Raw genomic sequence first — 56,599 nt, forward strand, 5'->3', positions numbered from 1 at the left:
GTGACTGCTTCGCTATGGCAGCAGTGCCTTAACCGGCTGCAAGATGAGTTGCCCTCGGCAGAATTCAGCATGTGGATCCGGCCGCTTCAAGCGGAGTTGAGTGACAATACTCTGACCCTGTATGCACCGAATCGCTTCGTTCTGGACTGGGTACGCGACAAGTACCTGCTCCGGGTCAATGGCATCATCAACGAGCTGTGCGGAGCCGATGCTCCCACCCTGCGTTTTGACATCGGTAATCGTCCCCATCCCGTCGCGGTCGCCAGAGCGCCGGCGCGTGGTGTCGATCCTGTGAATAACTCTCACAAGAGCTGGGAAAGCAAGGCGGAAGCCAAGCCCGAGCCGAACCACAAGAGCAACACCAACGTGAACTACACCTTCGAGAATTTCGTCGAAGGTAAGTCCAACCAGTTGGCCCGTGCGGCGGCCCGTCAGGTGGCCGACAATCCGGGTGGCGCTTATAACCCGCTGTTCCTCTATGGCGGCACCGGCCTGGGCAAGACCCACCTGCTGCACGCCGTTGGCAATGCCATCAAGGAACGCAAGAAAGACGCCAAAGTCATCTACATGCACTCCGAACGGTTCGTGCAGGACATGGTGAAGGCGCTGCAGAATAACGCCATTGAAGAGTTCAAGCGTTATTACCGTAGCGTCGATGCCCTGCTCATCGATGACATCCAGTTCTTCGCCAACAAGGAGCGCTCCCAGGAGGAGTTCTTCCACACCTTCAACGCCCTGCTCGAAGGTAACCAGCAGATCATCCTGACCTCGGATCGTTATCCGAAGGAGATCAATGGTGTCGAGGATCGCCTCAAGTCCCGCTTCGGCTGGGGCCTGACTGTCGCGATCGAACCGCCTGAGTTGGAGACCCGGGTGGCTATCCTGATGCGCAAGGCGGACGAGAACCAGATCCATCTGCCGGACGAAGTGGCCTTCTTCATCGCCAAGCGTCTGCGCTCCAACGTCCGTGAACTGGAAGGCGCCCTCAACCGGGTGATCGCCAACGCCAACTTCACCGGCCGTGCCATCAACATCGACTTCGTGCGCGAGGCGCTGCGCGACCTGCTGGCCTTGCAGGAGAAGCTGGTCACCATAGACAACATCCAGAAGACGGTGGCGGAGTACTACAAGATCAAGCTGGCGGATCTGCTGTCCAAGCGTCGTTCCCGCTCCGTTGCCCGCCCGCGTCAGCTGGCGATGGCCCTGGCCAAGGAGCTGACCAACCACAGTTTGCCGGAGATAGGGGATGCCTTTGGTGGCCGTGACCACACCACCGTTCTTCATGCCTGCCGCAAGATCGAGCAGCTGAAGGAGGAGAGTCACGACATCAAGGAAGACTATTCCAACCTGATCCGTACCCTCTCGTCCTGATAACGGAACTGAGTGGACAGATGGGGCTCGAATATTCCAACCTGATCCGAAAATTTTCCTCCTAATCACAACGGAGAGCACAGATGCAGCTCGAAATTAGCCGTGAGGCCCTGTTACGTCCTCTGCAACTGGTGTCCGGTGCCCTGGGTGGCCGGCCGACTCTGCCCATTCTCGGCAACGTCCTGCTCGATGTCAGCAATGGCCTGCTATCGCTGACCGGGACAGATCTCGAGGTGGAGATGATAGGCCAGGTCTATCTCAGCAGCGACAGCCAGGATGGGCGTACCACAGTACCGGCCCGCAAGTTGCTGGATATCTGCCGCGGCCTGCCGGAAGGGGCGGATATCCGTCTCAACACCGAAGGGGATCGCCTCATCATCCGCTCCGGTCGTTCCCGCTTCAATCTCTCGACCCTGCCGGCCACCGAGTACCCGAACATCGAGGACTGGGAATCCGTGCTCGAGTTCGACATCAGCCAGCTGGAGCTGAAGAAGCTGATCGATGCGACCCAGTTCTCCATGGCCAGCCAGGATGTGCGTTACTACCTGAATGGCATGCTGTTCGAGAGCGAGGGCCATGGCCTGCGCACCGTCGCCACCGACGGTCACCGTCTGGCCACCTGCCGCCGCGAAGTGGTCGGGGAATCGCTGCCCGATCATCAGGTCATCCTGCCCCGCAAGGGTGTGCTGGAGCTGGTGCGCCTCCTGGAGGCGGAAGACAAGCCGGTGCGGTTGCAGGTCGGTCGCAGCAACCTGCGTGCCGCCCTGGATGGCTTCATCTTCACCTCCAAGCTGGTGGATGGCCGCTTCCCGGACTGGCGTCGCGTCATTCCCCGGGGGAGCGACAAGGCCCTGATCGCCGGTCGTGAGGATCTGCGCCAGGCCTTCGCCCGTGCCGCCATCCTCTCCAACGAGAAATTCCGTGGGGTGCGTCTCAATCTGCAGGAAAACCTGCTGCGCATCACCGCCAACAACCCGGAACAGGAAGAAGCCGAGGAGCTGCTTGACGTACAATATGCCGCTGGCGAGATGGAGATCGGCTTCAACGTCTCCTATGTGCTGGACGTGCTGAATACGTTAAAATGTGACCAAATCCGGATCAGCCTGAGCGATTCCATCAGCAGTGCCATTATTGAGGATTTTGACAGCCAAGATGCCCAGTATGTGGTGATGCCGATGCGGATCTAGTCGTGTCCCTGGTCAAACTCCAGCTCAGCGACTTTCGCAACATCCAGCACGCCAGTCTCGCGCTGTCCCCCGGCCTCAATATCCTGGTCGGGTGCAATGGCAGCGGCAAGACCAGCGTGCTGGAAGCCATCCATTACCTCGGTCTCGGTCGTTCTTTTCGTACTCACCTGACCGGGCGGGTCATCCGCCAGGGGGAGAGGGCCTTTACCCTGTTTGCCCAGTGCGAGCTGGAGGGGCGTCAGGTGCCCATCGGGCTTGCCAAGGACAAGGGGGGCGAGACCCAGCTCAAGATCGCCGGGGCCCAGGCCCAGCGATTGGCCGATCTGGCCGAGCTGTTGCCGGTGCAGTTGATCCACCCAGATGGTTTCAACCTGCTGACCGGTGGGCCCCAGGCTCGCCGGGCCTGGCTGGACTGGGGCGTCTTCCATCAGGAGCCGACCTTCTTCTCCCTGTGGGGACGGGTACGGCGTCTGCTGAAACAGCGCAATGCGCTGCTGCGCCAAAGCAGCCAGTATCGCCAGCTGGCGTTCTGGGATCAGGAGCTGGTGCGGCTCGGGGGTGAACTGGCAGAGTTTCGCGCCAGTTACTGTCAGGCCATTACACCCCTGATCAAGGAGATGACGGCGGATTTTCTGCCGGAATTCGACATCAGCCTCGGTTTCTATCGGGGCTGGGAGAGAGAGACTCCCCTCGGCGACTTGCTGGAGGCGGGGTTCGAGCGGGATCGTTCGCTGGGGTACACTGGGGTCGGTCCGCAGAAGGCGGATGTGCGGCTCAAGGCGAACGGGGTGCCCGCTCAGGATATTTTGTCCAGGGGTCAGTTGAAGTTGCTGGTCTGTGCCATGCGACTGGCTCAAGGGCTCTATTTGAATCAACATAGCAGCCGTGGCTGTATTTTTTTAATTGACGATTTTGCCTCTGAACTGGATGTCGACAAACGTCGCCTGCTGGCCGCAAGGCTGAAGCAGTGCGCGTCCCAGGTGTTTATCACCGCCATCGATACCGGTCAGCTCGCAGACATGATGGATGCGAGTGACTGCAAGCTGTTCCACGTGGAACAAGGCAAGATCTCCGAAACGTTAGAGAAGGCAGAGAGTAAGCTATGAGTGAAAATACTTACGACTCCTCGAATATCAAGGTGCTGAAGGGCCTGGATGCGGTCCGCAAGCGCCCGGGGATGTATATCGGCGATACGGATGATGGCTCGGGCCTGCACCACATGGTGTTCGAGGTCGTCGATAACTCCATTGACGAGGCTCTGGCTGGCTACTGCTCCGATATTCAGGTCAAGATCCATTCCGACGGTTCCGTCTCAGTGCGTGACAACGGCCGGGGTATTCCGGTCGACATGCACGAGGAGGAGGGCCGCTCCGCCGCCGAAGTCATCATGACGGTGCTGCATGCCGGCGGCAAATTCGATGACAACTCCTACAAGGTATCCGGCGGCCTGCACGGCGTGGGTGTCTCCGTAGTTAACGCCCTCTCTGACAAGCTGCTGCTGACCATACGTCGCAACGGGCACGTCTATGAGCAGACCTATCACCTGGGTGAGCCGCAGGCGCCGCTCAAGCAGATTGGCGACAGCACGGGCACAGGTACCGAAGTGCGCTTCTGGCCGAGCCCGACCATCTTTACCGATACCCTGTATCACTACGAGATCCTGGCCAAGCGTCTGCGTGAGCTCTCTTTCCTGAACTCAGGTGTCTCCATCCGTCTGCTGGACGAGCGGGATGGCCGCGAGGCTCACTTCTGCTACGAGGGCGGCATCAAGGCCTTCGTCGAATACCTGAACCAGAACAAGACTCCGATCCATCCCAAGGTGTTTCACTTCACCACAGAGCAGGACGGTATCGGCGTCGAAGTGGCGATGCAGTGGAACGACGCCTATCAGGAAGGGGTCTACTGCTTCACCAACAACATCCCGCAGCGGGATGGTGGCACCCACCTGGTAGGCTTCCGTACCGCGCTGACCCGTACCCTCAACTCCTACATGGACAAAGAGGACTACAGCAAGAAGGCCAAGTCTGCCGCCAGTGGCGACGACGTCCGTGAAGGCTTGATTGCGGTCATCTCCGTCAAGGTGCCTGACCCCAAGTTCTCCTCCCAGACCAAGGACAAGCTGGTATCTTCCGAAGTGAAGACAGCCGTTGAACAGGCGATGGGTGAGAAGCTGGCAGACTTCCTGCTGGAAAACCCGGGCGATGCCAAGATAGTGGTCAACAAGATCATTGATGCGGCCCGTGCCCGTGAAGCGGCCCGCAAGGCCCGCGAACTGACTCGCCGCAAGGGCGCGCTGGATATCGCCGGTCTGCCCGGCAAGCTGGCGGACTGCCAGGAAAAAGACCCGGCCCTCTCCGAACTCTACATAGTGGAAGGGGACTCTGCTGGCGGCTCCGCCAAGCAGGGTCGCAACCGCAAGAACCAGGCCATACTGCCGCTCAAGGGCAAGATCCTGAACGTGGAGAAGGCCCGTTTCGACAAGATGATCTCCTCGCAAGAGGTGGGCACCCTGATCACGGCACTGGGCTGTGGCATAGGTCGCGACGAGTACAACCCGGACAAGCTGCGTTACCACAACATCATCATCATGACGGATGCGGACGTCGATGGTGCGCACATCCGAACCCTGCTGCTGACCTTCTTCTACCGTCAGATGCCCGAGATCATCGAGCGTGGCTACGTCTTCATCGCCCAGCCGCCGCTCTACAAGGTCAAGAAGGGCAAGCAGGAGCAGTATCTGAAAGACGAAGACGCGCTGCTGCAGTACCAGACCTCCATGGCGCTGGACGGTGCTACCCTGCACGTCAACGAGTCTGCCCCTGCCATAGGTGGCGAGGCGCTGGAGCGTCTGGTCAACCAGCACCGTGCCGTCTCTCACCTGATCACCCGCATGTCCCGCCGTGCCCCGGATGCCGTGCTGACCCAGCTGATCTATCAGCCTGAGTTGAACGAAACCCTGCTGGCCAGCGAGAGCGATCTGCTGGCCTGGTGCCAGGGGATGGAAGCCGTGCTCAACGAGAGCAACCACGGCATCCAGTACCAGATCCAGGTACGTCGCGACGAAGAGCGCAGCCTGTACGTGCCCCACGCCGTGGTGCGTCAGCACGGTGTCGACCGGGAGTACCCGATCAGCTACGACTTCCTGCAATCCTCCGAGTACCGTCAGCTGGTCTCCCTGGGCAAGGAGATCGCCAACCTGATCGAGGACGGCGGTTTCATCAAGCGTGGCGAGAAGGTCAAACCTGTGGCCAACTTCGTGGAAGCCGTCGACTGGCTGATGGGCGAAGGCAAGCGTGGCATCTACATCCAGCGCTATAAAGGGCTGGGTGAGATGAACCCGGATCAGCTGTGGGAAACCACCATGGATCCGGAAGCCCGTCGCATGCTGCGCGTCACCATAGACGACGCCGTCGGCGCCGACCAGCTCTTCTCCACCCTGATGGGTGATGCGGTCGAGCCTCGTCGTGACTTCATCGAGACCAACGCCCTGCGGGTCGCCAACCTCGACGTCTAATCCGGACGCACCCTCGTGATTGAACAAAGCCGCTCCCTGTGAGCGGCTTTTTGATGGCTAGCGCAGGCCCCCGAAGGTGCGGCGCCATTCACTCGGCGACACCCCGAAACGGGTGCGAAAATGCTGGCGCAGGCTGGTGGCCGTCTTCAATCCCACCAGTTCGGCGATGCGATCCATGGAGTGGGTGCTCGTCTCCAGCAACTCTTGGCTGCGCCTGAGGCGCTCGGCCAGCAACCACTCCCCGACGGAGAGGCCGGTGGCTCGCTGGAAGCGACGGGTGAAGGTGCGGCGGCTCATCAGGCAGTGCTCTGCCAATGTGTCCAGGTTGTGAGGCTCGGCCAGGTGCATGCGCAGGTGGTCGAACAGCTGGTTGATCCTGGCATCCCGGGTGGAGGCGGGCACCGGCTGCTCGATGAACTGGGCCTGGCCCCCTTCCCGATGGGGCGGCACCACCAGGCGCCTGGCCAGCTTGTTGGCGATGCGGCTGCCATGGTGCTCGCGCACCAGGTAGAGGCAGCAGTCCAGCCCGGCGGCGGTGCCGGCCGAGGTGATGAGGCCCTCATCGTCCACGTAGAGGGCATTGGTATCGAGCCGCACGGCGGGAAAGCGGCCCATGAAGTCCTGCTCGAACTCCCAGTGGGTCGAGGCCCTGCGTCCCTCCAGCAGACCGGCATAGGCCAGCACATAGGTGCCTAGACAGAGCCCCACTATCTGAGCACCCCTGTGTCGGGCGGCAACCAGGGCATCGAGCAGGGGCTGGGCCGGTCGTTCGGCCGGATCGCGCCAGAAGGGGATGATGACGATGTCAGCCCCTACCAACCCCTCCAGCCCGTGGCTGGCATCGATGCGAAAGCCCTGGGAGGAACCGGGCTGGCGGGTGGCATCGCCGGCGCAGAGTCTGAGTTCGAACAAGGAGGCTCCTGGCATCATGGTGTCGCCGAAGATGAGGCAGGGCACAGCGCAGTGAAAGGGGCTGAAGTGATCGAAGGTGATGACGGCGACGACGATGGGGTTGGGCATGGTGGCAGACTCCTTTGCACTCGGATCCCCATGATAAGGGGCGGCAACAGAAAGCCGAAGGGCCATGTGGTGGCATGGCCCTCTCTCATCAGAGGACGATGGACTCGCCATCCTCGGGTACCAGCACCCGCGTTGCCATCCCCTGTTTGCCGATGTAGTCGCGCAGCTCGTGCCGTGTCAGCAGGGCATGATTGACCGCCTCCATGTGGCTGGCGATCAGGGTGGCCTGTGGCGCGGCCTGATACACAGCCCGCACATCCTCCTTGCCCATGATGATGGAACCCAGCCCCAGCACCTGGGCATCGCCGCAGTTGAGGATGACGACCTCGGGCTGGTGCCGTTGCAGCGCCTGTTCAACCTGGGCGTTCCAGACGGTGTCGCCCGCCAGATAGAGAGTCTTCTCTGCGGGATGGGAGAAGACCACCCCGGATACCTCACCCAGCCGCTCGGCCAACACCGCCATGACCTGATCGTTGCCGTGTTGCCCCTCGGTCTGGTGCAACCGGATCCCGGCAAACTCGGCCAGCTCGCTCAGCAGGCGCACATCCTTGAAGCCGCTGGCGCTTATGGTGTCGGCATCCTTCTGGTGTTGCACAAACAGCGGGAGATGCTTGGGCAGCAGTTGCTGCGCGGCAGGGTCCCAGTGGTCCAGGTGATCGTGGGTGACTATCACCGCATCCACATCGAGGATCTCAGTCATGGGCAGGGGCAGCTCGACCAGGGGATTGCGCAGCTGGCTGTTGGCCGTTCCCTCAAACCCCGGGAGGCTGCCCTTGGCAGACAACATGGGATCGATCAGGAAGCGGGTGCCGGCGTAGTGGATGAGCAGGGTGGCATTGCGAACCTGGGTAACTTGCATGGTGTGCTCCGGTCTCTGGTGGGGGGACGCAGCCAGTATGGCGCGGAGGGCATCAGGGGATGAGTGGCCCGCGGGCCTATTACCATATCAATCGGGCCAAAATGAGTTTTGACGGGTGGCCAAAAATTTCTTTTCATTTTTTCCCTTGAAAGGAAAAAGTGAGCCCCTATATAGGTAACAAGGCCGGAACGCTCGACAGAGGTTTCGACCAGGCGCCCGTCCATCAGGAGGGCAAACAATCCGTTATCGCTCACAAGAGGGTAATACTATGCGTTCTATCGACTTTTCTCCGCTCTATCGTTCTGCCATTGGTTTCGATCGTCTGGCCAATCTCATCGAATCTGCGGCCAGCAATGGCAATGCCGGTTATCCCCCCTACAACATCGAGCAACTGGGTGACAACGACTACCGCATCAGCATGGCGGTGGCGGGCTTTACCCAGGAAGAGCTGGAGCTTAGCTTCCAGGAAAATCTGCTGACGGTGAAGGGCAACAAGCAGGCTGACACCGAGCGCCACTATCTCTATCAGGGCATAGCCGAGCGCGGCTTCGAGCGTCGCTTCCAGCTGGCCGACTATGTGCGGGTGAAAGGGGCCGATCTCAAGAATGGCTTGCTGCACATCGATCTGGCCCGTGAAGTGCCCGAGGCGATGAAACCCCGCAAGATCGAGATCAACGGCTGATAGCCTGAACTCTCAGTGTTTTTACCTGCTTCCCGGGTGCCGATGACGGGCCTGTGGAGAGTCAAACCTGTTGCTTATTAGAAGGATAGGATTATGCGTAACCTCGATTTTTCTCACCTCTCTTCCAATGCCGTCGGCTTCGAGCGGATGGCCCGTGAGCTGGAAGGCCTGTTCGACCAGAAGGCGGCGGCTTATCCCCCTTACAACATCGAGAAGCGGGAGCATGACGGCTACCGCATCACGGTCGCCGTGGCTGGTTTCGAGCGCGAAGAGCTGGAGCTGGAGACCGAAAACGGCACCCTCAAGGTGAAGGGGCGCAAGGCCGCAGCGGCCGGTGAGCGTCAGTTCCTCCACCAGGGAATTGCCGAGCGTGACTTCGAGCTCGCCTTCAAGCTGAGCCAGCACGTGGAGGTACAGGGGGCCAGACTGGAGCATGGTCTGCTGACCATAGATCTCGCCCGCGAATTGCCGGAGGCTCTCAAGCCCCGCGCCATCCCCATCGGCAAACCCGATCAGCTGGCGCTGCCGAGCTAAGCCGGGAATGTCAGGCCAGGGTGCCTGACACCAGAGACGAGAAAGGCCTGCGATCGCAGGCCTTTCTTTTATCTGCAGGCAAGTCAGCTGCCGCGGTAAATGGCGTTGATCTCGTCCGCCAGTATGGCGATGCCGCGTCGCACCAGCTCCTCGCTCTGGGAGTAGTTGAGGCGGATGCACTCCTGGCTGTGGCGCCATTCTGGGTCGTCGATACCGGGGAAGAAGTAGTGACCCGGCACTATCAGCAGGTTCTTCGCCTTCAGCCGCTCGTAGAGCTCCTGGCAGTGGATCGGCAGGCCTTCGAACCAGAGCCAGAGGAAGAGGGCACCTTCCGGCTTGTGGATGTGGAAGCGCGGGTCGGGAATGGCTTCGCGCAGCAGTTGCACCGCGAAGTCGGCCTTCTGCTTGTAGAAGGGTTTCACCACCTGTTCGCTCAGGGCGATGATCTCGCCGCTCTCTATCATGGGGATGGTGATGGCGGGCCCCAGGCTGCCCGGCGCCAGGTTGATGATGCCGCTCAGGTTGGTGATGGCCTGGATGATCTTCTCGTCGGCGATGACGATGCCGCAGCGGGTGCCCGGCAGGCCCAGCTTGGAGAGGCTCATGCAGAGTATGGTGTTGGCATTCCAGAACGGCTTGGCCTCGCTGAAGATGATGCCAGGGAAGGGCACGCCATAGGCGTTGTCGAGCAGCAGCGGGATCCCCTTGTCGCGGGCGATCTGATCCAGGTGCTCTATCTCTTCATCGGTCAGCACGTTGCCTGTGGGGTTGGTCGGGCGAGAGACGCAGATCACCCCTATGTCGTCGCCCACCTCCAGACTCTCGAAATCCACATGGTATTTGAACTGGCCGTCGGCCAGCTTCTCTATGGTGGGCTTGTAGGCGACGAAGTGATCCTCCGCCAGGGCCGAGTCCGCATAGCCGATGTATTCGGGGGCCAGGGGGAAGAGCACCTTCTTCTTGCGGCCATCGGCGAACTCGCCGGCCAGCAGGTTGAACAGATAGAAGAAGGCATTCTGGCTGCCGTTGGTCAGGGCTATGTTGCGGGCCGAGATGTCCCAGCCCAGCTCTCTCTTGAGCAGGGCGGCCAGCGCCTTGGTGAACCTGTCCTTGCCTTGCGGGCCATCGTAGTTGGCCATGGCCTTGATCAGCTCGCCATTGTCGAGCAGCTGCTTGGCCTCGGTCTGAAAGCGTTCCAGCATGGCGGGGATGGGGGCCGGATTGCCGCCTCCCAGCATGATGGCTTCCGGATTGAGCAGCCCCTGATTGAGGTCATCCATGAGTTGGGTAATACCGGCGTGGCGAGTGAACTTCTCGCCGAACAAGGAGAATTCCATTCGGTGACAGATCCAGAGTCAGTTACGGGGGAGCTAGCACCATAGCTCAGTTTAAAAGCGGGTGTCGATCAAAATCATGGGACGTTCCACGTGGAACGGGCCCCGGAAATTGGATGTGGTAAAAATAACCACTTATGGGTTTCAAAATAACCAGCAAGATGGGCAATAAAGCCTCAAACGGCGTCTGCTTTCATTTTATTTAAACAAAATCAATTGTTTATATAGTTGGCACGACTATTGGAATAACTCTCTGGTCATCTCAACCATACCGGAGCAAGCCAGATGAAGACCCTGATCGCGACCCTGATACTGAGCAGCCTGAGCCTGAACGTCATGGCCAACGACAACCCCAGGCCCGAGCTGGATAGCACCAAGCTGGCGCAGGAAATGCGTGCCCAGCAGCAGCAGGCATCCCATGCCGTGGTGCTCGATGCCATCCACAACCTCCAGCCATTGGCACTGGATACTCTGGTGGTGGAGGTCAGCCCCGCCGTGGCGACTCACCCCGAGAGTTGAGGTGACGCAGGGGCGTCTGCCCCGAGTGCTGTTTGAAGAAGCTGATGAAGGCGCTGTCGCTGGAAAACTCCAGGGAAGCGGCAATCCGGTAGATGGGTTCGCTTTCTGCCAGCAACTCCATGGCCCGCAGCAGTCGCCACTGCTGGCGCCAGGCCTGATAGTTCATGCCGGTCTCCCTCATGAAGATGCGACCTATGGTCTTGTCACTGGCACCCACCTCCTCGGCCAGCCGGTTGAGCCGAGGGGGCAGGGTGCCACCCCGCTTTATCTCCTGCAGCCAGGCCGCCAGGCGCGGATCTGACGGCAACGGCAACTGCCAGGACTCCCGGGGTGCCTGACCCAACTCCTCCATAAACAGCGCCAACGTCCGCTGCTGCTCCTCTTGTGGCTGGTCCCATGGCCAGAGCGCCATCCGTTCGATCAGTGCCTGCAGCAGCGGATTGACCGCCAGCACCGCCATTGTGGTCGGCAACTCGGGGTGCGGCTGGAAGTAGAGGGAACGATAGGCCACCACACCGCGCATCAAGACCCTGTGGGACGTGCCCGCCGGCAGCCAGGCCGCTCGCGTCGGCGGGAGCAGGCAAACCCGACCTTCCAGCTCCATGGTCATGCAGCCGGATTGGGCGAACAGCAGCTGGTGGCGCTGGTGCCTGTGCAGGCCGGAGTCATGCCAGCCCAGCGCGGAGGCGATGCCGATCACGCTGCCAGCGTGGCTGTCCGGGTCGAAAGGGTGATCGGGAAGAATAAAGGCCATGTGTCCGATTATTGATGTATATAGTCCTGTTTATTGTAATCAGACAATCGGCATCTCTCTAGAATGACGACCTCTTGTGAAGGAGGTTTGTCATGCACAACAAGTTGCCACCGCGCTGGCTGGTGGTGGGATTGATGATGTTTCCCCAGATGGTTGAGACCATCTACAGCCCGGTATTGACCCAGATTGCCAGCCAGTTTGGGGTGAGCGAGGGGCAGGCATCCCAGACCTTATCGGTCTATTTCCTGGCGTTTGCGGTGGGCGTGGTCTGCTGGGGTCGGCTCTGCGATCTCGTCGGGCGGCGTCCCGCCATGCTGGCGGGCTTGTTCACCTACGGGGTCGGCACCCTGCTGGCGCTGCTGGCCAGTGAGTTCGAGGCTCTGCTGCTGGCCAGGGTCGTCTCGGCCTTCGGCGCCGCCGTGGGATCAGTGGTGACCCAGACCATGCTGCGCGACAGCTATCAGGGGGGCGAGCTGGCGCGGGTCTTCTCGGTGATGGGCGTGGCGCTCTCCCTCAGCCCCGTGCTGGGGCTGGTGAGCGGTGGCATGCTTGCCGAGCAGTTTGGCTATCTCGGGGTCTTCAGCGGCTTGCTGGTGCTGGCGGCTGTGTTGCTGCTGGTGGCTGGTCGGTGGCTGCCGGAAACCCGTCCGGCCAGCACACAGCGAGTCGCACTCTGGCCGCTGGCAGCCAGGATGGCCAGGGATGGCGGGCTCTGGCGCAGCGCAGCCCTGGTTGCCCTGTTCAACTGCATGCTGTTTGGCTACTACAGCCTGGCTCCCTTCCTGTTTGACGGGCTGGGATTGAGGGTGAGCGACTTTGGCTACTCCGGGATCTTGCTGGCGCTGGCGACCCTGCTCGGCAGCCTGCTCAACAAGCAGCTGCTGGGGAAGGGTTGGCAGCCGTCATCCCTGATCAGGCTGGCCTGCACACTGGCGCTGGTTTGCGGGCTGTTGGTTTGGGCGAGTCAGGCTTCGCTCTGGTTCCTGCTGCCCATGATGGGAACAGTGGTGGCCTATGGGGTGGGTATTCCCAATGTGTTGAGTGAGGCCTTGCAAGCCTACAGAGCGGTGGCGGGCAGCGCCGGTGCCCTGTTCGGGCTGGCCTATTACCTGCTGCTCAGCCTGGGATTGGCGGTGGCAGCCGGCTTGCAGGATCTGGGACTGCTGCTCGCCGGCTGCGGTCTGCTGGCGCTGCTCTGCAGCGGGCGCCGTTCCACGTGAAACATCGGCTACCGATGAAGCGGTAGCCGATGCCGGGTATGGTATTTCGAGCGGGGTGGGCTGCTTGCGGCTGCTTCAACTGCCAATGAAGCGGTAGCCGATGCCGGGTACGGTGTTTCGAACGGGGTGGGCTGCTTGTGACTGTTTCAACTGCCGATGAAGCGGTAGCCGATGCCGGATTCGGTTTCGATCAGGCTGGGCTGCTGGGGGTTATCTCCCAGCTTCTTGCGCAGGCTGGCGATGACGATGCGCAGGTAGTGGGTATCCTCCTTGTGGCTGGGCCCCCAGATGTCGTTGAGCAACTGGGTCTGCAGCACCAGCTTGCCGGGGTGGCACACCAGGGCCTGCAGCAGGGCGAACTCCTTGCGAGAGAGGGGGACCTCCTCATCCCCCATGGTGACCTTGTGACTGCCGGTATCCAGGCTCAGGCCGCACTGAGGGAAGTGACGGCATTCGCCGCTGCTGACCCCGGCACGCTGGCGCAGCAGCACCCGGATGCGGGCCATCATCTCCCCTATGCCGAACGGCTTGCTCATGTAGTCGTTGGCCCCGGCATCCAGCAGCCGCACCTTCTCCTGCTCCGAATCCCGTGCCGACAGCACCAGCACCGGGTTGGGGTGGTGTTCGCGGATGGCCTGCAATATCTGGATGCCGTCCCCGTCCGGCAGGCCGAGATCCAGGATCACCAGATCGGGGTTGAGGTGGCGGTACTGCGCCAGCCCTTCGTTGACGCCCACCGCCTCGCTCACCTGGTGCCCCTCGGCGACCAGGCTGATCCGCAGAAAGCGGCGAATGGCCGCTTCATCATCTATGACCAGGATATGGGCCATCTAGCCTCCAGAGGCGAGTGTTGGGGGGCTGGGGACGGCTGACCCCAGGAGCCCGGAATGTGCGCATCATACCTCGGGTGAGTTGAGGGAGAGCGGCAGTGAGATACGCATGCAGGTGCCATTGCCGTTGGGGCCGGCAAACGCCCAGATGCGACCACCGTGGGCTTCTATCATAGCGCGGGAAATGGCGAGGCCAAGTCCTGTGCCGCGACTGCCGCAATCACCTACCGGCTGGGTGTAGAAGAGGTTGAAGATCTTGTCCCGATCCGACTCGGCTATGCCGACTCCTATGTCGATGATGTCGATGATGAGGTCAGGGTCCGCCAGCATCACCTTGAACTCTATGGGGGTGCCGGCCGGCGAGTAGCGGGAGGCGTTGTCGAGGATGTTGACCAGCACCTGCTCGATCAGGGCGCCGTGCACATAGAGCTGGGGGATCTGCTGATCGAAGTGGATCAGCAGCTTGTGCTGGCGCCAGGAGGAGTCCAGCCGCTTGCGGGCACTATCCACCAGATCGGCCAGATCGACCCACTCCCGCTTCAGCTGGAAGTCCGGGGAGCCGATGCGGGTCATGTCCAGCAGGTTCTGCACATAGCTGTGCAGGCGGCGCGCCTCCTCCTGCACCGAGTGGAGCAGTTCGCTGCGATCCTCGGCACTGATCCTGTCACCGTACTCCTGCAGTGTGCTGCCGGCCCCCATGATGGTCGCCAGCGGCGTCTTCAGATCATGGGAGACGGAGGAGAGCAGGGCGGCGCGCATACGATCCGTCTCCGCCTGCAGCTGGCTGTCGGCCAGCCGCTCGTTGAGATCGATCCGGGCCAGGGCGGCGCGGATGTCGGTGAGCAGGGCCTGCAACTGGTGTTCGGCGGAGGAGGCGAGCGGGCTGGCCAGCCGTATCCCCAGCACCAGTTCGTCGGTGAGGTGGTGGTACTGGGCCTCGGCGGCATTGAGGGTGGCGGTGTGGGCCCCGGCGCTCTGCTTCTGGGCCAGGCACCAGTCGATGGCGGCCTTGTCGGTCTGGCCCGGTCCCCGCACCTCGTCCCCGGCTCTGTACTGGTACTCCTCATCCAGGGCGAACACGGGCTGCCCCAGGGCCAGGGAGATGGCCTGGGTTCCCTGCCTGAGCACCTCCACCGGGCTGCTGGCGGTGGCCAGCCCCTGGCTCAGGGACAGCAGGGCGTTGCCGAGCTGCTGGGTCTCGCGCAGGCCGATCAGCTGCTGGCGCTGGCGGGAGGCGAGCCGCCCCGCCGTCATGCCGACGATGAGCAGTACGAACAGGGTGAGCAGGTCGCTGTGGCTGGCCACGCTCAGGGAGAAGTAGGGGGCGGTGAACAGCAGATTGTGGGCGACGAATCCCAGCACGGCGGCCAGGATGGCGGGCACCAGGCTGGTGGTGAGGGCAGTGGCGAGAACCCCCAGCACGAACAGCAGCGGCAGGGAGGCGGGCGGCAGCCAGTGGGAGAGCCCCCAGGCGCTGGCTGAGGTCACCGCCATGATGACGATGGCCAGCAGGCTCTGGCGAATGTCCTTGGGGTGGAGTGGTTGCAGCCTCAGTCCTGGCTTGTTCTTCTCCGTATCCACCAGCGTGATCTCGAATCCCTGTGCCTGTTTCAGCAGGTGCTGCACCAGGGAGCGGCGCCAGGGCGGGTTGTGGGGCTTGCCGAGCAACAGCTGCGAGACCTGCTGCTGTTCGGCCGTCTCCAGCAGGGCATCGGCGACCGCCGGGCTGGACAGGGTCAGCACCTTGGCGCCGAGGTGAGAGGCCAGCGCCAGCGCCTGCTCCAGCTCAGGGGAGCGCTGCCCCTTGCTGTCGATGTGCACCACCAGCCAGGGCAGCTGGCGGCGCTGGGCGAAGCGATGGCCGTAGCGCACCAGGGCCGAGCCGTGCTGATCCCCGAGGCAGACCATCAGCTTGCCCCGCAGCGGCAGCGTGGTCTTGCCCGCCGCCTGCCACTGCAGTTGCAGATCCCCCTCTACGTGGCTGGCGGCAGTCTGCATCGCCAGCTCGCGCAGGGCGGTCAGGTTGTTGAGGGAGAAGAAGGATTGCAGGGCGGCCTTGGCCTGATGGGGCACATAGACCTTGCCCTCCTTGAGCCGGCCGAGCAGCTCCTTGGGGGGAAGGTCTATGAGGACTATGCTGTCCGCCTCCAGCAGCACCTGATCGGGCAGGGTCTCCTTGACCCTGACCCCGGTCAGTTGCCACACCAGATCGTTGAGGCTCTCCAGGTGTTGTACGTTGAGGGTGGAGTAGACGTCTATGCCGGCGCCGAGCAGTTCCTCCACATCCTGCCAGCGTTTCTCGTGGCGGCTGCCGGGGGCATTGGTGTGGGCCAGCTCATCCACTACCACTATGGCGGGCTTGCGTTCGAGCAAGCCATCCAGGTCCATCTCCTCCAGCCGTTGCTGGCGGTGGTGATGCAGCTTGCGTGGCTGGATGGCGAGCTTGTCGAGCAGCGCCAGGGTCTCCTGGCGCCCGTGGGTCTCGACCACGCCGATGAGAATGTCGACCCCTTCCTTGGCCTGTTCCCGTACCGCCTGCAACATGGCGTAGGTCTTGCCTACGCCGGGGGCGGCGCCGAGGAAGACCTTCAGCTTGCCCTTGTGTTCCTCTTCCAGGCTTGCCAGCAAGGCATCGGCCCGAACCTCATCACGCATTCCCGTGCTCCTGCTCCAGGCTTGCCAGCAGGGCAACCGTCTTTACTTCATTACGCATCATCATCCTTATGGAGCAACCACCGGCTCGGTTCGAAAATCTGGGTCGCCCTCCAACTCGGGTCAGCCTGGCGCGCCATCATGCGTCCTTGTGCTGATCGAGCAACAGATTCAACTGGAGGATGTTGACCACCTGGGGGCCAAGGATACCAGCTTGTGTCGACGACTTGACCTGCTCCGTCAGGGAAGCGGGATCCAGCCCGCGTTGCTTGGCGACGCGATCCACCTGAGCCAGCACGGCATCCAGGGGCAGGTGGGGATCCAGGCCCGAACCTGAGCGGGTCAGCATGGCGGGGGACTGGTAATTACCCTGGGCCTTGGCAAATTCGCTGCGCAGGGGGGAACTCACCCCCAGGTTGCTGGCGCCGCTGCCTATGGTGGTGAAGTCGCTGGCGGAGGGGCGGGAGTGGAAGTACTCCGCCCGTTCAAATTTCTGCGCCAGCAGGGCGCTGCCGACCAGCTGCTGCTTGGCATCGGTCAGCTGGCTGCCGTTGGCCTGCCAGGGGAAAAACAGCTGGGCCAGCCCGGTGACGGCCAGGGGGTAGCCGACACCCAGCAGCAGGGTCAGGGTCAGCAGGGTTCTGATTGCTATCATGATTCTCTTGCTCCAAACAGATTGATGGGGTGCAGGCCAGGCTTGCACCCGTTATGTGGTTACACCAGACCCAGGCCTGTGATGACCAGGTCGATCAGCTTGATGCCCATGTATGGGGGCACGATCTGGCCGTGGATACCATAGTGCGGCGTTTTCATCACACCAGACCCAGGCCCGTGATGACCAGATCGATCAACTTGATGCCGATGAAGGGCACGATCAGGCCACCGAGCCCATAGATCAGCAGGTTACGGCGCAGCAGGCTGGCAGCGGAGCCCTTCACGTTGACCCCCCGCAGTGCCAGCGGCACCAGCGCCACTATGATCAGGGCGTTGAAGATGATGGCCGACAGTATGGCGCTCTCTGGACTGCCGAGTTGCATCAGGTTCAGCGCCCCCAGCTGCGGGTAGGCTGCGATGAAGAGGGCCGGCAGTATGGCGAAATACTTGGCCACGTCGTTGGCGATGGAGAAGGTGGTCAGGGCACCCCGGGTGACCAGCAACTGCTTGCCCACCAGCACCACATCCAGCAGCTTGGTGGGGTTGGAGTCCAGATCCACCAGGTTGCCCGCCTCCTTGGCGGCCTGGGTGCCTTCGTTCATGGCCAGACCCACGTCCGCCTGGGCCAGGGCCGGTGCGTCGTTGGCACCGTCACCGCACATGGCGACCATGCGGCCATCGGCCTGCTCCTGGCGGATATAGGCCAGCTTCTTCTCCGGGGTCGCCTCGGCGATGAAGTCATCCACCCCGGCCTCGGCGGCGATGGCGGCGGCGGTCAGCGGGTTGTCCCCGGTGATCATCACTGTGCGGATCCCCATGTGTCGCAGGATCTGGAAGCGGGCCTTGATGCCTGGCTTGATGATGTCCTTGAGGTACACCACCCCCAGCAACTGCTCGTGGGTACAGACCAGCAGCGGGGTGCCGCCCTGGCGGGCTATGTTGTCGACCGCCTTCAGAATGAGCTCGGGCACTCCCTTGCGATCGAGGGAGAGGTAGTTGAGCACAGCGTCCACGGCCCCCTTGCGATATTGATGACCGTTGCGATCCAGACCGCTCAGGCGGGTCTCGGCGCTGAAGGGGATCACCTTGTCGCTCTCGAGCTGGCTCGGCTTGGCCATGCTCTTGCCAGCCAGGGTCAGGATGGACTTGCCCTCGGGCGTGTTGTCGCCGAGGGAGGCCAGCATGGCGGCCTGGGCCAGCAGGGAGGGATCGACCCCGGGGGCCGGGATCAGTTCGTCAGCCATGCGGTTGCCGAAGGTGATGGTGCCTGTCTTGTCGAGCAGCAGGGTACGCACGTCACCGGCGGCCTCCACGGCACGACCTGACTTGGCGATCACGTTCAGCTTCACCAGCCGGTCCATGCCGGCGATGCCGATGGCGGAGAGCAGGCCCCCTATGGTGGTCGGGATCAGGGTGATGAAGAGGGCAAGCAGGTAGAGGCGCGGTACCTGGGTGCCGTTGTAGTCGAGGAACCAGGGCAGGGTCGCCACCACCAGCAGGAAGATCAGGGTCAGACCCACCAGCAGGGCGTCGAGCGCCATCTCGTTGGGCGTCTTCTGGCGTTTGGCCCCCTCGACCAGCGCTATCATCCTGTCGAGCGTGCTCTCCCCGGGATTGTTGGTCACACGGACCCAGATCTCGTCGGACACCACTGTGGTGTTGCCGGTCACGCCGCTGCGGTCGGTGCCGGACTCGCGGATGACGGGGGCGGATTCCCCCGTGATGGCGGCCTCGTTGACGGAGGCGATACCGGCAATGACTTCACCGTCGGCCGGTATCATCTCGCCGCTGCGCACCAGCACCAGATCCCCTTTTTGCAGGCTGGTGGCCGGGATCCACTCGCCCTGGCCATCTTTCGGATCCCGCACCTTGCGTGCCTGAAGCTGGCTCATGCCCGCCTTCAGGCTGTCGGCCCGCGCCTTGCCGCGGCCTTCTGCCAGGGTTTCGGCGAAGTTGGCAAACCACAGGGTCAGCCACAACCAGGCTGTCAGCTGCCAGGCCAGGCTGGGGGTGACTCCCGACAGGGGTTGACCCAGCAGGGACTCCACGGTCGCCATCACGGCGGCCAGCCAGAGGGTGAACAGTATGGGGCTGCCAAACAGCGCCCTGGGGTTGAAGCGATAGAAGGCTTCGATCATGGCCTGCACGACTTGTGAGGTCTGTTTCTTGCCCTTGCCCTTAACCTTTTCGGTGCGGGCAGGGATGGAGATGGACTTGCTCATTTGAATGCTCCCAGCATCAGATGTTCGACCATTGGCATCGGTAAGGTGACTGACATGGACAGGGTCATCAGAGCGCTCCCAGTATCAGGAGGTGCTCGGCGACGGGGCCCAGCGCCAGTACCGGCAGGAAGGAGAGACCGCCTATCAGCAGCACTGTGATGATCAGCAAGGTGATGAACAGCGGGCCGCGGATGGGGAAGTCACCCTCGCCGGCATCCTGTTGCGAGGCGCGCGAGAGCTGACCGGCGATGGCCAGCACCGGAATGATGTAGCCGAAGCGACCGAGCAGCATGGCCAGACCTATGGCGACGCACTGCCAGTTGTCCGCGGCGGCGAAGCCCCCGAAGGCCGAGCCGTTGTTGCCGGCGGCCGAGGCGTAGGCATAGATGAGGCGTGACAGGCCGTGCGGACCGTCGTGACCCATGATGGTGGCGGCATCCGGCATCAGCAGCGTTACCCCGCCGATCACCAGAACCCCGACCGGCATCACCAGCATGCTGGCGACCACCCATTTCATCTCGGTGATCCCGAGGCGCTTGCCGAGATAGGTCGGCGTGCGCCCGACCATCAGGCCGCACAGGAACACGGTCAGCAGCACGAACAGCATCATGCCGTAGATACCGGCACCCACACCGCCGAAGATGACTTCACCGAGCAGCATGTTGATCATGCCGACCATGCCACCCAGCGGTGTGAAGCTGTCGTGCATGGCGTTGACCGAGCCGTTGGAGGCCGAGGTGGTCGCCACTTCCCAGATGCTGGAGAGCACGGGGCCGAAGCGGCTCTCCTTGCCTTCCCAGTTGCCTGCCTGGGTGGTGAGCTGGGCGAGCGCCGGATCCGGTTGCAGCTCCTGATAGACGGAGAGGCCGAGCCCCAGCACGAACAGCAGCGTCATGGCGGAGAGGATGGCGCGGCCGTGGCCGGAATCCTTCACGTAACGGCCCAGGGTACAGACCAGGGCGGCGGGAATGGTCAGCAGGGTGACCATCTCCAGCCAGTTGGAGAGGGCTGTCGGGTTCTCGAACGGGTGGGCCGAGTTGACGCCGAAGAAGCCGCCACCGTTGGAGCCGAGCTGCTTGATGGCGATCTGCGAGGCGGCAGGGCCGAGCGGCAGCAGCTGCTCCTGACCTTCCAGGGCATGGAACGGCAGATAGGCCGACAGACTCTGGGGAACCCCTTGCCAAACCAGCAGCAGCGCCATGACCAACGCCATGGGCAGCAGCACGTAGAGGCAGAAGCGCACCAGATCCTGCCAGAAGTTGCCAAGGTGTATGGTCTGCTGGCGGGAGAGACCGCGGAACAGCGCGACGGCGACTGTGGCACCTGTGGCGGCGGAGACGAAGTTCTGGGTGGTGAGCCCCACCATCTGGCTGAAGTAGGAGAGGCTGGCCTCACCTGAATAGGCTTGCCAGTTGGTATTGGTCATGAAGCTGACGGCGGTGTTGAAGGCGAGTTGCCAGCTCAGACCCGGCAGCTGTTGCGGGTTGAGGGGCAGCAGGCCCTGGGCCATCAGGATCAGGAACAGCAGACCGAAACCGGCGCCGTTGAAGGCCAGCAGGCTGAGGGCGTAGGACTTCCAGTCCTGCTCCCGTCCATCCGTGCCACAGCAGGCCAGGGTGGCGCGCTCGACCGGCGCGAGCCAGCGGCTCTTGCCCTCGAACACCCGATACATATAGCTGCCGAGCAGGGGTGCAGGCAGCAGGACCAGCAGCACGAAGGCCACTGGATAGATTATTTCTTGCCACATGTTCTAGTTCCTCACTCGTGACTACGCGTGAGTGCGCGCATCAGGTAACCCATCAGGGCGAGGACCAGCAGCAGATATAGCCAATTCATAACGACTCCGTTGAGATAATTAGCGTCGAGAGTCGATGCATATCCATATCGACCCCGTTGGTGTCATTGACGCTGAAAGGGTATGTAAAACCGGCGTAAAGGCGCCATAAAGGGGCATTGGGGGAGCGTAAAATCGGCGTAAAGAAGGCCACTTTCAGAGGGAATTGAGCGGGGAGAAGATCAAAAAAACCGGCCTGGACCGGGGAGGGTTATGCTGTTGCCGAAGCCAGCGGCTCTCAACGCATGGTGACAAATTCTTCTGCACTGGTGGGGTGGGAAGGGGAACGCAGTTGTCGGTTGGACATCGGTGTTCCCCTTCCCCAGCCTCAACGCATGGTCACAAACTCTTCCGCGCTGGTGGGATGAATGGCGACGCAGTTGTCGAAGTCCGCCTTGGTGGCCCCCATTTTCATGGCGACGCCGAAGCCTTGCAGAATTTCGTCCATGGCGAAGCCGATGCCGTGCAGGCCGACCACCTTCTCTTCCGGCCCGACGCAGACCAGTTTCATCCGGGTGGGCTGGCGATGCTGGGTCAGTGCCGAATACATGGCGGTGAACTGGCTGCGGTAGACCTTGACCTGGCTCTCGCCATACTCGGCGATGGCCTCCGGCTCGGTCAGCCCTATGGTGCCTATGGGCGGGTGGCTGAACACCACGGTCGGCACCAGATCGTAGTTGAGGTGCTCGTTGGGCTTGTTGTTGAACAGCCGTTCCGAGAGGCGACGACCGGCCGCGACGGCCACTGGGGTGAGCTGGATGCGCCCCGTGTTGTCACCCACCGCATAGAGGTTGGCGACGGCGGTATTCTGGAACTTGTCGGTCGGGATGAAGCCCTGCTCGTCCAGGGTGATGCCTGTGGCGGCCAGGTTGAGGTTGTCGGTGGCGGGCACACGGCCTATGGCCCAGATCAGGCAGTCCACAGTGAGGTGACGGCCATCTTCCAGTTGCAGTGTCAGGCTGTCGTCGGCGTTCTTGACCACGGCCTTGGGCACGGCGTGGGTGTGCAGCTTAGGCCCTTCCTGCGCCAGGATCTCTACCAGGGTCTCGTGGATCATGGGGTCGAAGTTGCGCAGCGGCGCGTGCTTGCGCACCACCAGATGGGTCTCTGAGCCAAGCGCCTGCATTACGCCGGCGATCTCGACCGCGATATAGCCGGCACCGACCACGGCGACCCGTCTTGGCTGGGCTTGCAGATCGAAGAAGCCGTCGGAGTCGATGCCGAGTTCGGCGCCCGGTATGGTCGGGACTTCGGGGCGGCCGCCGGTGGCGATCAGTATGTGATCGGCGCTGTACTGCTCGCCATCAACCTCGATAGTGTTGCTGCTGACGAAACGGGCGAAGCCCTTGATGACGGTGATCTGGTTCTTGCCCAGTACGTTCTCGTAGGACTTGTGGATGCGGCCAATATAGGCCTGACGGGACTCGACCAGCTTGGCCCAGCTGAAGTGATTGAGGGTGGTGTCGAAGCCGTAGTCGGCCCCGTATCTCAGGGCATCGGCTATCTGGCCGGCATACCACATGGCCTTCTTCGGCACGCAGCCGACGTTGACGCAGGTACCCCCCAGCTCTTTGGCTTCAATCAGGGCGACTTTCTTGCCGTACATGGCAGCCCGGTTGGCCGAGGCGATGCCGCCGCTGCCGCCGCCGATGGCGATATAGTCAAAATGCTGTGCCATTGCGAGGTTCTCCGCTCGTTAAGAATGCAATCACAGCATGATGGGGACAAAGTGGCCGGCTCACAAGAGCCGGCGTTCAGTTCTGCCGGATCGGCAGGCGGATATGGAACTGGGCACCCTGGCCAGGTTCGCTGGCGCAATGGATGCGGCCACGGAGCAGTTGCACCACCAGGTTGTAGATGATGTGGGTGCCGAGCCCGCTGCCACCCTGGCCCCGCTTGGAGGTGACGAAGGGATCGAAGATGCGCGGCAGTATCTCGGGGGGGATGCCGCGACCGTTGTCACTGTAATCGATGACCAGCTCGTCACCCTGCTGCTCCACCCTGATGGTGATCTTCTTGGGCCTGTCCCAGCCGTCGAAACCGTGATGGATGGAGTTGAGGATCAGATTGGAATAGATCTGGGTGAAGCTGCCGGGGAAGGAGTAGATGGCCAGCTTGGGATCGCACTGGATGTCGACCTCGCACTGGGCCTTCTTCAGCTTGTAGCCGAGGGAGACCACCACCTGATGCAGGTTGTCGGCGAGGCTGAAGTTGTAGCGCGCCTCGGACGACTGATCCACCGCCACCTGCTTGAAGCTGGCGATGAGCTCGGAGGCCCGCCTCAGGTTGCCCTGCAGCAGTTGCATCGACTCGTCGAGGTTCTGGGTGAACTCGTTGAGATAGGAGCGCGACAGCTGCTTGGCTTCTAGGTGCTGCTTGAAGTCGGCCACTCGCTCCTGCAGATAGGAGGAGGCCGTCACGCTGATGCCGATGGGGGTGTTGATCTCGTGGGCCACGCCGGCCACCAGGGAACCCAGGGAGGCCATCTTCTCCGACTCCACCAGGGTCTGCTGCGCCTGTTTCAGATCGTCATAGGCCTTGCCCAGCTGGTCGTTGGCATCGCTCAGGCTGCGGGTACGCTCCGCCACCTTGCCTTCCAGCTGTTCGTTGAACAGTATGATTTCCCGCTCCACCTTCTTGAGGGGGGTGATGTCATAACCGAAGCCAATCAGATACTTGAGATTCGGCCCCTCGTAGAAGGGGGCGAAGGTCCACTGCAGGACGAGTTCGCTGCCCTGCTGGTCATGCATGGTGATCTCTCTGTCCTCGAGGGAGCCCTGATCCGCCAGGGTGGCCGCCAGCTCGGCCCGCTGCTCCTCGCTGACGAAGAGATCCAGCCAGTTGTGCTGCAGCAGCTCCTCGTGGTGGTAGCCGGTGAGCAGTATGGCGGCCGGGTTGATGCTGGCGATGTTGAGATCCGGCTCCATGCAGCAGATGACCATGTTGGCGGAGTTGATCAAGGTGGCGGAGAAGTCCCGCTCCTGCTGGAGCTGATCCGCCGCCTGATGGCGGGCGTTGAACTCGTCGTTCAATCGGGTGCGCATCTGGTTGAGGGTGGCGGCCAGTGCATCGAACTCGTCCGGGTGTTTGCGGGGCAGGGGACGCCCCTCCAGGGTCAGCTCAACCGCCAGCCGATCCAGACTCAGTTTCTGGGCGTAGCTGACGATGCGGTTGATATGGCGGATCACCAGGTAATAGATGATGACCAGGATGCAGAGCGAGACGACCAGGGTCTTGATGGTCTGGCTGACCAGGATCAGCACCGATTTCTCGATGAGGCGCTGGTAGACCTGATCCAGGGTGGCGGCGACGAACAGCTTGCCGACCACCTCTCCCTGATAGGTGAGGCTGAATTCGCGGGAGATGTCGTATTGCGCCTGCTCCACCCCCTGGGTCAGCAGCGGCACTTCCGAGTTGCCCAGCATCTCCTTGACCATGACGAACTGCATGTTGGGCAGGTTCATGATGCCTTCGATCTGCACCTTGACCTGCTCTTCATCCAGGTTCCACAGGCTGGCGGAGATGGGTTGCAGGAAGGAGGCCTCGATCTGGTCGATGCTGGCCTCTATGACGGTGACGTCCTTGTTGTAGTCCCAGGCGAGCTGCAACACAGTGATGACCAGCGCCAGCACTGTGCTGCAGATCAGAATGTAGGAAAGCAGACGATAAGAGAGTCCGTTAAGGCCTATGGCCTTGGAGAAGATTCCTGACATGGCATCCTTGCGGTCTGGATTGCGAACGGCCTAGTTTAACTGCTTCATGGACTCATGTCGTGTGCCATCAAATGGATAAAAATAAGGCCCCTTTCGGGGCCTTGTTGCTGTTGGCTGAGGATCAATGGTTTCCTTTCGCCTTGGCCGGAATGGACTCGTCGAATTCCGGCAGCGGTTTGTGCTCCGAGGCCAGGAAGGTGTAGATCACCGGCAGCACGAACAGGGTGAACAGGGTGCCTATGGCCAGACCCGCCACTATGACGATGCCGATGCTGAAGCGCTGGGCCGCGCCCGCGCCTGCCGCATAGAGCAGCGGGATCAGGCCGGCTATCATGGCCGCCGTGGTCATCAAGATGGGACGCAGACGCACCTTGGCAGCCTGCATCACGGCCTGCATCCGGTTCATGCCGTGCAGCAGTTGCTCCTCCTTCGCCACCTCGCAGATCAGAATACCGTGCTTGGTAATCAGACCGACCAGGGTGATGAGCCCCACCTGGGAGTAGATGTTCATGGTGGCCAGGCCCCATGCCAGGGCAATCAGGGCCCCGCTGATGGCAAGGGGCACCGACACCATGATCACCAGGGGGTCACGCACCGACTCGAACTGGATGGCCAGCACCAGGAAGATGATGGCCAGGGCCAGGGCGAAGGTGGCGTAGAGTGCATTGCCCTCGGTCACGAACTGGCGGGCTTCCCCCATGAAGTCGTAGCGATAGCCTTGCGGCAGCTTCTCTTCGGCGGTGGCCTTGAACCAGTTGATCGCATCCCCCATGGCCACGCCGGGTGCCGGTACGGCGCCTATGGTGGCGGAATTCAGCTGGTTGAAGTGGGGCAGGGCGCGGGGCTCGCCAACCACTTCAATCTTGATCAAGCTGCCCAGCGGGATCGACTTGCCATCGGCGGCGCGCACGTAGTAACCCTTGATGGACTCGGGGTTGAGACGGTATTTGCGCTCCACCTGGGGGATCACCTCGTAGGAGCGGCCATCCAGATCGATCCGGTTGACGTAGCCGTCCGCCATCATGGTGCCCATGGTGGTACCTATGTCCTGCATGGTGATGCCGTAGGCACCGGCCTTGTCCTTGTCGATGCTGATCTTCATGGTGGCCGAGTCGTAGTTCAGATCGAGATCCGAATAGACGAACTGGCCGTTGGCCTGGGTCGCCGCCAGCATCTCACCCGCGATCAGGAACAGGCTCTCGAAGCTGTTCGGGGTGGTGATGACGAACTGGATGGGCAGACCGCTGGAGGCACCTGGCAGCTCGGGGAACTGGAAGGTGGTGATGGCCATCCCGGGGATGTCCTTCACCAGACCTGCCACCCGATCAAGCACCTCTTTCTGGCTCGCCTCACGCTGGCTCCAGGGCACCATGGAGGCGATGCCGAAGGCCTGGTTGGCGTTGAACACCCCGGAGAAGACCTGGGAGTAGGCGATCTCGGGCTGGTCATCCAGCACCTTGTTCACATCCGCCATGGTGTTTTCGATGTAGTCCAGGTTGGCATTGGACGGTGCCGTCCCCAGCACGGCCATGACGCCCTTATCCTCGGACGGGGCCAGCTCGCTCGGGATGAACTTGAACAGCAGCGGCAGGCTGCCGAACACTATGACGGCGAACAGTATGACCACGATGCGGCGCTGCATGACAGCATGCAGCATGCTGTCGTAGCGGGCCGTCATCCGATCCAGCAGGTGATGCACAGTGCTCTCGAACTTGCTCGGGGTCTCGTTGGCCCTGAGCATCTTGGAGCACATCATGGGCGACAGGGTCAGGGCTATGATGCCGGAGACGAACACGGCCCCCGCCAGGGTCAGCGCGAACTCCTTGAACAGGGAGCCTGTGATGCCCCCCATCAGGGCGATAGGTGCGTACACCGCAGCCAGGGTCACCGTCATGGCGATGACCGGCACGGCGATCTCCCGGGTGCCTATGATGGCGGCCCTGAACGGTTCTTCCCCCTCCTTGATGTGACGATCGACGTTCTCCAGCACCACTATGGCGTCATCCACCACCAGACCGATGGCGAGCACCATGGCCAGCAGTGTCATCAGGTTGATGGAGAAACCGAACATGTCCATCATCATCACCACGCCGATGAGACTCAGCGGTATTGTGATGATCGGGATGATGACGGCCCGGAAGGAGCCGAGGAACAGGGTGATCACCACCAGTACTATGGCGGCCGCTTCCAGTATGGTCTTGATGACCTCGTGGATGGACTCGTTGATGGCGATGGTGGAGTCATACAGGATGTTGACCTGCATGGTGCTCGGCATGTTGCTCTTCAGGCTCGGCAGCAGCTCCAGCACATCGTGGGCGATGTTGATGGGGTTGGCGGTCGGCGCGGCATTGATGGCCAAGACCACGGCTTCACGGCCGTTGGCGCTGGCGCGATAGATGTCGTGACTCTTCTCCAGCGACACCTTGGCGATGTCGGAGAGGCGGATCACCTTGCCATCCCGGGTCGCTACCACCAGACGCTTGAGCTCATCGGTATTGCTGACCTGGGTCTCGGCATTGCCGTTGAACAGGGTGAAATAGCCGGTGGCCTGACCGGTGGCGGACTGATAGTTGTTGCTGTTGAGCACAGTCATCACGTCGCTGGCGGTCAGGTCGAAGGCGGCCATCTTGGCCGGATCCAGCCACACCCGCAGGGCAAACTCGACCCCGCCGTAGAGGTCAACCTTGGATACCCCGCCCACGGTGAACAGCTGGGGCTTGATGACCCGCTCCAGGTAGTCGGTGATCTGGCTGGAGTTCAGCTCAGGGCTGGTGAAGCCCATGTAGAGCACCGCTGTGGTGGAACCCGTGGAGGAGGTGACCGAAGGGTCTTCCGCCTCTTTGGGCAACTGGGAGCGCACCGAGTTGACCTTGGCCAGGATGTCGGACAGCGCGGCGTTGGGGTCGGTGTTCAGCTTCATGTAGGCCGTCACCGTGGAGCTGCCCAGCTGGCTGGAGGAGGTCATGAAGTCGATGTTGTCGGCTTGCGCGACCGCCTGCTCCAGGGGCTGGGTGATGAAGCCCTGGATCAGATCCGAGCTGGCGCCATAGTAGCTGGTGTTGACCGTGATGACGGTGTTGATCACCTCGGGATATTCCCGCACCTGCATCTTGAAGATGGCCTGGAAGCCCAGCAGGGCTATCAGGAAGCTGAGCGAGATCGCCAGCACCGGCCGTTTTATGAATATGTCAGTAAATCGCATCGCAGATCTCCGCGCTTACAGCATCGGGGTTTGTGCCGGAACGGCAAGGGCATCGTTTTCGACCACGTGCACCTTGGTATCGTTGCTCAGGCGAACCTGACCCGACAGCACGATTTGATCGCCAGCCTTGATGCCGGACAACACATGGACATCATTGCCGCGACGCTCACCCGCCTTCACCACCACCTGCTTGGCGCGTTTCACGCCGTCTGCCTCGTGAATGACGTAGACGTTCTCGCCATAGAGGGTGAAGGAGATGGCAGACTGCGGGATCACAATCTGGTCTTTCACCGTAGGCAATATGATGCTGGCGCGGGCAAACATGCCAGAGCGCAGCTGGCCGTCGTTGTTCGGGATGTTGGCTTGCACCTGGATCAGGCCGCTCTGGTAGTTGACGGCAGGTTCGATGGCGGTGATCTGGCCGTCAAACTGGGTCTGGGGATAGGCATCCACGTTGATCTTGACGGTCTGACCGAGGGAAATCTTGGAGATGTCGGTCTGGGGCACGGTGAAGCGCAGGCGCATCACGCTGGTGTCTTCCAGTCGCACTATCTCGGTACCGGGTTCCAGGTACTGACCGAGGAAGACGTTGCGCAGACCCACGACGCCACCGAAGGGGGCGCGGACTTCGCGGCGGGCTATGGTGCCCTTCAGGCTGTCGATGTCCGCTTCCAGTGAGCGATAGGCCGCTTCGGCATCATCCAGCTGATCCCGGGAGATGGAGTTCTTCTGGTACAGGTTCTGGTAGCGCTCGAACTTGGCACGAGCTGCAGGCAGCCTGGCCTGGGAGGCGTTCAGGTTGGCCTTCTCCACGCTGGAGTCCAGGCTCAGCAGCAGTTGATCCGCCTTGACCTGAGCCCCGGATTCGAAGCTGATCTTGTTTATGGTGCCCGCCAGCTCACTTGAAAGGGTGACCCCCTGGTTAGGCTCGATGAAGCCGATCGCCTCTATGGTGGGGACCCAGTCTTGCGCCTTGGTCACCATGGCGGTCACCGGGAACTCGGGCTCGGGTCGATTGGCCATGAACTCTGCAATCTTCTTCTGCTTGAACATATTGAAGCCGATGACACTGCCGAACAGGGCGAGTGCTATCAGCAACATGATGGCCATCCACTTTTTCATGAACAGGCTCCTGTGATGGAATAATTAGGGTTTAAAATGGCATTCCAGCTGGCCCGGATGACCGTCTCCAACTGTTCTTGCGTCAACTCAAATTCGTGAGCCTGGCGTTGTTGTACCAGGTTGACCACGCAGCTCAGGCTCAGGGCCTGCAGCACCAGAACGGGCAAATCGATGAACAGACCCTGCTGGCGTCCCTGTTCGAAGAAACGCTCAAGTGGGGCCCATGTCGCCATTATGACCGGATCCCGCTCCAATTCAGCCCCCAATGGAGAACTTTCGTACTGCAATTTGCATTTCAGTACATTGGGATGGCTGGCAAAGAGGGCGTCGATATTGAGCCAGAGGCGTCGATACTGCCGATATGACACCTCTTCTATCTGCACATCTTCCATGACCAAGGGATGACACTTGAGAATGGTGTGCTGATAAAGCTGGCGGACAAGATCATCCTTGTCGCTGAAGTAGCGATAGATGGTGCCTGCCGCTACCTTGGCTTTCTTGGCAACCGCGGCGATGGAAAGGCCGTAGAAGCCCTGCTCGCCGAGGATTTCGTGCGCTGCCTCGAAAATCCGTTCTTTCTTATCCATGATGATCAGACTTCAGCGAGTGAATGAACGTTCATTCATTCTAGGTGGAGAGGAAAGCAAGTCAAGGGATGCCGGCCACTTTACTGCCAGAAGAGGATCCAAAAGCGGGCCGAGTGAGAACATTTTTGGCCGAATGGCTGAAGAAGAGGTATAAAAGTGCACGAAAAGATTGAAAAACAAACACTTGAACCGTGGGGATAAAAAAAGAGTAGACAAGGTGGGCGCCATCATCAATAATGCGCCCCGTTCGACAGCGTAGCGCCCGTAGCTCAGCTGGATAGAGCGCTGCCCTCCGGAGGCAGAGGTCACAGGTTCGAATCCTGTCGGGCGCACCATCAAAGTGCGCCAGTTAAGCGGGCGTTGTTGTGGAACAAAACAGCTGTGGTGGCTGTAGCTCAGTTGGTAGAGTCCCGGATTGTGATTCCGGTTGTCGTGGGTTCGAGCCCCATCAGCCACCCCATTTTACAGCTTGTCAGGTATGCGAAGGTGGCGGAATTGGTAGACGCGCTAGCTTCAGGTGTTAGTGCCCCCCGGGTGTGAGGGTTCGAGTCCCTCTCTTCGCACCATACTTGCTGTATGACGAGGATGACCACATGGTCATCTTTGTATTTTGGAAATACCCATCGGTGATTAGCGCAGCCCGGTAGCGCATCTGGTTTGGGACCAGAGGGTCAAAGGTTCGAATCCTTTATCACCGACCACATTCTGAAAACCTCGCTTAGGCGGGGTTTTTGCTTTTCTGCGTATCCATCATTCCTCTGTCACCTCTTCTTACATTTCTGCAGGCGCCTGTTCGCCGCGAGTTCGGTATGCTTGGCCGGGAGCCACCAGAATAGTGGACACCCGCGACCCATTCAGACACAGGCCTATGCATCATCATGCCCCTTCACATCCGATTGCTCGCCCTGATGGCACTGCTGCTCGGCGGCTGTGCCTTGCAGCCGAGACCTGAGACTCTTCTGCTGGGTGCCGCCCCCAGGTCAACGCCAGTTCCCCCGGCCACCCTGGTAACTGGCGGCGGCTTCTGCGTGGCCCTGAGCGAGCAGGGTAGCCTGCTTACCCAGCCTTGCGATCAGAGCCCCCGCCAGCTGTTCACCTGGGATGCGGGGGCCTTGCAGCTGGCGCAGGGTTGCCTGATCGCCAGGGGGGATGACGGCCTCGCAGTGGGAGAGTGTCAGGACGACAGCCGTCAATGGCAGTGGCAGGGGGATAGACTGTTGAACCGGCAGGTTTCACTGTGTCTGGATGTGGCTGGTCGCCGCCACAGAGCCGCCGTGCCGCTGCGGTTGGCCGAGTGCTACGGTGGCGCCAATCAGAGTTTCACCTGGACGCCGACCGGCAGCCTGCTGGATCGCCTGGGCCTGCCTGGTCTCAGCGGATGAGACTCCTGACTGGGGTCACGCTGGGTGGCATAGGGATACCCATAGGCGCCATCGCAGGGGCCCTGAGCGGCGCTCTGGTCGGCGGTGCAACCGGTGGGGGGGTCGGGCTATGGCTGGGTCGCACCCTGGATCGCCAGATCTCCCGGCAATACTGGTGCAAGGATTGCAACCACAGCTTCAAACGATGAGGGTGCTCGCGCGCCATAGTGTCATGGCGATCCCGGGGAGATCGCCATGATGGCAGGGATCAGGCCGCGCCAGTCTGATTGATGGCGAACAGCTGTTCCAGATAGACGGCGACGCCATCCTCATCCGAACTCAGGGTTCTGTCGTGTTCGCTCAGGGCCAGCTTGAGACGATCATGGGCGTTGCCCATCACCACACCCCGGCCCACCATACTCAGCATCTCGAAGTCGTTCATGCCATCACCGAAGGCGACCGCCTGGGACATCTCAAGGCCATGCTGCTCCAGCACGGCGCGCACGGCATTGCCCTTGTGTACCCCGGCGTGCATCACCTCGAGGCAATCCGGCAGGGAGAAGGTGACGTTGACTCGATCACCATAACGCTGGTTGAGCTCAGCCTCTATCTGCAGCAGCTTCTCGTGCTCGCCGATGTAGAACACCTTGTTGATCTTGTCCAGCGGGTGGCTGGCGAGATCGGTCAGACGATAGCTGAAGCCGGAATCGTGATGGAACTGCAGCAGCCAGGGCATCTCCTCTTCCACCAGCCACTCGTCGCCGTAGTAGACGTTGATGTGGATGGAGGGGTCGCGCTCCAGCGCGATCAGTTCGGCCGCCACCGTGCTCGGCAGTGCCTGGTTGAAGACGAGCGTATCCTGCTTGTCGTGCACCACGGCGCCGTTGGAGGTGATGAGGTAGATATCCAGCCCCAGGGCATCGCGGATGCTGCGCACATCCACATGGTGACGGCCGGTGGCCACCACGAACTTGATCCCCTGATCCACCAGACGGTGCAGGGTATCCCGGGTGCGGGGGGAGATCTGGTGCTGCCCGTTGAGCAGGGTACCATCGAGATCGGACACAACTACCTTGAACATCATTACCTCGGCATCAGTGGAACGCCGGGGCAGTGTACCCCAGCGTCTTGCGCCACCCCATTTATTTAGGGATCCAAAAAATAACCAGTCCCGGGGTCTGTTGCCGTGCCAGAACAGGCCGCGCCTAGGTGGCAGGTGACGCCATGCTGGACACGGGACGCTGGCCACTCCCCTGGCAAGTCATGCAACTGGCCACTAGAAGCGGGCGAAGAAGTCCAGGGTCGCGGTCAGGGCAGGCAGACGTTGTGCATCGGCCTCGATAAACAGCTCGTGCCAGCCCCCCTCGATCCGCAGCGGCTTGCCCCCTTCACAACTGGCCCTGGTGCAGAACTCGTCCTGGGCCGCATTGTCGACTATGCCGTCATCCCCCGCCTGGATCAGCAGCAGCGGCGTCTTGATCCTGTCTGCCTCCGCGATGGCGGCATCCCCGGCCTTGATACCCTCGCGGATCCAGTGCGCAGTCACCCCACCCAGCTTGATCTGCGGACGCTGCTCATAGAGCTGGCGGAATGCCTGGTAGCGGGGCTCGCTGTGGCTCAGGCCGTTGTCGGCAAATTCATGGGAAACATAACCGGCCTGGCCCGGGCCATAGGGGGGCTCGCCCCACCAGCTGCCGACCGTATCCATGGTGGCCGCCAGCCCCAGGGCCAGCCACTTGGGCAGGCCGCCGAGGTTGATGCCCATCATGGGGGAGGAGAGCACGGCCGCCTTGATGTCGTCCGGCCAGCGCTCCAGATAGCGGGCCGAGATGGCGCCGCCCATGGAGTGGGCCAGCAGGAACAGCTTGGCAGGCTTGTCCGCCAGTATGACGTCGTCATGGAACTGCTTCAGGTCCAGCACATAGTCGTCGAAGTCGGCGACATAGCCCTTCTCCTTGTCGGCCAGCAGGCGATCCGACAGCCCCTGGCCGCGATGGTCGATGAGGTAGAGGCTGTATCCCTGACGCCACAGATCCCAGGCCAGCTCCTGATACTTGAGGTAGCTCTCGACCCGGCCGTTGACGAGCAGTATGGCTCTGTCCACCTTGGCCTGGCGCAGGGCAGCGTAGCGGATGGTCACCCCGTCCTTGCCCTTGAACTCCCCTTCGACGGCATGGTCGCGCCAGAAGTCGGGCAGGGTCTGTTGATGGAGGGCGGGGACTTCGGCTTCCGTGGTCAGTTGATAGGGATTGGTCACGGCAAGGGCTCCGGCAGAAAACAGGGTCAGGGCCAGCAGGGCAGAAGATAACCGGTTCATGATGCGTACTCCTGTTGCCAATGCTGGTAGAGGGCTGGGATATCGCCCGAGCAAAGCAGGGGCATGGCCGCCTGCAGGCGGGGCAGGGGCCAGTTCCACCACTGCATGGCCTGCAGCATGGCAATCTGCTCATCGGTGAAGCGGCGACGGATCGGTTTGGCCGGGTTGCCGCCCACTATGGTGTAGGGGGCAACGTCTTTGGTGACGACGGCCCGGGTGGCAATGACGGCGCCATCACCTATGGTGATACCGGGCATGATCATGGCTTCCGAGCCTATCCAGACGTCGTTGCCAACCTGGGTATCTCCCTTGCGCTGGAAGCCGTCGTGTACGCCATCACCGAAACGGGTGGCGTCGAACGGGAAGGTGGATACCCAGTCAAGTCGGTGGCCCTGATTGCAGGCCAGCATGAAGGTTGCACCCGAACCTATGGAGCAGAACTTGCCGATGATCAGGCGATCCACTTCGCCCCAGATGCCGCTCTCCCAGGTATCCCGGGTCGAGCCGTCACCCAGCAGATAGCGTACGCAGTGATCCTCGAACGGTTTGCCATGGTAGTAGCCGGAATAGTAGCTGTAGTCACCTGCCTCGATATTGGGGTTGCTGAGATGATCCCGTATGACCTGGGATTCCAGCCAGCTACCGAAGGGATTCTCCATCACTCCTCCTGCCACGCTTGATCTTCCTGTTGTGCGGCCCAGCCCTTGCGGGTCAGCTGCATCCGTTGCCACCAGGCCTCGTCCGCCAGGATCTCACCAGCCGGGCCGAGCTGGGGATAGGGCATCTCTTTCTCTTTGCAGAGCTGGGCATAGATGGGGTAGCCCCCCTCGAACAGTATGCTGTTCTGCTCCTCCAGGTCGAGCGGGCAGCCGCGCTGGTAGCAGCCGGCCAGCTCGCGCTGGCGCTGGGCTTCGTACAGGATAGCGGCGGCGGCAACTGAGACGTTGAGGGACTGCACCATGCCCACCATGGGGATGACGATATGGTGATCGGCCAGGGCCAGCGCCTCTTCCCCTATGCCGTGTTTCTCCTGGCCCACCAGGATGGCAGTCGGTTTGGTGTAGTCGATGGCGCGAAAGTCCACCGAGCTCTCCGAGAGATGGGTTGCCAGGATCTGCATGCCGGAGGCTTTCAGTTCGGCCACTGCGCTGCCTATGTCCGGGTGCAGCTTGACGTCGACCCAGTTCTGACTGCCGCGGGCGGTGCCCTTGCGCTTGTGGATCCAGGTCTTGGGCCAAACGGCGTGGACCCGGTGAATGCCGATGGCATCGGCGGTGCGCACTATGGCGGCCAGGTTGTGAGGCTTGTGGACCTCTTCCATGCAGACGGTTAAATCAAGCTGGCGCTGGGCCAGCATGTCGGAGATCCGTTTAAAGCGTTCAGGAGTCATATCGGTTTCTATGCAGTGAGGCTTGTGCACTCTTCCCGTGCATGCAGACGGTTAAATCAAGCTGGCGTTGGGCCAGCATGTCGGACATCCGCTTGAAGCGTTCGGGGGTCATGGGTTGTCTCTATAAAAGCATCAGGCGGCTCGCGCCGCCTGTGTGATCAGTTCTTCTGTCGACTCACCCTGAGCACATTGGGCATTACCCGGATCTTGCGCATTATGTTGGCAAGGTGGATGCGGCCCTTGGTGGTGATGAGCAGGGTGACCAGATAGACCCGGCCGTCCTTCTCTTCTGTGCTGATGGCGTGGATGTTGGCGCCGGTGGCGGCAATCACGTTGGCCAGCTCCGCCAGGGCACCCTGGTGGTTGACTATCTCGATGCTGATGCCGGTGCGGAATTCCTGCTCCTGATCCTTGTCCACTTCCCACTGCACCGGCAGGTACTTGTCCGGCTCGCGGCTGTAGCCCTTGATGTTGCGGCAGGACTCCTGGTGAATGACCAGTCCCTTGCCCGGGCTGATGTGGGCGATGATGGCATCCCCCGGGATCGGACGACAGCAGTTCGCGAAGGTGACCAGCATGCCGTCGGCCCCCTTGATGGGCATCTTCTTGCTGCTGGATTTCGGTTGCTCTTCCGGCGGCAACTCGTCACCCAGCATGCGGCGGGCCACCATGACGCTCATGGCATTGCCAAGGCCCACGTCGGCCAGCAGGCCCTGCAGGTTCTCGTGCTTGGTGTCGGCCAGCACCTGCTTGATGCGCGGCTCGGGTATGTCTTCGATGTTCTTGGCGCCGAGGGCATGGTTGAGCAGGCGACGGCCCAGCACCACCGACTCTTCGGTGCGCAGGTTCTTGAGGAACTGGCGGATCTTGGAGCGCGCCTTGGTGGTCACCACGAAGTTGAGCCAGGCCGCGTTGGGGCGGGCGCCCGGCGCCGTGATGATCTCCACCGTCTGGCCCGAATGCAGCGGACTGCTCAGCGGATAGGGATGACGGTCGACCCGGGAGCCGACGCAGGCGTGACCGATGTCGGTGTGCACCGTGTAGGCGAAGTCCACCGGGGTGGCGCCGGCGGGCAGCTCCATGATGCGGCCCTCCGGGGTGAAGACGTAGATCTCGTCCGGGAAGAGGTCGGTCTTGACCCCTTCGATAAATTCAAAGGAGCTGCCGGCGCTCTGCTGCAACTCCAGCAGGCTCTGCATCCAGCGCTGGGCGCGGATCTGGGCCGTGGTGCCCGAGCTGTCGCCATCCTGCTTGTAGGCCCAGTGGGCGGCGACGCCCTTGTCGGCCATCTGATCCATGAACTCGGTGCGGATCTGCACCTCCACCGGCACCCCGTGCGGCCCCACCAAGGAGGTGTGCAGGGACTGGTAGCCGTTGCTCTTGGGAATGGCGATGTAGTCCTTGAAGCGGCCGGGGCGCGGCTTGTAGAGGCTGTGCATCTGCCCAAGCACCCGGTAACAGGTGTCTATGTCCTTCACCCTGACGCGGAAGGCGTAGATATCCATCACCTCATGGAACTGCAACTCTTTCTTCTCCATCTTGTTGTAGATGGAGAACAGGTTTTTCTCGCGACCGCTGACCTGGGCATCTATGCCGGCCTCGCGCAGGCGACCCTCAATCTCGCTCTCGATGGAGTCGATGATCTCGCGGCGATTGCCGCGGGCGCGGCGTACCGATTCCCGCAGCACCCGGGAACGCATGGGGTAGAGCGCCTCGAAGCCCAGCTCTTCCAGCTCGTTCTTCATGGTGTGAATACCGAGGCGGTTGGCGATGGGGGCGAAGATCTCGAGGGTTTCCCGGGCGATGCGGCGACGCTTGTCCGGCCGCAGTGAGCCGAGGGTGCGCATGTTGTGGGTGCGGTCGGCGAGCTTGATCAGGATGACCCGGATGTCCTGGGTCATGGCCATCACCATCTTGCGGAAGTTCTCGGCCTGGGCTTCCTTGCGATCGCGGAACTTCAGCTTGTCGAGCTTGGAGACGCCGGATACCAGCTCGGCGACGGCGTTGCCGAACAGCTCGGCGAGATCGTCCTTGGTGACCGGGGTATCTTCGATGACGTCGTGCAGCACGGCGGCCATCAGGGTTTCGTGATCGAGTCGCATGTCGCCGAGAATGCGGGCAACGGCAACCGGGTGGGTGATATAGGGCTCGCCGCTGGAACGCATCTGTCCCTGGTGAGCGTCACGGGCCACCACATAGGCTTGCCTGAGCTTCTCAACCTGCTCTGAAGGCAGGTAGGAACTGGCTATTTCTTTAAGGTTTTCAAATAAATACAAGACAGTCCCCGCAGCGGTGAAACGACAATCCGTGGAATTGAGGGTATGCCCTCGAGTTTGCGAGGTTTTCGAGCGGTTGTAAATGGGAAGAACAGTCGGCACCCGGGCGGGCGCCGACCATGAGAAATAACTGACTTAACCGCGGCCTTCGGCGATGGCAGCAACGGCAGCCAGCTCGGCGGCTTCCTGCTCTTGCTGCTCGTAGCGGTCCTGGGTATCCATCACCTGGTTGTTGACCAGACCCAGTTCGATCTCGCGCAGGGCGATCACGGTCGGCTTGTCGTTCTCTTCGTCGACCAGGGGATCTTTGCCTTGTACCGCGATTTGACGGGCGCGGCGTGCGGCGACCAGCACCAGGTCAAAACGGTTACCTACCTGTTTTACAGCATCTTCTACAGTAACGCGTGCCATGCAGGACTCCAGTGTTTGGGCTTTCTGTGTTTGAAAAAGCAGTGTTTAAAAATGACGCAAAAGTTTACTTGTTTTTGGCCTATTCTGCCAGTAGCTGTTGCAGCAAGTTTTGTTGGGCCTGCTGCTGCTGGCGCAATTCCAGCCGCTGGCACTCTATGATGGCCCTGAGCTGGAACAGCGCCTGCTCAAAGTCTTCATTGATAATGACATAGTCATACTCGTCGTAGTGCACCATTTCGGCAATGGCTTTCGCCATCCGGCCGGCGATCACTTCGCTGCTGTCCTGGCCGCGGCCGATCAGGCGGCGCTCCAGCTCCTCCCGGCTCGGGGGCAGGATGAAGATGGACTTGGTCGCCATCTGCTCTCGGATCTGGCGGGCACCCTGCCAGTCGATGTCGAGGAAGACGTCGATGCCCCGGGCCAGACAGGCCTCGATGGCGGCGCGGGAGGTGCCGTAGTAGTTGCCGAACACCTCTGCCCACTCCAGAAAATCGCCCCGCTCGATCAGCGCCTTGAACTCTTCCACCTGCACGAAGTGGTAGTGCACCCCGTGCTCTTCGCCGGGGCGAGTGGCGCGTGTGGTGTGGGAGACGGAGAGTTGCATCTTGCCGGCGTCGTTGTGCTGGGTCAGCAAGGCATTGAGCAGGCTGGACTTACCGGCCCCGCTCGGGGAGGAGATGATATAGAGAGTGCCTTGTTGCGCCATGTCTGTACCTTTAAGCGATGACCCGTGTTTTGGTTGTAGCAGAGGCTGCCGTCATGTGCCCTAAAGGGAGACAGTCGCTCGCAAAACGCGGGAAATTCTTGAGTCGGGAGGTTGTAAAGGCGGCGAATGTTAGCAGATGGGGGCGGATAAAAAAACGGCCGGAATCATATTCCAGCCGATCAAAGTATTCGTTGCTTGCTGCGGGAGCGTTACCCACATCGGCCGCTATTCTGCCCCCGGCACCCGGCTTGGGCCATCAGATTATCCCTGCCTCAGGGCTCGGAATTTCCGAGTTGCCCCTCAGCCCGGCAGCTGGCGCTCGGCACAGAGCCGATCGAAGGCGGCGATGACACGTTCGCTGGTTATCTTGCGCATGGCGTCCGGATCCTTGAGACGGGTGCGCCAGTCGAGTGCCGCCAGCGGCTTGCCGGTCTCCTGCTCGATCAATTCTTGATAGACGCTGACCGCGTGTTCGCGGCACAGATAGGGGCCGGTGCGATCCGGGTTGTGATGGGCGTAGAGGCCGATCACAGGTGTGCCCACCAGGGTCGCCATGTGGGTGGGGCCGGTATCGGGGGCCAGCACTAGACTGGCTTCCTTGATGAGCGCCAGCAGTTGCTTGAGGTTGGTCTGCCCCACCAGATCCACCGGTTGGCTCAGGCTCAGGCGCTGGATGTCGGCGGCCAGATCCCGCTCCAGTTTGGCCGGCCCGCCGCAGAGGTAGACCTGAAACCCCTTGTTGGCGGCGTGATCCGCCAGGGCGGCATAGCCTTCGGCGGTCCAGTTCTTGAACGCCTTGCTGGCGGCTGCACAGATGAGCAGGGTCGGTTTGCCGTCTATCTTCTCCCGTGCCCAGGCCTGATGCTCGGCGCTGATGGGCAGTTGCCAGTCCGGGGTCAGATCCTGGATGCCAAGTTCTTTGGCGAAGGCGAGAAAGCCATCCAGCACATGGGGGGAGGCGGGGGACGGCACTTGATGGTTGGTGAACAGCCACTGGCCGTCGTTGGCCCGCGCTTTATCGAACCCGAGTTTGAGCTTGGCCCTGATGCCCAGGGTGGCGATGCTGGCCCGCAGGGCCGCCTGCAGGTGGAGCAGGGCATCGAATTTGCGCCCCTTGAGGGTGCGCCAGAGATCGCGGTAGCCGCGCCAGCCCTTGCTCTTGTCGAAGGGGATCACCTCGACCCCGGGCAGATCGGCAAACAGGGTCGCCTCTATCTTGCCGGTAATCCAGGTGATGCGAGTCTCTGGCCAGGCCCGCTGGATGACGCGCACCAGCGCCAGCGCATGGCAGCAATCCCCGATGGCGGAGAGCCGCAGGATGCAGATAGAGGAGGGCGGCGTTTGGAACAGCGGCATGATGTGGCGCAATGGTGGCAAAATGGATGGATGGCATTATGCAAACTCCCTTGTGGATTGTAAAATTGCGCCAGCTGCCCGACCGGCACAGTCCCCATGACGGGATGCATTGCGCCCCACTATCGACCGGAATACTCATGATGCTGACACAGACCGCCCACAACCAGATCTGCTGGTATGCCGAAGGCGCCTTCCGCGACCCTTCCCCCGCGTTGTTCGATCCGGCCTGGTGGCAGACCCATCGGCAGGTGGTGGGCTCCGCCATAGGTCGCGGGGTGACCTGGTTCGTGAAGGATGAGTCGCGCCACCTGGTGCTGCGCCACTATTATCGCGGCGGCATGGTGGGCAAGCTGGTACGGGATCGCTTCTGGTTCGAAGGGGTCGAATCGAGCCGCGCCATGGCCGAATACCGTCTGCTGGCCCAGCTGAGCGAGCAGGGCTTGCCGGTGCCACGGCCATTCGCGGCCCGCATGGTCAAGCAGGGGCCCTTCTATCGCGCCGACATCCTGATCGAGCGCATCCGCGGCGCCAAGGATCTGGTGGCCCTGCTCAAGCAGGGGCCCCTCGCCGACGAGGTGTGGCACAGGGTGGGTCAGACGGTGCGCCGGCTGCACGAGGCCGGGGTCTATCACGCCGATCTCAACAGCCACAACCTGCTGCTCGACAAGGAGGGCAAGGTATGGGTAATCGATTTTGACAAGGGGGCTATCCGCTCCCCCGGCAACTGGCAGCAGGCCAATCTGGAGCGGCTGCAGCGCTCCTTCAGCAAAGAGTCCCAGCTGCATACCAGCTTCCATTTCGTGCCGGAGAACTGGCAGGCTCTGATGAAGGGCTATCAAGGCTGAGGGAGTCGCTGGGGCGGATGAGAGGGCACCAGGGAAAAGCGAGTTGACGCTGTTGCTCGGCGCAATCGCCAATGTTACTTATTGAATGTTGCTGTCTGGGCAGACAGTCAGATCCGGTGTCGAGGCGCGTGATGGAAAGGTATGAGACTCCCGGGGTTGAGGTCATTACCCCGCTTGAGGTGACGCTGAAGGCAGAAGCCATGGCGATGCTGGAGGCCGGGATCTGGACCTGGTCGGCGGAACAGGGCCTGAGGCGCGATCCCTCCTGCCTGCAACTGCTGGGGCTGGCGGGGAACGAGCTGGATGATCTCGGCTGGCTGGCACGGGTGCACCCGGATGACGGACCCCGCCTGGGGGAGGCCATCGACGCCTGTCGGGAGGGGCGCAGCAGCGGGTTGCGGCTCGAGTACCGGATCCTGCACCATCAGGGTCACTACATCCGGCTGGAAGAACGGGTGCGCCGTGACGAAGGGGGCCAGCTGCTGGGGGTGGTGCGCCATCTGGATGCGGCCATGCCCCAGCTGGACGATCGTCACGACACCGATCCCCTCACCGGGCTCGAGAGCCGCAGTCACTTCGAGTCGCTGCTGGACGAGCGGCTGGCCAGCGAGAGCGGCAGCTTCTGCCTGCTGCAGTTCACCGTGGATCACCGCAGCAAGATATTGCAGCTGTTTGGTGAGGCCGCCTGTGACGCCATGCTGGCCAAGCTGGCCCGCATAGTGCGCCGCGAATTGCGGCGGGAAGATCCCTTCGCCCGCTGGGACGAGGACGGTTTCATCCTGATGCTGTCCCAGACAGATCGGCTGAGCGGCCTCGAGATTGCCGAACGGCTGCGTCTCGAGATTGCCGATGCCAGCCTGCTGCCCGAGCGGCCGGTGACCGTCAGCATAGGCCTGGTGCAGAGCCAGAACGCCGAGCAGCTCGATCACCTGCTGGCCCGGCTGGCCTCCTGCCACGGTCAGGCCAGGCGGGAACGCAATACTGTGGTTGGCTGATTTTTAGTCAGCGCTCACTCACCCGCTGACGCCTGTGGATCAAAGGAGGCTTGTATCGGCAGGCCTGGCGGTTCGTCACTCCGTGCTACGCGCCGGCTGGCGCTGGCAGACCCAGAGGGAGGCCAGCATCAGCAGGGCGCCGAGGCTGAGCCTGAACAGATCCGTATCCTTGCCCCAGAGCACCAGGTTGACCAGCAGACCGGCCGGGATCAGGGCGTTGTTCATGATGGCCAGCACGCCGCTGCTGACCAGGGTGGCCCCCTTGTTCCACAGGAAGTAGCCGAGCCCGGATGCCCCCACCCCCAGCCAGAGCAGTATGCCCCACTGCAATCCACTCGTCGGGTATTGCGGTTGGCCCAGCAGCCACCAGGCGGGCAGGGCGATCACCAGGGCCCCCAGATAGAAGCAGCCGAACACCGCCAGCTGGGGCGGTTGCTGCGCTTCTCGGGCCAGCAGCACCTTGTAACCCACCTGGCCCAGGGCGAAGCAGAGGTTGGCCCCCTGCACCACCAGGAACCCCATCACATAGCTCTCGGTCAGGCCGTCGAAGCGGATGACGGCCGCTCCCAGCACCGCCAGCAGCGCCCCCCACAGGTAGGTCGGCTTGAAGCGCCCCTCCAGCAGATCGTGGATCAGGGTGACGTAGATGGGGGTGAAGATGGTGAACACCAGCACTTCCGGCACCGTCAGCAGCAGGAAGGAGTGGTAATAGAACAGATACATGATGCCGAGCTGAATAGCGCCGAGTGCCATCAGCTTGATGACCAGATCGGGGCGCAGCCAGCGGCGGCGCAGGAAGGGCAGGAACACCAGGCTGGCGAGGGCGATGCGGGTCAGCACCGAGAAGTAGGCGTCCACCTGGCCGGCGAGGTAGACCCCGATCAGGCTGAAGGAGAAGGACCAGAGCAGGGTAACCCCTATCAAGTAGTTCATGTGATTGAATTGTCGTCAGTTGTCAATTTGGAGGGCGCTATGATGGCCGAGTTGGAAAGCGCGATCCAGCGTTTATGGGAGCAGTTGCCACAGATCGGCGCTTTCGCCTTCGAGGCGAGCAACGGGGCGGGTTCCGCGACCGACTGGAACGGCCGTGGCGAGGGAGAGGTGCGGGTGACCGATCATCAGGGTGGCTGGCTCTTTACGGAGCAGGGGCGCTACACCACGCCCCATGGCCGGGTACTCACCATGCACAACAGCTTCTGGTGGCAGCGCGGCGAGCGGGGGATTTCTCTCTCCCACCTGCGCCATGAGGCCCCCGTCCTGCTGTTCGAGCTGTTGTCCCAGGGGGATGGCCGCTGGCTCACCGCCGAGGCGCACCTGTGCGGTCAGGATCACTACAGCGCCGAGCTGACGCAGACCACGAGCGGCTTTCTGCTGGGCTGGGAGATCAGGGGGCCACGGAAGAACGAGCGGCTCAGCTACCGCTACTGGTCGGAGGGCGGGAAACCGGCATAAAAAAACCGGCGCAGAGCGCCGGTAGCGGGGACAAATCGGAGGTTTTTTTTAAAACGGTCCCAAAAACAGGAGAGATACACTCTCGTCACACATTCAGAGATGGCATTCAGGCATTCAGGCATTCAGGCATTCAGGCATTCAGGGCATAGCTCAGCATGGCCTGCAGCTTGCTGTCGAAGAACCAGGGCAGGGTCAGCATCAGCAGGCCGAGCAGTCCGGCCAGCCGGTGGCGATACTGCCAACCGGCTATCAGCACCAGACCGCCGCACAATGTGGTCAGGATGCCTGACATAGGCTGGCCTCCCGACGGGCACGACGCTGCTGTGCCCACTGGTTCAGGGCGACCGAACCCAGGATCAGCGCCAGTGCCACGGCCGTGGTGGAGTGCACCTGCTCGCCGAGGAAGAGGGCACCCAGCATGACGCCGAACAGCGGCACCAGGTAGTTGCTGAAGGAGGCGAAGGTCGGGCCCGCCTTCTGGATCAGCGCCATGTAGAGGAAGTAGACCAGACCGGTACAGAAGACCCCCAGCACTGTCACTGCGCCTATGGCCTGCTGGCTCGGCAGGGTGAGGGCGCTCAGATCGGTGACGAAGGGCGCGGCCAGCAGCAGCTGGATGGCTGACGAGATCAGTATGTTGCGGGCCACTACCACGGGGTGGTCCTTGGCGAAGCGCTTGATCATCAGCAGGCCGATGGCGAAGCAGCTGGCGCCGAACAGTATGGCCATGGCGCCGAGCAGACCGGCGTTCATGCCGTTGGCCAGCTTGGGCCAGAACAGCACCAGCACGCCGACGAAGCCGATGGCCACGGAGAGCAGACCCCCCTTGGTGATTCTTTCACCAGAAATAAACAGGGGCGCAGCCAGAATGGTCACAAAGGGGATACAACCCATGACCACGGCGGCGATGGCGCTGTCCACATATTGCTGACCCCAGGCCACCATGATGAAGGGGATGGTGGCATCGAGCAGGGCGATCAGCATATAGGTACGCCAGGGGGTGTGCTCGCTCTTGAGGCGCATGAACAGGCAGAGCAGACCCAGGGTCAGGCTGCCGCACAGGGCGCGACCGGCCGCCACCATGATGGGGGGCAGTTCGGTAACGGCCTGATGCATGAAAATGAACTGGGAGCCCCACAACAGGCCTATCGCCAGCAATAACAGATAGCTACGCATGTTAATCTCCGATGTAATTCGCCCGCGCATTCTATGCAATCTGCTACTATGCCAAAAATGAATTGTCGTCATTCAACTATGGCCAATATCGATGGAACTCCCCCTCTCCCGCCTCGACCTCAACCTGCTCACAGTGTTTGACATGCTGATGCAGGAGCGCAACGTCACCCGTGCAGCGGAGCGGCTCCACCTCTCCCAGTCCACCGTCAGCCACGCCTTGGGGCGATTGCGACAGGCGCTGGATGATCCCCTGTTCGTTATGAGCCGGCGGGAGATGATGCCGACCGAGCGGGCCAAGGCGCTGGCCGGGCCGGTGCGCCAGGCGCTGGCCATGCTGGAGCAGGGCTTGCGCCAGGCCAAGGGATTCGAGCCCGCCAGCGCCCAGCGGGTATTTCGCATCGCCACTCCGGGCTCGGTGGAGCACGGCCTGGTGCCGACCCTGGTGGAGCGCATGGTCCAGCAGGCACCCCACTGTAGGCTGGAGGTGTGCGAGCTGGCGGACAGCGACTATGAGCGGGAGCTGGAGAAGGGGGAGCTGGATTTGGTGATCGGCTTTGCCGGCGCCAACCACCTCTCCCCCCGCCTGTGGCGCGAGGAGTGGTTCAGCAATCCCCTGGTCTGCCTGTCGCCGCTCGGCAGCGAACTGCCCGATGAGCTGGGGCCGGACGAGCTGGTGAGCCGCCCCCACATCCACACCTCCAGCTGGGGGCACAGCCAGGCCATGGTGGATCTCTGGCTGGCCCGCTTCGGGGTGGCGCGGGAGCTGGGGGTCAGGTTGCCGAGCTTCATGGCGGTGCCGCAGTTGATGGCGACCGGCCGCTATCTGGTGGTGGTGCCCGAGATGATAGGGCGCCACTTCTGCCGCTACTACCCGCTGCGGCTGCATCAGCTGGAGCCCGCCATTCCCATCGTCTACCTGATGGCGGGCCACCCGCTCACCGCCCACGACGAGGCGATCGGCTGGTTCAAGGGGCTGCTGCACCGGCTCGCGTTCGAGCGCTACGGTGCAGACGCGCTGGGTGCGCCGACTCAGCGCAACCCGGCGAAGTAATCCAGTCCCATGGCGCTTTTGACCTCTGCCAGTACCTCGTCGGTGAGGGCGCGGGCCTGCAAGGTGCCCTGATAGAGCAGAGCCAGCAGCTTCTCCTTGTCGGCGATGGCTGCCTGACGGCGCTCCCGCATCGGGGCAAGCAGGGTCTGCAGGCAGTCGTTCAGCACCTGTTTGCAGCGCATATCGCCGAGACCGCCGCGCTGGTAGTGGGCCTTCATCTCGGCCACCAGCGCCTTGTCCGGGTGGAAGGCGTCCAGATAGGCGAACACCGTATTGCCCTCCACCTGACCCGGATCGCTCACCTTGAGGTGGTTGGGGTCGGTATACATGGCGAACACCGCTTGCTTGATCTCTTCCGCCGACATGCCGAGCTCTATGGTGTTGCCGAGGGACTTGGACATCTTGGCCTTGCCGTCTATACCGGGCAGGCGGCCGGTGTCGCTCAGGATCGGCTGGCACTCGGTCAACACCTCCTTGCCCACCAGGGCGTTGAAGCGGCGCACTATCTCGTTGGTCTGCTCCAGCATGGGCAGTTGATCCTCGCCCACCGGCACATGGGTGGCGCGAAAGGCGGTGATGTCGGCGGCCTGGCTGACGGGATAGACCAGAAAACCGGCCGGCAGGCTGCGCTCGAACCCTTTTTGCTGGATCTCCGCCTTGACGGTGGGGTTGCGCTCCAGCCGGGCGACGCTGACCAGATTGAGGTAATAGGTGGTGAGCTCGGCGAGGGCGGGCAGGGCGCTCTGCAGGCAGAAGGTGGTCTTGGTCGGGTCCAGGCCGGCGGCCAGGTAGTCGGCCATCACCTCCAGCACGTGATCTGTCACCTTGGCCGGGTTGTGGCCGTTGTCGGTCAGCGCCTGCAGATCGGCGATCATCACGAATTGACGGTAATGGTGCTGGGCCTCGACGCGCTGGCGCAGGGATCCGACGTAGTGGCCTATGTGCAGTTTGCCGGTGGGGCGATCGCCGGTCAGGATAACGGGGTTGTGCATGTCACTCTCTCCAGTGGGGTGGGCCGGGAGGCGACAAAGGGATGAAAACAATGACCGCCTCTCGGCGGTCACGGTGTTTTCTTTGGGAAAAATTACATAGAAAAGCAGTGCCGCCTGTTTATAAGCAGCACCACCAGTAGTTGTGATTGACGATGGTCATGTTCATGGCAAATCAAGCTACGCCTGTTTGATCACTTCTGCAAGGGTACGACCAGCAGATCGCAGGGCACAGTGTTCATTAGCTGGCGGGCGCTGGAGGTGAGCAGGCTCCAGAAGCTCTGGCGGTGGCCGCACACCAGCAGGTCTATCTGGTAATCCTTGACCGCCTGATTGACCCGCTCGCTCAGATCGCCGCAGATCACCAGCTTCTTCTCGATGGGGTAGTCCACCGAGGCGAGGAAGGCCTCCAGCTTCTCTTTCGCTTCGGCGATCACCTGATCCTGCACGTTGTCGATATCGATATCGATCATCTCGGTGTAGAGATCCTTGAGGTCCACGTCCACATGGATCACCGACAGCTTGGCGCCATTGGAACGGGCCCGGTCGACCGCCTTGTCGATCACCTTGCGGTTGTCTTCCGACAGGTCGATCGCCGCCAGTATGTGCTTGTAATAGGTTCCACTCATGGGAATTCTCCTCACTGATCCTGGGTTCACTATACCAATGTCCGCTGAAACTAAAACGGCGATGTCACCACAGTTTCAGGATTTGCATGGCAAGCCCGTACACCCTGGTTGCCATTGCGGATAAAGAGTCGCACATATTTTGAACAGGAGTTTGAAGCCGATCACAGCCGCTCTATTGCCCCGACCCAGGGAGGGGAATAGGATGTGCCCGTGCTTCGCAATGAACACAACACAACAAAAAGCATCTGAATAACGCTTTGGGGAGCCTTGTGCTCCCTCTTGTTTTTTTACCTTCCTTTCTCTGCTCCGACCCCCTTTATATCAAGGTAATCTGCTCCGTCATGGCTATGCTGTAGCCAATTCAAGCGGAGGTCTCTCATGATTATTCATCCTCAGATCCAGGGTTGCGTGGCCCGCAACTGCCATCCCATCGGCTGCCGCGCCGCCGTGCAGCAGCAGATCGCCAGCGTCAAGGCGGCGGGCCCCTTCAACGGGCCCAGGCGGGTGCTGGTGCTGGGGGCCTCCTCCGGCTTCGGGCTGGCGTCGCGCATAGCGCTGACCTTCGGGGCCGGCGCCGACACCCTGGGCATCTCGTTCGAGCGCGGGCCTTCCGACAAGGGGCTCGGTAGCGCGGGCTGGTACAACAACATCTGGTTTCGCCAGGCGGCGGAGCTGGAGGGACGCATCGCCATCAACCTGATCGGCGATGCCTTCTCGGACGCCCTGCGCCAGCAGGCCATCGACGGTATCCGCCAGCAGCTGGGTCAGGTGGATCTGGTGATCTACTCCCTGGCGAGCGGCCTCCGGGTGCTGCCGGATGGTCGCCAGGTGCGCTCGGTGCTCAAGACCACGGGCCAGCCCTTCAGCGGCTGGGGGCTGGATCTGGAGCAGGACGCCCTGGTGCAGCAGTCATTGTCTCCCGCCACCCCAGAGGAGATCCGCGACACAGTCACAGTGATGGGGGGCGAAGATTGGCAACTCTGGCTGCAGGCGTTGCAGCAGGCCGATTGTCTGGCCCCAGGCGTGCAGACAGTCGCCTACTCCTACATTGGCCCTGAATCCACCTATCCCCTCTATAGAGACGGCACCATCGGTTACGCCAAGGAGCACCTGCACGCCACCGCCGAGACAATCAACCTGCAGCTGGCCGAGCTCGGTGGCCACGCCTGGGTGTCGGTGTGCAAGGCGCTGGTGACCAAGGCGAGCGCCTATATTCCTGTGCTGCCGGTGTATCTGGGCCTGCTGATGGGGGTGATGAAGGAGCGGGGCGTGCACGAGGGCTGCATCGAGCAGATGCAGCGGCTGTTTGCCGCCAAGATGTACGGGCCCCATGGGGTGGTGGCCGACGGCAACCGGTTGATCCGGATGGATGACCACGAGCTGGACCCGGCCATTCAGGCCGCCGTCTCGGCGCTCTGGCCCAAGGTGACGCCGGACAACTTCCACGCCCTGGGGGACTTCGCCGGGTTGCGCCAGGACTTTATGGAGCTCAACGGGTTCGAGCTACCCGGCGTCGATTATGGGGCGCCGGTGGATGTCGCCTCCCTGACCGAGCTGCTGCCCTGAGTCAGGTGCCTGTCTCAGGCGACGTTGCAGGCTGGCTGGTTGGGGGCCGGGGCCAGTATGGTCTGGTTGCGCCCCTGACGCTTGGCCTGGTACATGGCCATGTCGGCCCTGTGGATCAGCTGGCTGAGGCTGTCATCGTCCGGTGAGCGCTCCGCCACCCCAATGCTGATGGTCATGTGGGGGGCGGCCAGGTAGGCGACCCGGTTTCTCAGCTGTTCGGCCAGCCGCCAGCAGGTGGCGCCGTCCTGCGTCATGGCTACCAGAAACTCCTCTCCCCCCCAACGCCCGACCTGTTGCAGGTCAGGTGCCCAGCTCTTCAGTTCCCGGGCCAGCTGCCGTATGGCCTGGTCCCCGGTCTGGTGGCCGTGCCTGTCGTTGATCTGCTTGAAGTGGTCGATGTCGATGATGAGCAGGGTCAGTGGCGCATCCAGCTGCCACTGCTGCTCCAGTTGCTCCAGCAAGGCGCGGCGGTTCGGCAGCCCGGTCAGCTGATCGAAAGTGGCGAGCTTGTAGAGGTGGCGCGAGCTGCGGTGCAACCTGTGGGTGGTGAGTCCGAGCAGGATCAGGGCGCCAGCCAGCAGGACGACCAGCATCAGCTGGTAGTAGCGGGCGCTCTGCTGATACAGCAGTTGCTGGCGCTTGTTCTCGTTCTCCTGCTGCAACGCCAGGTTGCTGGCCTCGCTGCGGGCCAGGTCCATCTCGACCTGGAAGGCGGCGGCATGCTGGCTCAGGGTCTGATTGAAGTGCTGCCTGTAGTGCTGCATGTAGCGGGTCATGACACCATAGGCCTCGGGGTAGCGTCCCAGATCTGCCAGCAGCCTGGCCTGCATCGCCTTGCCCTCTATGCTGACCGGGCCTGGCTGGGTCGTCAGCAGTTGCAAGGCCAGCTGGGTTTCCCCCCGTCCCTGCAGGGTTCTGGCCCGGATCTCGGTCAGCCGGGAGGCGGCATGGGGATAACCCAGCCCCTCATAGATGGCCTGCGCCTCCTCCAGGCTCTGCCAGGCCGAGTGCCAGTCTCGCTGCGCGTTGAACACCATGGCCCTGTAGCCGAGGACGATGGCGCGATAGTGGGGCGAGAGCCCGGGGGTGGCCAGCAGGGTATCGAGCAGCTCGCTCGCCCGATCGGGGCGCGCCATGTCGATGTAGAGCCGCGCCATGTTGGCCCGGATGATGGCCTGACTGTTGGGTTCGTTCAGTCGCACCATCTGTCCGAGGGCATCCTGATAGTAGGTCTCGGCCTCCCGGTGGAGGTTGAGATCGGCATAGAGGTTGCCAAGGGTCATCATCAGGCGGGCACACTGCAGGGTGGAGAGTGTGCTTCTGGGCCCTTTCTGCTTGAGCTGGAAGGCGGTCTTGAGCTCGGCGATCGCCTCCTTCATCTGCTGGGTACGGTAGAGGGCGAGGCCATTGAGGGCATGCCACTCGGACTCCTGCTGGACATGGCCCAGGACGGCCGGCCTGAGCTGGGCCAGCAGCTGGAGGGCCTGCTCGGGGGCCTCGGTATCCAGGGTCAGGGCTATCTGTTGCAATCTGAAGTCGAGCAGGCGCTGGCTTTCTTGCTGGGCACTGGCCAGCCCGCGGGCGCGGGCGTTGTCCAGCAGGGCCTGCTGGTAGCGTCCCAGGGCGGCCTGGGCAAGGGCCCTGGCATGGAACAGCTCCATGTCCTGCTGCGGGCTGGCGTCGAGGCGCTGCAGATAGCCGACGGGATCCCGCGCCGCCTGCAATTCAGCCTCTTCCAGCAAGGAGGGAGTGGCCTGCAACTGGGTTATCCAGAGCAGCGCCAGTGCCATAATGAATCTCATTGAATCCTTTCCCCGACCACTGGCGCCATCATAATGGCTGACGCCACCTACACCATGTTTCTTTGCTTCTCTATAACCGTATGGGGGACAGGATGAGGCGAGGCCGGGTCACAACTGCGAGCGTTGACCGTCGTATCTGGTTGCGTCAGGCTGCAACAGTGGCGACAATCGTGACCAAATCACAGTGGAGAATCATCATGTTGGCCAAAGCCATGATCGAGAAGTTGAACGAGCAGATTAATCTTGAATTCTATTCCTCCAATCTCTACCTGCAGATGAGCGCCTGGTGCGAGGACAAGGGCTTCGAAGGGGCTGCCACCTTCCTGCGCAAGCACGCCGCCGAGGAGCGCCAGCACATGGAGCGCCTGTTCACCTACGTGAGCGAAACCGGCGGCATGCCGCTGTTGGGGGCCATAGATGCGCCTCCCCACGAGTTCAACTCGCTGGGGGACATCTTCCGCACCACCCTGGAGCACGAGTTCCACATCACCAAGTGCATCAACGGCCTGGCCCATGTGGCATTCACCACCCAGGACTACTCCACCTTCAACTTCCTGCAGTGGTACGTGGCCGAGCAGCACGAAGAGGAGAAGCTGTTCAAGAGCATCGTCGATCGTCTGTCGCTGGTGGGCGAAGATGGCAAGGGTCTCTACTTCATCGACAAGGAGCTGGCCGAGCTGGCCAAGGGCGCCCCTGCCAGCATCATGGACGGCAACGCCTGATAGTCGTGGACACTTAGTGTTCAGCCAGTACAATACGGCCCCCTTGTGGGCCGTTTTCGATTGATGCAGCCATGAAACCGCCGCTGTGGTTTCTGCCGGATGCGATGACGGCTCCTTGGCAGGGGCCGTTTTTCTTTTGATGGGTGCGTGATGATGAAGCAGTGTGATGTGGTGGTGATCGGGGCCGGTGCGGCTGGCTTGATGTGTGCGGCTCAGGCCGGTTATCGGGGGCGAACCGTGCTGCTGCTGGACAACGCCAAGAAGCCGGGCCGCAAGATCCTCATCAGCGGCGGCGGTCGCTGCAACTTCACCAACCATCAGGCCGGTCCCCACGCCTTCCTCTCCGGCAATCCGCACTTCTGCAAGTCGGCGCTGGCGCGCTACACCCAGCAGGACTTCATCGATCTGGTGGACAGGCACGGGGTGAATTATCACGAGAAGACCCTGGGTCAGCTGTTCTGTGACGAGAGCGCCAAAGAGATAGTCGAGGTGCTGCTCACCGAGTGTGACTGGGCCGGAGTGACCCTGCAGTGCCAGACCGAGATCCTCTCCGTCAGCAAGACGGATGATGGCTTCCTGCTCGACACCAGCAAGGGCGAGATCCGTTGCCACTCTCTGGTGGTGGCGACCGGCGGCCTCTCCATGCCGAAACTCGGCGCCACCCCCTACGGCTTCAAGCTGGCGGAGCAGTTCGGCCTCACAGTGCTGCCCACCCGCGCCGGTCTGGTGCCTTTCACCCTGCATCAGGAACAGAAAGAGGCCTTCGCCGATCTCGCCGGGGTCAGCCTGCCGGTGGCGGTGACCGCCGAGGATGGCACCCGCTTCAAGGAGGCCATGCTGTTCACCCACCGCGGCCTCTCGGGCCCCGCCATACTGCAGATCTCCTCCTTCTGGCTGGCGGGAGAGAAGATCCACATCAACCTGCTGCCCGAGCTGGATATCCCGGCGGCCCTCAAGGCATGGGCGCTGGCGCACCCGGCCCAGGAGCTGAAAACCGTGCTGGGGCGCGAGCTGCCCAAGCGCTTCGTCGACAAGCTGGTGGAGCTGGGACAGCTCAACAGCAAGCCGATGCGTCAGTACAACGAGCGGGAGCTGGAGGCGGTTGCCACCCTGCTGGGGGACTGGCAGATACTGCCGAACGGCACCGAAGGCTATCGCACCGCCGAGGTGACCCTGGGGGGCGTGGATACCAACGAGCTCTCCTCCAAGACCATGGAGGCGCGCAAGGTGCCCGGTCTCTACTTCGTCGGCGAGGTGGTGGACGTGACCGGCTGGCTCGGCGGCTACAACTTCCAGTGGGCCTGGTCATCGGGCTGGGTGGCCGGTCAGTACTGCTGACCAACCTTCGTTCTCATCAACTTCAGACGCGGCCTCTCAGGCCGCGTTATTTATGGACGGTCTTCCGTGCGGGGCATCTATTAACCCTTTCTGATGGTCGGCAAAAAAGCGGTCAGCAGGCCGATCAGCGGCAGGTAGGCGCAGAGCTGGTACACGGTTTCTATGCTGGTCGCATCGGCCAGCTGACCCAGCAGGGCTGCGCCTATGCCCCCCATGCCGAAGGCGAAGCCGAAGAACAGACCGGAGATGGTGCCGACCTTGCCAGGCACCAGCTCCTGGGCGTAGACCAGGATGGCGGAGAAGGCCGACGCCAGGACGAGGCCGATGATCACCGAGAGCACCGAGGTCCAGAACAGGTCGACGTGGGGCAACAGCAGGGTGAAGGGGGCGACGCCCAGGATGGAGATCCAGATCACCCGCTTGCGGCCGATGCGGTCACCGATCGGCCCACCGAGCACTGTGCCCGCCGCGACGGCGAACAGGAAGGCAAACAGATGGAACTGGGCGCTGTCCAGCGACAGGTTGAACTTGTCCATCAGGTAGAAGGTGTAATAGCTGCTCAGGCTGGTCATGTAGAAGAATTTGGAGAACATCAGCAGGCCCAGGATGGCCAGCGACCAGCCGATCTGGCGGCGGCTCAGGCCACTGCCTGCATGGGCTTTCATCCGCTTGTGGAAGTTGGCCCCGTGCTGGCTCGACCAGCGCCCGACCAGGCAGAGCACCATGACGCCCACCAGGGCGAACAGCGAGAACCAGGCCGCGCTGCCCTGTCCCTGCGGCACTATGATGAGCGCGGCGAGCAGCGGACCTATGGCCGAGCCGAGGTTGCCGCCGATCTGGAACAGGGATTGGGCCAAGCCCGGCTGGCTGCCGGCCGCCATGCGGGCGACCCGGGAAGACTCCGGGTGGAAGACGGACGAGCCCATGCCGATCAGCATGGCCGACAGCAGCACGGCGCCAAAGCTGCCCGCCTGTGACAGGGAGAGCAAGCCGATCAGGGTAAAGCCCATGCCGAGGGGCAGCGAATACGGCATGGGCCTGCGGTCTGTGTAGAGGCCGATCAGCGGCTGCAACAGCGAGCCCGTGAACTGATAGGTGAGGGTGATGAGCCCAATCTGGGTGAAAGACAGGTCGAGGCCGAGCTTGAGCAACGGATAGATGGCCAGCAGCACCGACTGCATCATGTCGTTCAACAGGTGCGAGAAGCTGATTGCGGCAATCACCGGATAAGTGGTGGTGTTCAGAGGGTCGGCCGAGGGCGTCGCGGTGACAGAGGTATCGGTGCTCAAGGTCTTGTCCATGGGTGAGGTATCTGCGGTTTCATACTCCCTCTACCATGCCCTATCCCGGTGCATCTGGACATAACCAAAGTGGGCGAACGCCGGGGGTTGCTCTCGATCGGCGTGCAAGCCGTTCATGCTGAAGGTGTGTGGATGGCAGGTCAGATCTTGTGCTTGGCGCGTGGCGGATTAGTATAGAAAGCCTGCCGCCGCTATCCGGCCCATCGCCCGCCATGGAGGGAACATGTTCGAAAGCCTGGGAGTCATCAATGTCTGGACCTATCTGGTGGGGCTCTTCTTCATCATCATAGCGCCGGGCCCCAACTCGATTTATGTGCTGCGCACCGCCGCGGTGCGGGGCATAGGACCTGGCTATCGCGCCGCCCTCGGCGTCTTCGTCGGCGATGCCATTCTCATCTTCTGCGCCTACCTGGGGATCGCCTCCCTCATTCGCACCACCCCCTTGCTGTTCACCCTGGTGCGCTACCTCGGCGCCATCTATCTGCTCTATCTGGGGGTGAAGATCCTCCATGCCAACTTCATTGCCAAGGGCGAAGGGCAGGAATCTGCGGTGGAGCTGGGGGAGCGCTATTTTTCCAAGGCGCTGACCTTGAGCCTCACCAACCCCAAGGCGATCCTCTTTTACGTCTCCTTCTTCGTGCAGTTCATCGACTTCAGCTATGCCCACACCTGGATCTCCTACCTGGTGCTGGCCGGCATGCTGGAGGCCATGAGCTTCGTCTATCTCACCCTGCTGATCTTCGGCGGCACCCTGATGGCGCGCTTCTTTGCGCGCAAGGTGCGTCTCGCCAAGCTGGGCAACGGCCTGATCGGCCTATTCTTCATGGGCTTCGCGGCCAGGCTGGCCACGCTCTCATCCTGATCTCTCAGGGAAGTAACATGCAGGACACTCGGTCCAGGACGCCTAGTCTGGCCAGCAATCCTTGCCGACAGGGATAAAGCGTGATTGATAGACGATCAGCTTCTGATTGCCAGACTGGCTGATCTTGGGGTTGCGGTAGGTTTCACCGGGCCGAAGGTACTTGCTGTCAGCCTCGCTGTCCGCTTGTTGGCAACCCTGTTTCACCATGAATTCAAAGTAGGTATTGCCGGTATTGATGATGCTCCCCCTTGCCGGGTCGAACTTGTAGTCAAAGTGCACCTGACGCGGGCGAACGACCAAGATGGACTGCAATGCCAACTTCACCTCTACTGCACCCCGGCGCAGTGTCTGGCCACCTTCGTCAATCTGGGCAGCCGGTGACTCTGTGAAGGTGATGCGATAGTAGCGCTCCAAGGCATCCGCCGGTCCCTTGTAGTAGAACTTGACGTTCTGTGCACGTTTGGCATGCAGCGTGAAGCGCTTGGGGGCAAACAGCAGTTCACCCGGAGTCGTGGGAACCGCCTGGCCTGTGGCCGTGGGGTCACTGATCTTCTCCATCTGCACTTCGTACACCTTGGGCGAGGTACTGTTGTTGGTGACGGTGCGGGTGATGAAGTCTTCCTTCGGCGCCATGGCAAGGGTCATGGCGCCGATGTCGATAGCCATGGCCTGCGAGGCCAAGGTGCCGGCCAGCAAAGGCCAAAGAATACGATGCATGCTGTTCTCCGTTGTCAGCGCCAGGTTCCCTTTATGGTAATGGTGCCGCTCTGCTCTACTTCACCTTCCCACATCTCATTGCCAACTGTGCCTTGCACCATGGGGTCGGTCAGGTCGAACTCCAGCGCCAGCTTGTAGAACCGGGTGATGCCCTGGCCGTTGACGGGATCGTTCCACTCCTGCGGTGGCTGGTTGTCCTGTATACCCAATTTACGTATATCTACCGGAGTCCGATCGCAGCGAATGGCGTGCCGTGAAGCCGCACCATGAGCCACCGAATCGAATACCAACCTGGTGGGTAAAGGTACGGCCTGTTCGGGTGCTGACGAGCCAGCAGGATAGAAAGTGCAATATCCCTGATAAGGCGAACCTCTGTCCTGTGAAATGGAAATTTCCAGCATGTCGGCACTGATGGGGCCGCTATCAGAGATATTGTATGAGAAACTCAAAATATCTTTTCCGACCTGACCCTCCCTGTAAGGGTTGCTGACGCCTTCCGAAGATAAAATGGAAACGCTAAAGTCCCGTGGCTTTATAACTATTTCAGTTGTGCCACTGAATTCATAGAATCCACTTTCCGGTGCTTTGATATTTCGCATATTGAAGTTAATCATGCTTCTCGTCAATTGATCTTGAAGGCCAAGTCTAACCACTTGTTTGAAGAAATTACTGGAGAGAAAGAGATAAATGGACGACTGGCCTTTAAGATAGCTGACATTGTAGTCAGCCCCTTTGTATGCCCAATTGATGAGATTTGTACTCATCTGTACATCGGCACCAGCAATAGCACTATTAAGAGCTGTATTTTTGATATTGGTGTATACATAGGGATCGGAAAATGATTGGCTACCATCCTGATTGAAATCGTAGTCAAGAAAGCGACAGAGAACGCCATCACGCGTGCCAAGCCGATAGTTTTCACAGCCTTGAGAGCCTGGCAGTACATATGGAACACCATTGCTATCAACAATAATTTCACTGATGGCATTGGTTTGTATAAAACGTAGATGACCGGACTTTTTATGTCGAACCTTCTTAACGTACCAAGTACCACTGCTTTGATCGATGCAGCGTTCTCCTGCGGTAGCATCATATATTCTGGTCGTCATGCAGAGATTCATCTCCCTATTAAGGATAGTACCTACCGGCATGGTACGAAGGTAATCAAAGAAGCTGGAGCTTAATTTTGCATGAGCATATCCAGTCGCAGCCTTCATTAATCCAAAAAAACCAGTTTCATTTACTACTGCTGGCTTGTTGACCGCTTCAGCTGTTTGAGGATCACATCCTGCCCAGCTTTTGATGCAACGCTGATTAATATAGGGATGACGGATCGGGCCATTTTCCCACATGTCGATATTATAGTTTGTGACAGTGTAGTTATGCGCATTGTCAGCATATGCCAGACTGACCTGTCTTGAATCAGACGTCCATGAATTTCCGCCTGATAGACGAGGGTCCAGGTAATCGGTTGGTGTAATAAATAAATTATGGTCTTCCTGATTCTCAATAAACAATAAATGACGC

49 protein-coding genes and 4 tRNA genes (1 of these 53 cut by a window edge) are annotated in these 56,599 nt (G+C 61.5%); 22 read left to right on the forward strand and 31 right to left on the reverse strand.

The annotated features are described in order from the left end of the window. The 4 genes from dnaA to gyrB all read left to right on the forward strand — a co-directional run bounded on the left by dnaA (position 1) and on the right by gyrB (position 6,072). Positions 1-1,371 carry a chromosomal replication initiator protein DnaA gene (gene dnaA / locus ACFWHB_RS00005; protein WP_025325183.1) on the forward strand — a complete coding sequence of 457 codons (1,371 nt, stop codon included), beginning with the start codon at positions 1-3 and terminating at the stop codon, positions 1,369-1,371. An 83-nt stretch (positions 1,372-1,454) separates the two neighbouring features. Then, entirely contained in the window at positions 1,455-2,558 is a 1,104-nt protein-coding gene (gene dnaN, locus ACFWHB_RS00010) for a DNA polymerase III subunit beta (RefSeq protein ID WP_025325184.1), read from the forward strand. A gap of 2 nt (positions 2,559-2,560) precedes the next feature. Beyond that, positions 2,561-3,664 carry a DNA replication/repair protein RecF gene (recF, locus tag ACFWHB_RS00015; protein WP_005326309.1) on the forward strand — a complete coding sequence of 368 codons (1,104 nt, stop codon included), beginning with the start codon at positions 2,561-2,563 and terminating at the stop codon, positions 3,662-3,664. Then, positions 3,661-6,072 carry a DNA topoisomerase (ATP-hydrolyzing) subunit B gene (gene gyrB / locus ACFWHB_RS00020; RefSeq protein WP_111911367.1) on the forward strand — a complete coding sequence of 804 codons (2,412 nt, stop codon included), beginning with the start codon at positions 3,661-3,663 and terminating at the stop codon, positions 6,070-6,072. The genes recF and gyrB overlap by 4 nt, the downstream gene beginning before the upstream one ends. Before the next feature lie 57 nt (positions 6,073-6,129). Here gyrB and ACFWHB_RS00025 read toward each other — a convergent pair whose 3' ends face one another. Both ACFWHB_RS00025 and ACFWHB_RS00030 read right to left on the reverse strand, forming a co-directional pair. Further along, positions 6,130-7,092 (reverse strand): GlxA family transcriptional regulator, encoded by a 963-nt coding sequence (locus tag ACFWHB_RS00025; RefSeq protein ID WP_395949222.1) that lies wholly within the window; start codon positions 7,090-7,092, stop codon positions 6,130-6,132. 88 nt (positions 7,093-7,180) lie between these two features. Beyond that, a complete protein-coding gene (locus tag ACFWHB_RS00030) occupies positions 7,181-7,951 on the reverse strand; it encodes an MBL fold metallo-hydrolase (protein ID WP_395949223.1) in 771 nt (256 codons plus the stop codon). Between the two features lie 268 nt (positions 7,952-8,219). Here ACFWHB_RS00030 and ACFWHB_RS00035 point away from each other — a divergent pair, with 268 nt between their 5' ends. Both ACFWHB_RS00035 and ACFWHB_RS00040 read left to right on the forward strand, forming a co-directional pair. After that, a complete protein-coding gene (locus ACFWHB_RS00035; RefSeq protein WP_025325189.1) occupies positions 8,220-8,633 on the forward strand; it encodes an Hsp20 family protein in 414 nt (137 codons plus the stop codon). A gap of 93 nt (positions 8,634-8,726) precedes the next feature. Then, positions 8,727-9,167: an Hsp20 family protein gene (locus tag ACFWHB_RS00040; protein WP_025325190.1), complete on the forward strand. Its 441-nt coding sequence runs from the start codon at positions 8,727-8,729 to the stop codon at positions 9,165-9,167. A gap of 83 nt (positions 9,168-9,250) precedes the next feature. Here the strand turns inward: ACFWHB_RS00040 and ACFWHB_RS00045 are convergent, their stop codons facing one another. Continuing rightward, positions 9,251-10,504, reverse strand: coding sequence for a valine--pyruvate transaminase (locus ACFWHB_RS00045; RefSeq protein WP_395949224.1), 1,254 nt, complete (start codon positions 10,502-10,504; stop codon positions 9,251-9,253). Between the two features lie 282 nt (positions 10,505-10,786). Here ACFWHB_RS00045 and ACFWHB_RS00050 point away from each other — a divergent pair, with 282 nt between their 5' ends. Continuing rightward, complete coding sequence (locus tag ACFWHB_RS00050; protein WP_171275136.1) at positions 10,787-11,020, forward strand: hypothetical protein; 234 nt, start codon at positions 10,787-10,789, stop codon at positions 11,018-11,020. On the opposite strand, the gene ACFWHB_RS00055 is transcribed toward ACFWHB_RS00050, so the two are convergent. Further along, positions 10,986-11,774 (reverse strand): AraC family transcriptional regulator, encoded by a 789-nt coding sequence (locus ACFWHB_RS00055; RefSeq protein WP_395949225.1) that lies wholly within the window; start codon positions 11,772-11,774, stop codon positions 10,986-10,988. The genes ACFWHB_RS00050 and ACFWHB_RS00055 overlap by 35 nt on opposite strands. Before the next feature lie 92 nt (positions 11,775-11,866). On the opposite strand from ACFWHB_RS00055, the gene ACFWHB_RS00060 reads away from it, so the two are divergent. Beyond that, on the forward strand, positions 11,867-12,994 hold the full coding sequence (locus ACFWHB_RS00060; protein WP_395949226.1) for a multidrug effflux MFS transporter: 1,128 nt from the start codon (positions 11,867-11,869) through the stop codon (positions 12,992-12,994). Positions 12,995-13,140: 146 nt separating this feature from the next. Here the strand turns inward: ACFWHB_RS00060 and ACFWHB_RS00065 are convergent, their stop codons facing one another. From ACFWHB_RS00065 to ACFWHB_RS00110, 10 genes are all read right to left on the reverse strand, one after another. Beyond that, positions 13,141-13,824: a response regulator gene (locus ACFWHB_RS00065; RefSeq protein ID WP_139745073.1), complete on the reverse strand. Its 684-nt coding sequence runs from the start codon at positions 13,822-13,824 to the stop codon at positions 13,141-13,143. A 66-nt stretch (positions 13,825-13,890) separates the two neighbouring features. Further along, the gene (locus tag ACFWHB_RS00070; protein WP_395949227.1) at positions 13,891-16,479 is read right to left on the reverse strand and encodes a DUF4118 domain-containing protein; all 2,589 of its coding nucleotides are present in this window, start codon (positions 16,477-16,479) and stop codon (positions 13,891-13,893) included. 136 nt (positions 16,480-16,615) lie between these two features. After that, complete coding sequence (locus ACFWHB_RS00075) at positions 16,616-17,131, reverse strand: potassium-transporting ATPase subunit C (RefSeq protein ID WP_005326326.1); 516 nt, start codon at positions 17,129-17,131, stop codon at positions 16,616-16,618. A gap of 157 nt (positions 17,132-17,288) precedes the next feature. Beyond that, entirely contained in the window at positions 17,289-19,352 is a 2,064-nt protein-coding gene (gene kdpB, locus ACFWHB_RS00080; RefSeq protein ID WP_111911385.1) for a potassium-transporting ATPase subunit KdpB, read from the reverse strand. A gap of 67 nt (positions 19,353-19,419) precedes the next feature. After that, a complete protein-coding gene (gene kdpA, locus ACFWHB_RS00085; protein WP_111911387.1) occupies positions 19,420-21,099 on the reverse strand; it encodes a potassium-transporting ATPase subunit KdpA in 1,680 nt (559 codons plus the stop codon). Positions 21,100-21,514: 415 nt separating this feature from the next. Then, entirely contained in the window at positions 21,515-22,864 is a 1,350-nt protein-coding gene (gene gorA, locus ACFWHB_RS00090; RefSeq protein WP_395949228.1) for a glutathione-disulfide reductase, read from the reverse strand. A gap of 76 nt (positions 22,865-22,940) precedes the next feature. Beyond that, on the reverse strand, positions 22,941-24,899 hold the full coding sequence (locus ACFWHB_RS00095) for an ATP-binding protein (protein WP_106885361.1): 1,959 nt from the start codon (positions 24,897-24,899) through the stop codon (positions 22,941-22,943). Positions 24,900-25,020: 121 nt separating this feature from the next. Continuing rightward, on the reverse strand, positions 25,021-28,101 hold the full coding sequence (locus tag ACFWHB_RS00100) for a multidrug efflux RND transporter permease subunit (protein WP_111911399.1): 3,081 nt from the start codon (positions 28,099-28,101) through the stop codon (positions 25,021-25,023). A 15-nt stretch (positions 28,102-28,116) separates the two neighbouring features. Further along, a complete protein-coding gene (locus tag ACFWHB_RS00105; RefSeq protein ID WP_111911401.1) occupies positions 28,117-29,223 on the reverse strand; it encodes an efflux RND transporter periplasmic adaptor subunit in 1,107 nt (368 codons plus the stop codon). After that, a complete protein-coding gene (locus ACFWHB_RS00110; protein ID WP_106885358.1) occupies positions 29,220-29,810 on the reverse strand; it encodes a TetR/AcrR family transcriptional regulator in 591 nt (196 codons plus the stop codon). Before ACFWHB_RS00110 ends, ACFWHB_RS00105 begins: the two co-directional genes overlap by 4 nt. A 258-nt stretch (positions 29,811-30,068) precedes the next feature. Here ACFWHB_RS00110 and ACFWHB_RS00115 point away from each other — a divergent pair. From ACFWHB_RS00115 to ACFWHB_RS00140, 6 genes are all read left to right on the forward strand, one after another. After that, positions 30,069-30,145 (forward strand) — tRNA-Arg (locus ACFWHB_RS00115). 49 nt (positions 30,146-30,194) lie between these two features. Further along, a tRNA-His gene (locus ACFWHB_RS00120) sits at positions 30,195-30,270 on the forward strand. A 20-nt stretch (positions 30,271-30,290) separates the two neighbouring features. Then, positions 30,291-30,376: transfer RNA gene (locus ACFWHB_RS00125), tRNA-Leu, on the forward strand. A 58-nt stretch (positions 30,377-30,434) separates the two neighbouring features. Next, positions 30,435-30,511, forward strand: a tRNA-Pro gene (locus tag ACFWHB_RS00130). Between the two features lie 177 nt (positions 30,512-30,688). Next, complete coding sequence (locus ACFWHB_RS00135; RefSeq protein WP_395949229.1) at positions 30,689-31,192, forward strand: RICIN domain-containing protein; 504 nt, start codon at positions 30,689-30,691, stop codon at positions 31,190-31,192. Next, positions 31,189-31,380 (forward strand): hypothetical protein, encoded by a 192-nt coding sequence (locus ACFWHB_RS00140; protein ID WP_395949230.1) that lies wholly within the window; start codon positions 31,189-31,191, stop codon positions 31,378-31,380. The genes ACFWHB_RS00135 and ACFWHB_RS00140 overlap by 4 nt, the downstream gene beginning before the upstream one ends. Before the next feature lie 59 nt (positions 31,381-31,439). Here the strand turns inward: ACFWHB_RS00140 and ACFWHB_RS00145 are convergent, their stop codons facing one another. The 8 genes from ACFWHB_RS00145 to ACFWHB_RS00180 form a co-directional block, all read right to left on the reverse strand. Continuing rightward, positions 31,440-32,252, reverse strand: a complete 813-nt coding sequence (locus ACFWHB_RS00145) for a Cof-type HAD-IIB family hydrolase (protein WP_106887822.1) — start codon at positions 32,250-32,252, stop codon at positions 31,440-31,442. A 195-nt stretch (positions 32,253-32,447) separates the two neighbouring features. Beyond that, the gene (locus ACFWHB_RS00150) at positions 32,448-33,488 is read right to left on the reverse strand and encodes an alpha/beta fold hydrolase (RefSeq protein WP_395949231.1); all 1,041 of its coding nucleotides are present in this window, start codon (positions 33,486-33,488) and stop codon (positions 32,448-32,450) included. After that, positions 33,485-34,147, reverse strand: a complete 663-nt coding sequence (locus ACFWHB_RS00155) for a CatB-related O-acetyltransferase (RefSeq protein ID WP_395949232.1) — start codon at positions 34,145-34,147, stop codon at positions 33,485-33,487. Before ACFWHB_RS00155 ends, ACFWHB_RS00150 begins: the two co-directional genes overlap by 4 nt. Continuing rightward, the gene (gene trmH / locus ACFWHB_RS00160; RefSeq protein WP_167402194.1) at positions 34,147-34,878 is read right to left on the reverse strand and encodes a tRNA (guanosine(18)-2'-O)-methyltransferase TrmH; all 732 of its coding nucleotides are present in this window, start codon (positions 34,876-34,878) and stop codon (positions 34,147-34,149) included. Before trmH ends, ACFWHB_RS00155 begins: the two co-directional genes overlap by 1 nt. A 158-nt stretch (positions 34,879-35,036) precedes the next feature. Next, positions 35,037-37,154, reverse strand: coding sequence for a bifunctional GTP diphosphokinase/guanosine-3',5'-bis pyrophosphate 3'-pyrophosphohydrolase (gene spoT / locus ACFWHB_RS00165; RefSeq protein ID WP_139745084.1), 2,118 nt, complete (start codon positions 37,152-37,154; stop codon positions 35,037-35,039). Between the two features lie 135 nt (positions 37,155-37,289). Then, positions 37,290-37,565 (reverse strand): DNA-directed RNA polymerase subunit omega, encoded by a 276-nt coding sequence (rpoZ, locus tag ACFWHB_RS00170; protein WP_005307060.1) that lies wholly within the window; start codon positions 37,563-37,565, stop codon positions 37,290-37,292. 79 nt (positions 37,566-37,644) lie between these two features. Next, positions 37,645-38,271, reverse strand: a complete 627-nt coding sequence (gmk, locus tag ACFWHB_RS00175) for a guanylate kinase (protein ID WP_139745085.1) — start codon at positions 38,269-38,271, stop codon at positions 37,645-37,647. A gap of 300 nt (positions 38,272-38,571) precedes the next feature. Continuing rightward, positions 38,572-39,627 (reverse strand): glycosyltransferase family 9 protein, encoded by a 1,056-nt coding sequence (locus ACFWHB_RS00180; RefSeq protein ID WP_395949233.1) that lies wholly within the window; start codon positions 39,625-39,627, stop codon positions 38,572-38,574. A gap of 140 nt (positions 39,628-39,767) precedes the next feature. Between ACFWHB_RS00180 and ACFWHB_RS00185 the strand changes: the two genes are divergently transcribed. Beyond that, positions 39,768-40,472, forward strand: coding sequence for a 3-deoxy-D-manno-octulosonic acid kinase (locus ACFWHB_RS00185; protein WP_106887820.1), 705 nt, complete (start codon positions 39,768-39,770; stop codon positions 40,470-40,472). Positions 40,473-40,603: 131 nt separating this feature from the next. Further along, positions 40,604-41,467, forward strand: a complete 864-nt coding sequence (locus ACFWHB_RS00190) for a GGDEF domain-containing protein (protein WP_106885350.1) — start codon at positions 40,604-40,606, stop codon at positions 41,465-41,467. 75 nt (positions 41,468-41,542) lie between these two features. Here ACFWHB_RS00190 and ACFWHB_RS00195 read toward each other — a convergent pair whose 3' ends face one another. Then, a complete protein-coding gene (locus tag ACFWHB_RS00195; protein WP_234570708.1) occupies positions 41,543-42,400 on the reverse strand; it encodes a carboxylate/amino acid/amine transporter in 858 nt (285 codons plus the stop codon). A 42-nt stretch (positions 42,401-42,442) separates the two neighbouring features. Between ACFWHB_RS00195 and ACFWHB_RS00200 the strand changes: the two genes are divergently transcribed. Continuing rightward, entirely contained in the window at positions 42,443-42,919 is a 477-nt protein-coding gene (locus ACFWHB_RS00200) for a DUF6314 family protein (protein WP_395950231.1), read from the forward strand. A gap of 130 nt (positions 42,920-43,049) precedes the next feature. On the opposite strand, the gene ACFWHB_RS00205 is transcribed toward ACFWHB_RS00200, so the two are convergent. Further along, positions 43,050-43,211, reverse strand: coding sequence for a hypothetical protein (locus ACFWHB_RS00205; RefSeq protein ID WP_005326376.1), 162 nt, complete (start codon positions 43,209-43,211; stop codon positions 43,050-43,052). Continuing rightward, positions 43,196-44,095 carry a DMT family transporter gene (locus ACFWHB_RS00210; RefSeq protein ID WP_111911414.1) on the reverse strand — a complete coding sequence of 300 codons (900 nt, stop codon included), beginning with the start codon at positions 44,093-44,095 and terminating at the stop codon, positions 43,196-43,198. Before ACFWHB_RS00210 ends, ACFWHB_RS00205 begins: the two co-directional genes overlap by 16 nt. 91 nt (positions 44,096-44,186) lie before the next feature. Between ACFWHB_RS00210 and ACFWHB_RS00215 the strand changes: the two genes are divergently transcribed. Next, positions 44,187-45,146, forward strand: a complete 960-nt coding sequence (locus ACFWHB_RS00215; protein WP_106885347.1) for a LysR family transcriptional regulator — start codon at positions 44,187-44,189, stop codon at positions 45,144-45,146. On the opposite strand, the gene trpS is transcribed toward ACFWHB_RS00215, so the two are convergent. Together trpS and ACFWHB_RS00225 are read right to left on the reverse strand one after the other, a co-directional pair. Further along, on the reverse strand, positions 45,125-46,138 hold the full coding sequence (trpS, locus tag ACFWHB_RS00220) for a tryptophan--tRNA ligase (protein WP_395949234.1): 1,014 nt from the start codon (positions 46,136-46,138) through the stop codon (positions 45,125-45,127). The two genes, ACFWHB_RS00215 and trpS, sit on opposite strands and share 22 nt — an antisense overlap. A 191-nt stretch (positions 46,139-46,329) precedes the next feature. Then, a complete protein-coding gene (locus tag ACFWHB_RS00225; RefSeq protein ID WP_025325220.1) occupies positions 46,330-46,764 on the reverse strand; it encodes a universal stress protein in 435 nt (144 codons plus the stop codon). Positions 46,765-47,142: 378 nt separating this feature from the next. On the opposite strand from ACFWHB_RS00225, the gene fabV reads away from it, so the two are divergent. Then, positions 47,143-48,330, forward strand: coding sequence for an enoyl-ACP reductase FabV (fabV, locus tag ACFWHB_RS00230; RefSeq protein WP_395949235.1), 1,188 nt, complete (start codon positions 47,143-47,145; stop codon positions 48,328-48,330). A 14-nt stretch (positions 48,331-48,344) separates the two neighbouring features. Here the strand turns inward: fabV and ACFWHB_RS00235 are convergent, their stop codons facing one another. Further along, a complete protein-coding gene (locus ACFWHB_RS00235) occupies positions 48,345-50,120 on the reverse strand; it encodes a diguanylate cyclase domain-containing protein (RefSeq protein ID WP_395950232.1) in 1,776 nt (591 codons plus the stop codon). A 209-nt stretch (positions 50,121-50,329) separates the two neighbouring features. Here ACFWHB_RS00235 and ftnA point away from each other — a divergent pair, with 209 nt between their 5' ends. Further along, on the forward strand, positions 50,330-50,854 hold the full coding sequence (ftnA, locus tag ACFWHB_RS00240; RefSeq protein WP_005326403.1) for a non-heme ferritin: 525 nt from the start codon (positions 50,330-50,332) through the stop codon (positions 50,852-50,854). Between the two features lie 153 nt (positions 50,855-51,007). Next, positions 51,008-52,192 carry an NAD(P)/FAD-dependent oxidoreductase gene (locus tag ACFWHB_RS00245; RefSeq protein ID WP_395949236.1) on the forward strand — a complete coding sequence of 395 codons (1,185 nt, stop codon included), beginning with the start codon at positions 51,008-51,010 and terminating at the stop codon, positions 52,190-52,192. 80 nt (positions 52,193-52,272) lie between these two features. Here ACFWHB_RS00245 and ACFWHB_RS00250 read toward each other — a convergent pair whose 3' ends face one another. Next, positions 52,273-53,493 (reverse strand): MFS transporter, encoded by a 1,221-nt coding sequence (locus ACFWHB_RS00250; RefSeq protein ID WP_289987215.1) that lies wholly within the window; start codon positions 53,491-53,493, stop codon positions 52,273-52,275. 223 nt (positions 53,494-53,716) lie between these two features. On the opposite strand from ACFWHB_RS00250, the gene leuE reads away from it, so the two are divergent. After that, complete coding sequence (gene leuE, locus ACFWHB_RS00255; protein WP_106885341.1) at positions 53,717-54,355, forward strand: leucine efflux protein LeuE; 639 nt, start codon at positions 53,717-53,719, stop codon at positions 54,353-54,355. Between the two features lie 42 nt (positions 54,356-54,397). On the opposite strand, the gene ACFWHB_RS00260 is transcribed toward leuE, so the two are convergent. Together ACFWHB_RS00260 and ACFWHB_RS00265 are read right to left on the reverse strand one after the other, a co-directional pair. Next, complete coding sequence (locus ACFWHB_RS00260; protein ID WP_395949237.1) at positions 54,398-55,072, reverse strand: molecular chaperone; 675 nt, start codon at positions 55,070-55,072, stop codon at positions 54,398-54,400. A gap of 14 nt (positions 55,073-55,086) precedes the next feature. Beyond that, positions 55,087-56,599 carry the 3' portion of a hypothetical protein gene (locus ACFWHB_RS00265; protein ID WP_395949238.1) on the reverse strand. 104 nt of this gene lie beyond the right edge of the window, so the window shows 1,513 of its 1,617 coding nt (coding positions 105-1,617); its start codon lies off the right edge, out of view; its stop codon occupies positions 55,087-55,089.

Origin of the sequence: Aeromonas mytilicola subsp. aquatica, assembly GCF_044336385.1 — a bacterium.
In the GTDB taxonomy this organism is placed as follows: domain Bacteria; phylum Pseudomonadota; class Gammaproteobacteria; order Enterobacterales; family Aeromonadaceae; genus Aeromonas; species Aeromonas rivipollensis.

Excerpts from the sequence above, each read along its gene's own strand:
- dnaN (WP_025325184.1), top strand. The coding sequence starts at position 1,455 with ATGCAGCTCGAAATTAGCCGTGAGGCCCTGTTACGTCCTCTGCAACTG.
- gyrB (WP_111911367.1), top strand. The coding sequence starts at position 3,661 with ATGAGTGAAAATACTTACGACTCCTCGAATATCAAGGTGCTGAAGGGC.
- ACFWHB_RS00025 (WP_395949222.1), bottom strand. The coding sequence starts at position 7,092 with ATGCCCAACCCCATCGTCGTCGCCGTCATCACCTTCGATCACTTCAGC.
- ACFWHB_RS00030 (WP_395949223.1), bottom strand. The coding sequence starts at position 7,951 with ATGCAAGTTACCCAGGTTCGCAATGCCACCCTGCTCATCCACTACGCC.
- ACFWHB_RS00035 (WP_025325189.1), top strand. The coding sequence starts at position 8,220 with ATGCGTTCTATCGACTTTTCTCCGCTCTATCGTTCTGCCATTGGTTTC.
- ACFWHB_RS00040 (WP_025325190.1), top strand. The coding sequence starts at position 8,727 with ATGCGTAACCTCGATTTTTCTCACCTCTCTTCCAATGCCGTCGGCTTC.
- ACFWHB_RS00045 (WP_395949224.1), bottom strand. The coding sequence starts at position 10,504 with ATGGAATTCTCCTTGTTCGGCGAGAAGTTCACTCGCCACGCCGGTATT.
- ACFWHB_RS00050 (WP_171275136.1), top strand. The coding sequence starts at position 10,787 with ATGAAGACCCTGATCGCGACCCTGATACTGAGCAGCCTGAGCCTGAAC.
- ACFWHB_RS00055 (WP_395949225.1), bottom strand. The coding sequence starts at position 11,774 with ATGGCCTTTATTCTTCCCGATCACCCTTTCGACCCGGACAGCCACGCT.
- ACFWHB_RS00060 (WP_395949226.1), top strand. The coding sequence starts at position 11,867 with ATGCACAACAAGTTGCCACCGCGCTGGCTGGTGGTGGGATTGATGATG.
- ACFWHB_RS00065 (WP_139745073.1), bottom strand. The coding sequence starts at position 13,824 with ATGGCCCATATCCTGGTCATAGATGATGAAGCGGCCATTCGCCGCTTT.
- ACFWHB_RS00070 (WP_395949227.1), bottom strand. The coding sequence starts at position 16,479 with ATGCGTGATGAGGTTCGGGCCGATGCCTTGCTGGCAAGCCTGGAAGAG.
- ACFWHB_RS00075 (WP_005326326.1), bottom strand. The coding sequence starts at position 17,131 with ATGATAGCAATCAGAACCCTGCTGACCCTGACCCTGCTGCTGGGTGTC.
- kdpB (WP_111911385.1), bottom strand. The coding sequence starts at position 19,352 with ATGAGCAAGTCCATCTCCATCCCTGCCCGCACCGAAAAGGTTAAGGGC.
- kdpA (WP_111911387.1), bottom strand. The coding sequence starts at position 21,099 with ATGTGGCAAGAAATAATCTATCCAGTGGCCTTCGTGCTGCTGGTCCTG.
- gorA (WP_395949228.1), bottom strand. The coding sequence starts at position 22,864 with ATGGCACAGCATTTTGACTATATCGCCATCGGCGGCGGCAGCGGCGGC.
- ACFWHB_RS00095 (WP_106885361.1), bottom strand. The coding sequence starts at position 24,899 with ATGTCAGGAATCTTCTCCAAGGCCATAGGCCTTAACGGACTCTCTTAT.
- ACFWHB_RS00100 (WP_111911399.1), bottom strand. The coding sequence starts at position 28,101 with ATGCGATTTACTGACATATTCATAAAACGGCCGGTGCTGGCGATCTCG.
- ACFWHB_RS00105 (WP_111911401.1), bottom strand. The coding sequence starts at position 29,223 with ATGAAAAAGTGGATGGCCATCATGTTGCTGATAGCACTCGCCCTGTTC.
- ACFWHB_RS00110 (WP_106885358.1), bottom strand. The coding sequence starts at position 29,810 with ATGGATAAGAAAGAACGGATTTTCGAGGCAGCGCACGAAATCCTCGGC.
- ACFWHB_RS00135 (WP_395949229.1), top strand. The coding sequence starts at position 30,689 with ATGCCCCTTCACATCCGATTGCTCGCCCTGATGGCACTGCTGCTCGGC.
- ACFWHB_RS00140 (WP_395949230.1), top strand. The coding sequence starts at position 31,189 with ATGAGACTCCTGACTGGGGTCACGCTGGGTGGCATAGGGATACCCATA.
- ACFWHB_RS00145 (WP_106887822.1), bottom strand. The coding sequence starts at position 32,252 with ATGTTCAAGGTAGTTGTGTCCGATCTCGATGGTACCCTGCTCAACGGG.
- ACFWHB_RS00150 (WP_395949231.1), bottom strand. The coding sequence starts at position 33,488 with ATGAACCGGTTATCTTCTGCCCTGCTGGCCCTGACCCTGTTTTCTGCC.
- ACFWHB_RS00155 (WP_395949232.1), bottom strand. The coding sequence starts at position 34,147 with ATGGAGAATCCCTTCGGTAGCTGGCTGGAATCCCAGGTCATACGGGAT.
- trmH (WP_167402194.1), bottom strand. The coding sequence starts at position 34,878 with ATGACTCCTGAACGCTTTAAACGGATCTCCGACATGCTGGCCCAGCGC.
- rpoZ (WP_005307060.1), bottom strand. The coding sequence starts at position 37,565 with ATGGCACGCGTTACTGTAGAAGATGCTGTAAAACAGGTAGGTAACCGT.
- gmk (WP_139745085.1), bottom strand. The coding sequence starts at position 38,271 with ATGGCGCAACAAGGCACTCTCTATATCATCTCCTCCCCGAGCGGGGCC.
- ACFWHB_RS00180 (WP_395949233.1), bottom strand. The coding sequence starts at position 39,627 with ATGCCGCTGTTCCAAACGCCGCCCTCCTCTATCTGCATCCTGCGGCTC.
- ACFWHB_RS00185 (WP_106887820.1), top strand. The coding sequence starts at position 39,768 with ATGCTGACACAGACCGCCCACAACCAGATCTGCTGGTATGCCGAAGGC.
- ACFWHB_RS00190 (WP_106885350.1), top strand. The coding sequence starts at position 40,604 with ATGGAAAGGTATGAGACTCCCGGGGTTGAGGTCATTACCCCGCTTGAG.
- ACFWHB_RS00195 (WP_234570708.1), bottom strand. The coding sequence starts at position 42,400 with ATGAACTACTTGATAGGGGTTACCCTGCTCTGGTCCTTCTCCTTCAGC.
- ACFWHB_RS00200 (WP_395950231.1), top strand. The coding sequence starts at position 42,443 with ATGGCCGAGTTGGAAAGCGCGATCCAGCGTTTATGGGAGCAGTTGCCA.
- ACFWHB_RS00205 (WP_005326376.1), bottom strand. The coding sequence starts at position 43,211 with ATGTCAGGCATCCTGACCACATTGTGCGGCGGTCTGGTGCTGATAGCC.
- ACFWHB_RS00210 (WP_111911414.1), bottom strand. The coding sequence starts at position 44,095 with ATGCGTAGCTATCTGTTATTGCTGGCGATAGGCCTGTTGTGGGGCTCC.
- ACFWHB_RS00215 (WP_106885347.1), top strand. The coding sequence starts at position 44,187 with ATGGAACTCCCCCTCTCCCGCCTCGACCTCAACCTGCTCACAGTGTTT.
- trpS (WP_395949234.1), bottom strand. The coding sequence starts at position 46,138 with ATGCACAACCCCGTTATCCTGACCGGCGATCGCCCCACCGGCAAACTG.
- ACFWHB_RS00225 (WP_025325220.1), bottom strand. The coding sequence starts at position 46,764 with ATGAGTGGAACCTATTACAAGCACATACTGGCGGCGATCGACCTGTCG.
- fabV (WP_395949235.1), top strand. The coding sequence starts at position 47,143 with ATGATTATTCATCCTCAGATCCAGGGTTGCGTGGCCCGCAACTGCCAT.
- ACFWHB_RS00235 (WP_395950232.1), bottom strand. The coding sequence starts at position 50,120 with ATGGCACTGGCGCTGCTCTGGATAACCCAGTTGCAGGCCACTCCCTCC.
- ftnA (WP_005326403.1), top strand. The coding sequence starts at position 50,330 with ATGTTGGCCAAAGCCATGATCGAGAAGTTGAACGAGCAGATTAATCTT.
- ACFWHB_RS00245 (WP_395949236.1), top strand. The coding sequence starts at position 51,008 with ATGAAGCAGTGTGATGTGGTGGTGATCGGGGCCGGTGCGGCTGGCTTG.
- ACFWHB_RS00250 (WP_289987215.1), bottom strand. The coding sequence starts at position 53,493 with ATGGACAAGACCTTGAGCACCGATACCTCTGTCACCGCGACGCCCTCG.
- leuE (WP_106885341.1), top strand. The coding sequence starts at position 53,717 with ATGTTCGAAAGCCTGGGAGTCATCAATGTCTGGACCTATCTGGTGGGG.
- ACFWHB_RS00260 (WP_395949237.1), bottom strand. The coding sequence starts at position 55,072 with ATGCATCGTATTCTTTGGCCTTTGCTGGCCGGCACCTTGGCCTCGCAG.